The organism is Klebsiella sp. ME-303, from assembly GCF_007910085.1.
Lineage (GTDB): Bacteria > Pseudomonadota > Gammaproteobacteria > Enterobacterales > Enterobacteriaceae > Klebsiella > Klebsiella michiganensis.
Map to the genome: position 1 here is coordinate 1 of NZ_VOJB01000062.1, position 52156 is coordinate 52156.

Genomic DNA, 52156 nt, shown 5'->3' on the forward strand with positions numbered 1-52156 from the left:
CCATGTCGGTTTGTCTCCTTTTACTTGTGGTGAGTAAGCAGAGATATTCCGACATGGGCATTCTTCAGGCTATAGCCTTACAGGAGCAATCACCACCTCCCTAGGAGGTGGTTTAGGGATGACAATAAAACCACGTCCTGCGACGTGGTTTCTTATTCCTAAGCCTCTCCTGAACGCTTTTATCTAAAAAAAAAGCGCCATCACTAAATATTCAGCAACAAAAGCGCTCAAAACGTACTCTTTTTTCACTATTCGACAATCACAATTGCATTATTTCCTTTTCCAGCCGTAAACCCCTTGCGCCCTCCGCGCCTTTGCGGCATTTTCTAAAGCATGCACTGAGGCTTCGCAATAAGACGAAGTCTGCACAACATCAAACAAGACAGGGTAACGGAGAAGGCTATGTGTTCGATTTTTGGCGTACTGGATATTAAAACTGACGCGGGTGAGCTGCGTAAAAAGGCACTGGAGCTTTCCCGACTGATGCGCCACCGTGGTCCGGACTGGTCCGGCGTCTATGCCTGTGATAAAGCCATCCTGGCGCATGAACGCCTGTCAATCGTCGACGTCAACGCCGGCGCGCAGCCGCTGTATAACGCCGCTAAAACTCACGCTCTCGCCGTCAACGGTGAAATCTACAACCACCAGGCGCTGCGCGCGGAATACGGCGACCGCTACGCGTTCCAGACCGGTTCCGACTGCGAAGTTATCCTCGCGCTGTATCAGGAAAAAGGCCCGGACTTCCTCGACGATCTGCAGGGGATGTTTGCTTTCGCTCTCTACGACAGCGAAAAAGACGCGTATCTGATTGGTCGCGACCACATCGGCATCATCCCGCTGTATATGGGTCACGACGAACACGGTAACTTCTACGTTGCCTCTGAAATGAAAGCGCTGGTTCCGGTTTGCCGCACGATTAAAGAGTTCCCGGCAGGCAGCTACCTGTGGAGCAAAGATGGCGAAATCCGCGAGTACTACCAGCGCGACTGGTTCGACTACGACGCGGTGAAAGACAACGTCACGGACAAAAACGAACTGCGTCAGGCGCTGGAAGAGTCGGTAAAAAGCCACCTGATGTCCGATGTTCCGTACGGCGTACTGCTCTCCGGCGGCCTGGATTCATCGGTGATTTCCGCCATCACCAAAAAATATGCCGCGCGCCGCGTCGAAGATCAGGAAAAATCAGAAGCCTGGTGGCCGCAGCTGCACTCCTTCGCCGTCGGCCTGGAGGGCGCCCCCGATCTGAAAGCCGCGCAGGAAGTGGCTAACCATCTGGGTACCGTGCACCACGAGATCCACTTTACGGTGCAGGAAGGCCTGGACGCGATTCGCGATGTTATCTATCACATTGAAACCTACGACGTGACGACGATTCGCGCGTCAACGCCAATGTATCTGATGTCGCGTAAAATCAAAGCCATGGGCATCAAAATGGTACTGTCCGGCGAAGGTTCTGACGAAGTATTTGGCGGCTACCTCTATTTCCATAAAGCGCCCAACGCCAAAGAGCTGCACGAAGAGACCGTGCGCAAACTGCAGGCGCTGCATATGTTTGACTGTGCTCGCGCCAACAAAGCGATGTCCGCCTGGGGCGTTGAAGCGCGCGTCCCGTTCCTGGATAAGAAATTCCTCGACGTGGCAATGCGTATTAACCCGCAGGATAAAATGTGCGGCAACGGTAAAATGGAAAAACATGTCCTGCGTGAATGTTTTGAATCTTACCTGCCGGCGAGCGTCGCCTGGCGCCAGAAAGAACAGTTCTCTGATGGCGTTGGTTACAGCTGGATCGATACCTTAAAAGAAGTGGCCGCTGAACAGATTTCCGATCGGCAGCTGGAAACCGCCGGCTTCCGTTTCCCGTACAACACGCCTTCCTCGAAAGAAGCGTATCTGTACCGTGAGATTTTCGAAGAGCTGTTCCCGGTACCGAGCGCGGCCGAATGCGTTCCTGGCGGCCCTTCCGTCGCATGCTCTTCAGCAAAAGCGATTGAGTGGGACGAATCTTTCAAAAAAATGAACGATCCGTCGGGACGCGCGGTTGGCGTACACCAGTCGGCCTACTAACCGACGCTGTTTTCAAAACGGACTCTTCGGGGTCCGTTTTTGTTTTGTGCCTTATTTAAGCCGTTAAAAACGATAAATAACCAATAATTGCCGATTATTGCACCACGCTGTTCGCAACCTAACCAAACAGTTACGTTCAGTCCATTTTCGATGAAAAAGGGGTTGACGCTTCAAGGCTCAATACGCATAATGCGCCCCGCAACGCCGATAAGGTAACGCGCAAAAAGATGGCTACGTAGCTCAGCTGGTTAGAGCACATCACTCATAATGATGGGGTCACAGGTTCAAATCCCGTCGTAGCCACCATCTTTTTTGCGGGAGTGGCGAAATTGGTAGACGCACCAGATTTAGGTTCTGGCGCCGCAAGGTGTGCGAGTTCAAGTCTCGCCTCCCGCACCATTTACTCGTTCGCGTTGCGGTAAAAGATTTTTGTTGGGGTATCGCCAAGCGGTAAGGCACCGGTTTTTGATACCGGCATTCCCTGGTTCGAATCCAGGTACCCCAGCCATATTTTCGATGTTTGCGGTTCACCGCGACGGTATTGGGGTATCGCCAAGCGGTAAGGCACCGGTTTTTGATACCGGCATTCCCTGGTTCGAATCCAGGTACCCCAGCCATCGAAAATAGAGTAAGATTTTGGCTACGTAGCTCAGCTGGTTAGAGCACATCACTCATAATGATGGGGTCACAGGTTCGAATCCCGTCGTAGCCACCATACAAAGGAATTATTGATTCAGTTCGATAAATCCAAAAGAATTGTTGGGGTATCGCCAAGCGGTAAGGCTCTGGTTTCTGATACCAGCATTCCGAGGTTCGAATCCTCGTACCCCAGCCAATTTTAAAAGTCGCCCACGCTGTGCGCGCACCCGTTGGAGTATCTCCAGGCGCTAAGCCACCGGTTTGACCCCGGTACGAAATGGTCAACGTAAAATTGGGGTATCGCCAAGCGGTAAGGCACCGGATTCTGATTCCGGCATTCCGAGGTTCGAATCCTCGTACCCCAGCCAACATAAAGCAAAAAGCTCGCTTCGGCGGGCTTTTTGCTTTATGGATTTTGGCTACGTCTATTAGCATCCCTACCCGGCCGCGCCTTCGCCAGCCGGGTCGTCCAGCGTTACAATCCCAACGCGTATTTCAACGCCTGACGCTTCAGTCCGCCGGCGCGCTCGGCCGCCATCAGCCCAATATTTCTCAGCATACGCACCGGGGGCAGATCGTTGCTAAACCCGGCGTAAAACAGATCCATCCCAGACTGCATAATAAAGTTGTCCGCCTGACGGCGCGTCTGGTAGCGCTTAAGTACCGCCAGGCGGGCCCACTCTTCGCCGCGGGCTTTTGCTCTGCCAAGAATATCGAGCAGCGCATCGACATCGCGATAGCCGAGGTTAACCCCCTGCCCCGCCAGCGGATGAATGGTGTGCGCAGCATCGCCCACCAGCGCCAGCCCCGGCTTAACATACTGCAATGCGTGACGGCGGGTGAGCGGGAAGGCGCCCGCACTCAGCGGCGTAATCTCTCCCAGCCGCGACGGGAAGTGGCGAGTAATTTCCTGCTGTAGCTGAGCCATACTCATGCCCTGCAGCTGGCGGATCCGCGCCGGCGCGTCGTACCACACCAGCGAGGCCCAATGATCGAACAGCGGTAAAAACGCGCGCGGCCCCGCCGGAGTGAACTGCTGCCAGGTGCTGTCGCCGGGATCGTCCGCACACTGTACGCTGATCAACATACAGGATTGCTGGTACTGCCACGCGTGGATGCCGATTCCGGCCAGCTGACGCACCTGCGAACTGGCACCGTCCGCGCCCACCACCAGCCGCGCATCAAGCTGGCTGCCGTCGGTCAGCGTTAAGGAGGCGTACGTTTCTTCCAGACGCATCTCCTGGAGCGATGTTCCCACCTGCAGCGATATGCGCTCATGGGCTTCCAGCGCCTGCCACAGGGCTCGCTGCAGGACGTTATTCTCCACCATATAGCCCAGTTCCGGCAGCTTCAGCTCCGCGGCGTTGAAGACAACATGCGCGCTTTCCCACTCCCAGGTTTCTAGCTGGCGGTACGCATGGGCGCGCATGGACCGCACGCTGTCCCAGACGCCGAGGCCTCTCAGCAGCCCTACCGATGACGCGCTGATTGCCGAAATACGCACGTCAGGCGGTGAAGACGCATCAAAAACCGGTGGCGCGTTTTTTTCAATGACCGTCACCGTAAAGCCCTGCTGCGCCAGGCCAAGCGCGAGGGCGCCGCCAACCATCCCGCCGCCGACGATAACGACATCTGTTGCATGAATTGTCATGGCTATTATCCTTAAACCCGAATCCCCTCAGTTTACCGGATTTTTATTCGGCTTGTGGTGATTACGGTCGTACTGGTCAGGGCGCGGTCAAAGCATTACAATACGCGCCCTGCAATCCTGGCTTTATATCCGTCACCCTTCACATTGCAGAGCAACATCCGGTGAAGACGCTGACTTTGGGTATACCTAATTAAGCATGAGCAAGTCGATGACAAAAAAACTCCATATTAAAACCTGGGGCTGTCAGATGAACGAATACGATTCATCAAAGATGGCCGATCTGCTGGATGCCACCCACGGGTATCAACTCACTGAAGTGGCGGAAGAAGCGGATGTGCTGCTGCTCAATACCTGCTCAATCCGTGAGAAGGCTCAGGAAAAAGTATTCCATCAGCTAGGACGCTGGAAGCTGCTGAAAGAGAAGAATCCCAACCTGATCATCGGCGTTGGCGGCTGCGTAGCCTCTCAGGAAGGCGACCATATTCGCCAGCGCGCCCACTACGTCGATATTATTTTTGGGCCGCAGACCCTGCACCGTCTGCCGGAAATGATCAACTCGGTACGAGGCAACCGCAGCCCGGTCGTCGATATCAGCTTCCCGGAAATCGAAAAATTCGACCGCCTGCCGGAACCGCGCGCCGAAGGCCCAAGCGCCTTTGTTTCCATCATGGAAGGCTGCAACAAGTACTGCACCTACTGCGTGGTGCCTTACACCCGCGGTGAGGAAGTGAGCCGCCCAAGCGACGATATCCTGTTTGAAATCGCCCAGCTTGCGGCTCAGGGCGTCCGTGAAGTCAACCTGCTCGGGCAGAACGTAAACGCCTGGCGCGGGGAAAACTATGACGGCACCACCGGTAGCTTTGCCGATCTCCTGCGTCTGGTTGCGGCGATCGACGGTATCGACCGGATCCGCTTTACCACCAGCCATCCCATCGAGTTCACCGACGATATCATTGAGGTTTACCGCGATACGCCGGAGCTGGTCAGCTTCCTGCACCTGCCGGTGCAGAGCGGTTCCGACCGCGTGCTGAACCTGATGGGCCGAACCCACACGGCGCTGGAATATAAAGCGATTATCCGCAAACTGCGCGCGGCGCGTCCGGATATTCAGATCAGCTCCGACTTCATCGTCGGCTTCCCTGGCGAAACCACCCAGGATTTCGAGCAGACCATGAAGCTGATTGCCGATGTGAATTTCGATATGAGCTACAGCTTCATCTTCTCCGCGCGTCCGGGAACGCCGGCGGCCGATATGGTTGACGACGTACCGGAAGAGGACAAGAAGCAGCGTTTGTATATTCTGCAGGAGCGCATCAACCAGCAGGCGATGGCCTGGAGCCGCCGTATGCTCGGCACCGTGCAGCGCATTCTGGTGGAAGGTACCTCACGTAAGAGCATCATGGAGCTGTCTGGCCGCACCGAAAATAACCGCGTGGTGAACTTCGAAGGCTCGCCTGAGATGATCGGCAAGTTTGTCGATGTCGAGATCACCGACGTCTGGACAAACTCCCTGCGCGGTAAAGTGGTGCGCACCGAGGACGAAATGGGTCTGCGCATCGCGGAAACCCCGGAGTCGGTAATTGCCCGCACCCGTAAAGAAAACGATCTTGGCGTCGGTATCTACCAGCCATAATCCGTTCAGGCCTGCCGGCTCCGGCAGGCCTTGTATTTCCTCTCCTGAACCCAATATCTATAGCGATGCTTGCGCCATATTCCGATGACGTGAATAATTTCCTGACCGGCTACCTTCCGGCTATCTATGTATAAGAGGAACAGCTTGAATACAGACACTCGCGAAATCACCCTTGAGCCCGCGGACAACGCCCGTCTGCTGAGCCTGTGCGGCCCGTTTGATGACAACATTAAACAGCTGGAACGCCGCCTCGGCATCGAGATTAACCGTCGTGACAACCACTTTAAACTGACCGGTCGGCCGATTTGCGTCACCGCTGCGGCGGATATCCTGCGCAGTCTGTACGTCGATACCGCGCCGATGCGCGGCGAAATTCAGGATATTGAACCGGAACAAATTCATCTGGCGATCAAAGAAGCCCGCGTGCTGGAGCAGAGCGCCGAAAGCGTGCCGGACTACGGTAAGGCCATCAATATCAAAACCAAGCGCGGCGTGATTAAACCGCGTACGCCGAATCAGGCGCAGTACATCGCCAATATTCTTGACCACGACATTACCTTCGGCGTCGGTCCTGCCGGGACCGGGAAAACCTACCTGGCGGTCGCCGCCGCGGTAGACGCGCTGGAGCGCCAGGAGATCCGCCGTATTCTTCTGACCCGTCCGGCGGTTGAGGCCGGCGAAAAACTGGGCTTCCTGCCCGGCGATTTGAGCCAGAAAGTCGATCCGTACCTGCGGCCCCTGTACGACGCGCTGTTCGAGATGCTCGGCTTCGAGAAAGTCGAAAAGTTGATTGAGCGCAACGTGATTGAAGTCGCGCCGCTGGCCTATATGCGCGGCCGTACGCTGAACGATGCGTTTATCATTCTCGACGAAAGCCAGAACACGACCATTGAACAGATGAAAATGTTCCTGACCCGTATCGGCTTTAACTCTAAGGCGGTCATTACCGGCGACGTCACGCAGATTGACCTGCCGCGCAGCACCAAATCGGGCCTGCGCCATGCGATTGAAGTGCTGGCGGAAGTCGATGAGATCAGCTTCAACTTCTTCCATAGCGAAGACGTCGTGCGCCACCCGGTTGTCGCCCGCATCGTTAACGCCTATGAAGCCTGGGAAGAAGCAGACCAGAAACGTAAAGCAGAACTGGCCGCCGAGCGCAAACGCGAAGCCCAGGAACAGGAGCATAAATGAGTCAGGTCATTCTCGATTTACAGCTGGCTTGCGAAGATAACAGCGGAATGCCGGATGAAGCCCTGTTTCAGCGCTGGGTCGATAGCGTTATCCCGCAGTTTCAGGAAGAGTCGGAGCTGACGATTCGCCTGGTTGATGAAGCGGAAAGCCACGAGCTGAACCTGACCTATCGCGGGAAGGACAAACCGACTAACGTGCTCTCTTTCCCGTTCGAAGCCCCGCCGGGTATCGAAATGCCGCTGCTTGGCGACCTGGTCATCTGCCGTCAGGTGGTTGAACAGGAAGCGAAAGAGCAAGGTAAACCGCTGGAAGCGCACTGGGCGCATATGGTGGTCCACGGTAGCCTGCATCTTTTGGGCTATGACCACATCATTGATGAAGAAGCGGAAGAGATGGAATCCCTCGAAACAGAGATAATGCTTGCTCTGGGCTATGAGGATCCGTACATTGCCGAGAAGGAATAACCCGTTGCCGGCTTTGCCGGCGACTGGCCGCTATGCCGGGCGCTGAGTATACGCGTGACGAGCGACTATTTAACTAACATGAGAACCCATACGACGCCATGAGCGACGACAATTCACACAGTAGCGACACAGTAAACAGCAAAAAGGGATTCTTCTCCCTGTTACTCAGCCAGCTCTTTCACGGTGAACCCAAAAATCGTGACGAACTGCTGGCGCTGATCCGTGATTCCGGGCAAAACGACCTTATCGACGAAGATACGCGCGATATGCTCGAAGGGGTAATGGATATCGCCGACCAGCGCGTTCGCGACATCATGATCCCCCGCTCGCAGATGATTACCCTGAAACGCAACCAGACGCTGGACGAGTGCCTCGATGTCATCATCGAATCGGCCCACTCGCGTTTCCCGGTGATCAGCGAAGATAAAGATCACATCGAAGGGATTCTGATGGCCAAAGATCTGCTGCCGTTTATGCGCAGCGATGCCGAAGCCTTCAGCATGGAAAAAGTGTTGCGTCCGGCGGTTGTCGTGCCCGAGAGCAAGCGGGTTGACCGCATGCTGAAGGAGTTTCGCTCCCAACGTTACCATATGGCTATCGTTATCGATGAGTTTGGCGGCGTCTCAGGTCTGGTGACCATTGAAGATATCCTTGAGCTCATCGTCGGTGAAATAGAAGACGAATACGACGAAGAAGAAGATATCGATTTCCGTCAGCTGAGCCGCCACACGTGGACGGTGCGCGCGCTGGCCTCAATCGAAGATTTCAACGAAGCGTACGGCACCCACTTCAGCGATGAAGAGGTCGACACCATCGGCGGTCTGGTCATGCAGGCGTTTGGTCATCTGCCTGCCCGCGGCGAGTCTATCGACATTGATGGTTACCAATTCAAGGTCGCAATGGCTGACAGTCGACGTATTATTCAGGTACATGTAAAGCTTCCTGATGATGCCCCGCAGCCGAAGCTGGAAGACTAATCCAACGGGACGATTAACCTAAATGGTATTTGCCTCTCTTATTGAACGCCAGCGCGTACGTTTGCTGCTGGCGCTGTTATTCGGAGCCAGCGGAACGCTGGCTTTTTCACCTTATGACTTCTGGCCAGCTGCCCTTATTTCGTTAATTGGCCTGCAAGGTTTAACCCTCAACCGACGTCCCCTGCAAAGCGCCGCGATTGGCTATTCCTGGGGGTTAGGGCTGTTCGGCTCCGGTATTAACTGGGTCTACGTGAGCATCGCGCAGTTCGGCGGCATGCCCGGTCCGGTCAACGTTTTCCTGGTGGTGCTGCTGGCGGCCTATCTGTCGCTCTATACCGGATTATTTGCCGGCATTCTTTCGCGCCTGTGGCCAAAAACCAGCTGGATACGCGTGGCTATCGCCGCGCCGGTGGTGTGGCAAATCAGCGAATTTCTGCGCGGCTGGGTGCTCACCGGCTTCCCGTGGCTACAGTTCGGCTACAGTCAGATTGACGGCCCGCTCAAAGGCCTGGCTCCCGTGATGGGCGTTGAGGCGATTAACTTCCTGCTGATGCTTGTCAGCGGCCTGCTGGTATTGGCCATCGCGCAGCGTAACTGGAAGCCGCTGATCGCCGCCGTCTTGCTGTTCGCCCTGCCCTTCCCGCTTCGCTATATTCAGTGGTATCAACCGCTGCCGGCGCGCGCGACCACGGTTTCGCTGGTACAGGGCGATATCCCCCAGGCGATGAAATGGGACCAGAATCAGCTGCTCAACACCCTGAAAACCTATCTGGATCTCACCCAGCCGCATATGGGTAAATCGCAGCTGATCGTCTGGCCGGAGTCCGCGATTCCGGATCTGGAAATTAACCAGCAGCGCTTCCTCAGCATGATGGATGACCTGATGCGGTCGAAAAATAGCTCGCTGATCACCGGCATCGTCGATGCGCGTCTGAACGCGCGCAATCGCTACGATACGTACAACACCATTATTACGCTGGGCAAAGATAACCCGTACAGCTACGACTCAAAGAATCGCTACAACAAGAATCATCTGGTGCCGTTTGGTGAGTTTGTGCCGCTGGAATCGATTCTGCGTCCGCTGGCGCCGTTCTTCGACCTGCCAATGTCCTCTTTCAGCCGCGGGCCGTACGTGCAGCCGCAGCTGGTGGCGCATAATATGCGTCTGACGGCGGCTATCTGCTACGAGATCATTCTTGGCGAGCAGGTGCGGGATAACTTCCGCCCGGATACGGATTTTCTGTTAACTATTTCGAATGACGCATGGTTCGGCAAATCTATCGGCCCGTGGCAGCACTTCCAGATGGCGCGAATGCGCGCGCTGGAGCTGGCCCGTCCGCTGCTGCGCAGCACCAATAACGGCATTACCGCGGTCATCGGCCCGCGCGGTGAAATACAGGAGATGATCCCACAGTTCACCCGCGCCGTATTAACCACCAAAGTGACCCCAACGGCAGGACTGACGCCGTACGCGCGTACGGGGAACTGGCCGCTGTGGGCGTTAACCGCCTTGTTTGGCTTTGCTGCGCTGCTGATGAGCCTGCGCCAGCGCCGTCAATAATTGCTTCTCCCGCGGCGGCATTCGTCGCCGCGGTCATCCCCCCTTCTTATCCATTCTGGCACGACCATTGCTTAATAAATTCATGTCGCAACGCGATCCTCGGGGGTACAACCCGGTTGCACCACCATCGATCGTCAGGCGGCGCTATTTTGGTGCAATGGGGGATTTTTGCCTTTAAATGGTGCGGTGCGCTTCGCAAAAATCAACAATATAAGAGCAAAATCTTTACATTAAGCCAAACTAAATGCTAACAAACACATACAAATGCTGCACGCAAAGACGGCAGCGATAAAAAAGCACACACATTCACAATGGGTATCAATAGCGTCTGACGGCGCTGAGGATAAGGAGTCGGATATGCAATTACGTAAACTGGCCGCAGCAATGCTGGTCATGGGCCTCACCGCTGGGGTGGCGCATGCAGAAGATGCGGCATCCACCGCTGGCCAGAGCACTCTGGATAAAATTGCCAAAAACGGCGTTATCGTCGTTGGTCACCGTGAATCATCCGTTCCGTTCTCTTACTATGACAACAAGCAGCAGGTCGTTGGCTACTCCCAGGACTACTCGAATGCGATCGTTGATGCCATCAAGAAGAAGCTGAACAAACCGGATCTGCAGGTCAAACTGATCCCGGTTACCTCACAAAACCGTATTCCGCTGCTGCAAAACGGCACGTATGATTTCGAATGCGGCTCCACCACCAACAACCTTGAGCGCCAGAAACAGGCGGCCTTCTCCGATACGATTTTCGTCGTCGGTACCCGTCTGCTGGTGAAAAAAGGCGGCGCGATTAAAGATTTCCCGGATCTGAAGGATAAAGCCGTCGTCGTCACCTCCGGCACCACCTCCGAAATTCTGCTGCACAAGCTGAACGACGAGAAAAAAATGAATATGCGTATTATCAGCGCAAAAGATCACGGTGACTCTTTCCGTACTCTGGAAAGCGGTCGCGCGGTGGCCTTTATGATGGATGACGCGCTGCTGGCGGGCGAACGTGCGAAAGCGAAGAAACCGGATAACTGGGAGATTGTCGGTACCGCTCAGTCTCAGGAAGCCTACGGCTGCATGCTGCGCAAAGATGACCCGCAGTTCAAAACGCTGGTCGATGAGACGGTCGCCCAGGTTCAGACCTCCGGTGAAGCCGAAAAATGGTTCGATAAGTGGTTTAAAAATCCTATTCCGCCAAAGAACCTGAATATGAACTTTGAACTCTCTGACGAGATGAAAGCGCTGTTCAAATCACCTAACGATAAAGCTCTTAACTAATTAAAAAAACAAAGGGCGGGGAATCCTGCCCTCCCGATTGTTGCTACGGCGCGGACAGACTATACGGCGGCTGGTCGTTCCCCAGCGGCCGCGAATACCGAAACAGGCTGAGCAACAATCTTCGAGGGTAGCGCTGCTACCCTTTTTTTTCCAGGAGTCATTTATGTCAATAGACTGGAACTGGGGGATATTCCTGCAACAGGCCCCGTTCGGCAACACCACCTATTTAGGCTGGCTGTGGAGTGGTTTTCAGATCACCGTCACCCTGTCGGTAACGGCCTGGATTATCGCGTTCTTTGTAGGTTCGCTCTTCGGTATTCTCCGTACGGTCCCGAACCGTCTGCTGTCGACTATCGGCACCTGCTACGTTGAACTTTTTCGTAACGTTCCGCTTATCGTTCAATTTTTCACCTGGTATCTGGTGGTGCCTGAACTGCTGCCGGAAAACATCGGCATGTGGTTTAAGTCCGAGCTGGATCCGAATATTCAGTTTTTCGTTTCTTCGATGCTGTGTCTGGGATTGTTTACCGCCGCGCGCGTCTGCGAGCAGGTTCGTTCCGGTATTCAATCCCTGCCGCGCGGCCAGAAAAACGCCGGGCTGGCGATGGGGCTAACGCTCCCGCAAACCTACCGTTACGTTCTGCTGCCCAACGCCTATCGCGTTATCGTGCCGCCAATGACCTCTGAAATGATGAACCTGGTGAAAAACTCGGCCATCGCCTCCACCATTGGTCTTGCCGATATGGCCGCGCAGGCGGGTAAGCTGCTGGACTACTCGGCCCATGCCTGGGAATCGTTTACCGCTATCACCCTCGCCTACGTGTTTATCAACGCCGTTATTATGCTGATCATGTACGTGGTCGAACGTAAATTCCGCCTGCCGGGCAATATGGGGGGTAAATAATGTACGATTTTGACTGGAGCTCCATTATTCCTTCCATGCCATACCTGCTGGCAGGGCTGGTGATTACCTTAAAAATTACCGTGACCGCGATTGTTGTCGGGATTGTGTGGGGGACGATCCTGGCCGTTATGCGCCTGTCGAGCTTCCTGCCGCTGGCGTGGTTCGCCAAAACCTACGTTAACGTTTTCCGCTCCATTCCGCTGGTGATGGTACTGCTGTGGTTTTATCTGATTGTTCCCGGGTTCCTGCAGAACGTGCTTGGCCTGTCGCCGAAAACCGATATCCGCCTGATTTCAGCGATGATCGCCTTCTCCATGTTTGAAGCGGCCTATTACTCGGAAATTATCCGTGCCGGCATTCAGAGCATCTCGCGCGGCCAGTCCAGCGCCGCGCTGGCGCTGGGCATGACCCACTGGCAATCCATGAAGCTGGTGATTCTGCCGCAGGCCTTCCGCGCCATGGTACCGCTGCTGCTGACTCAGGGCATCGTACTATTTCAGGATACCTCGCTGGTCTATGTCCTGAGCCTGGCCGACTTTTTCCGCACCGCCTCGACTATCGGCGAGCGTGATGGAACCCAGGTAGAGATGATCCTGTTCGCAGGCGCCGTATATTTTGTGTTTAGTCTCAGCGCATCGCTGTTGGTCAGCTGGTTGAAGAAAAGGACTGTGTAATGATTACCCTGAAAAATGTTTCAAAATGGTATGGTCACTTTCAGGTGCTGACCGATTGCTCCACGGAAGTGAAAAAAGGCGAAGTGGTGGTGGTCTGCGGGCCTTCGGGCTCGGGTAAATCAACGCTGATTAAAACCGTAAACGGCCTTGAGCCCATTCAGCAAGGTCAAATCATCGTCGACGGCACCACCGTCAACGATAAAAAGACCAACCTGGCCAAACTGCGCTCGCGCGTCGGGATGGTATTCCAGCACTTTGAGCTGTTCCCTCACTTATCGATTATCGATAACCTCACCCTGGCGCAGGTCAAGGTACTCAATCGCGATAAAGCCGCCTCCCGGGCAAAAGGGCTTAAGCTGCTGGAACGCGTGGGGCTTTCCGCTCATGCCGAAAAATTCCCCGCCCAGCTCTCGGGTGGCCAACAGCAGCGCGTGGCCATCGCCCGCGCGCTGTGTATGGATCCTATCGCCATGCTGTTTGATGAACCCACCTCCGCGCTGGATCCGGAGATGATTAACGAAGTGCTGGACGTCATGGTTGAACTGGCGAACGAAGGGATGACTATGATGGTGGTCACCCATGAAATGGGCTTTGCGCGTAAGGTAGCCAACCGGGTTATCTTTATGGATGAAGGAAAAATTGTCGAAGACGCCGATAAAGAAGCGTTTTTTGCTAACCCGCAATCTGAACGCGCCAAAGACTTCCTCGCCAAAATTCTGCACTAACCTTCCGGCGTGTACGGTACCGTACACGCCTTTATCTCTTCCCGCTCCTGTCTCTCTCCATAGTTATGGCAATAGTTTCGTTGCTCTCAAATACGCGTCATAAATATATCCAGCCTCACGCCAAATAATTCACGACCTGAAACGCTCAATTCAACAAAAATTCACGCTTTACATCGTGGATTACCTAATCTGCCGTAGATAACATGGCGCAGATTTGACAACAGCGCTGAGCACCGGCAGCGTTTTTTTTTGATTTTAGAAAAGTAAGATTCTTAAGATTGAGTACCCGGCTTCGTTAACCATACTCAGTGAACGCTAAACATTCTTGACAAGGCTATAACGGACGAATGAAACAAATGGATATTGCTTCGTGAATAATAAAAGTCTCATAACCGCCCTTTCTCTTTATATTCTGCTAACCGCGTCGACATTGGCGAATGTATCGATTAGTAATACCAATCAGGTGGAACAGGATAAGGCACGTCAAAGCGCATTGGCACCAGCACAGCAGGAATATTCGGCATCAGGTAGAGGATCGCAAAAATATAAACTTGCCTTTCCACTGGAAGCAACCTGTCGATATATCAACCATGTTGAAATTATTTCCGCTGACCACAAGCTGACCCTCGGTCTGTTAGGTAATATCGCTCGCCAGGCTGAAAAAAAGTGTCTGGGTATTGAAGGCATACGTCTACTCACCACAACCTTGCAAAATGAACTTATTGCCCGGGGATATATCACGTCGCTTATTGATGTACCTTCACAGTCCCTGAATGATGGCATTCTGAGCATCACGTTGAGCTATGGCTATATCGGTAATATTAGCTGGGCTTCCGACAATAGCGCGACAACCAGCCTGTGGAATGCCATACCGGCTAAAACAGGAGATATCCTGAAGCTAACCGAACTGGAACAGGGAATGGCTAACTTACAGCGTTTACCCGGCTCATCGGCGCAGATGAAAATCATGCCGGGTAAGAACAATGCGGAAAGCGACATCCAAATATCCCGGCATCTGGCACGAAACTGGCAAGTAGGCGCATGGCTGGATGATGCCGGAAGCCGTAGCAGCGGGCGTTACCAGGCCGGTGGCGCGCTTTATCTTTACGACCTGACGACGCTAAATGACATACTCTATTTATCCATGGGGGGCGATGTCGAGTTTAATCAACATAACGATGGTAATCAGAATAAAAGCCTCTATTATTCTATTCCCTTTGGATTTTGGTCGCTCAATCTTTACGGTTCACAAAGTGAATATCGTCAGCAGTTCAATGGTAGATACTCTACCATTGAATATAAAAGCAAAAATGATTATGCCAGCGCAACCTTAACGCATTTACTTTCGCATACCCGTCAGCAAAAAACGACTGTTGATGCGCGAATATCTAAAAGCACCTCACATTACTATTTTGGCGGTAGTGAATTGAGCGTTATGCGCAAACAGAATCCTGCCTGGGATATTACTGTACATCAACAACGATATTTTACTCATACAATCATAGATGCCAGCCTGGGCGTACAGCGTAGCCTTCCGTGGCTCAGTTCAGTACCAACCCCTGAGGAAAAAGCCGGTCTGTACAGTAAGCTTTCGCGCATTATTCATGCCGACCTTCAAGCCCTAATGAAGTTTGAATTGACGGGAGATAAATTCAGCTATGCCCCACATGTCAATATACAAATCAGTCCCGACATCTTATCCGTAGATAATCAATTTAATATAGGTAATCGCTGGACGGTACGAGGCTTTGACGGTGAAAGAACCCTTTCAGGAAATCAAGGCTGGTACTGGCGCAATGATTTCATCTGGGATATGCCCGCCCCGGAACAACAGCTGTACTTAGGCATAGATGTTGGGCGCATTACAGGAACAGAACAGTACGGAAATGGCAAAGTCATATCTGGCGCCAGTATGGGAGTGCGCGGGAGCGTTATTGCTACTCAATATGATTTTTTCCTGGGAACACCGTTGGTAAAGCCAAACGGTTTTCATACAGACCCTGTGAACCTGGGGTTTTCATTACAATGGAGGTATTAAAGTCAGTTTTTCAACGTATCGGTTAACTTCATTTATTTTTAAAGGACTATATTAAATGTTTAAATTCAAATTATCCTATGTTGTGCTAGCAGCAGCCTTGAGCTCAACCTTCGTTTATGCCGACCCGACAACCTATACTCATTTATCAGGCGTCAAGGTCATCGATATTGAAAAACCCAATGCCGCCGGCGTCTCACATAATATGTATCGTGAGTTTAACGTTGATAGTAAAGGTGTCGTTCTTAACAATAGCACCAGCGATCTCACACACGGGACCTTAGGAAATATTGCTAAAAATAACAATCTGACCAATGGTAGTGCTTCTGTTATTCTTAACGAAGTCACCTCAAATCGTGCCAGCTCACTGAATGGATTTATTGAAGTCGCGGGTCAACGCGCTGATGTTGTTATTGCTAACCCCAATGGCATTTCCTGCTCAGGATGTAGTTTCATTAACACCAATAAGGCGATTTTAACGACCGGAAAGGTGACTTTTTCTGATACTGGCGCGATCGCCAGCTATGACGTAACCGGTGGCAAGTTGTCCATCGACAAAAAAGGAATGGATGCGAGCAATAGCTATGCTGTACTGCTCGCCGATGCGATAGCCATTAACGGTGCGGTTAATGCAAAGAACGCAATAGTGGGTGCAGGAAACTTCACGTTTGATAACGGCTCAGGCGCGATAACCTCAGCGGGTAAATCAGCAACGGCGCTGCAGTATCTTTACCCTGAATATAGTATCGACATTAGTAATCTTGGTGGCATCAAAGCCAATAGTATTACTATGGTTGGCAATAATTTAGGTTTTGGCGTTCGAAATAAAGGCGCTATTGTTGCTAACACCAGCCTCTCTTTGACCAGCTTTGGCTCACTCACCAACGAAGGCTCTATCGCCAGCAATGGTATGATGACTCAGGTAGTCTCTGCAGGCAATTTTAAAAATACGGGAAATATATCCTCGAATAATATCACCCTACTGAACAGCCTCAGTTCGATAAGCAATAGTGGAACCATTTCCAGCACAGGAAATTTATTAGTCAACGCATCCGGAAATATCGAAAATACGGGTAAATTCAAAGCATCCACCACATTGAACGTAATGACTAACGGTAACCTGAAAACAACGTATGGTTCCAGTTTACTTTCAGATAATCAGCTGATAGTCACCGCTGCCGGTAATATTGACAACGGAGGTTCAACCAGAAGTAAAAACACAACGGTGACCTTTGGGGGGGATTCGCTTAAAGTCACTGGCAATATTTTTGGCTACGATACTCTGCTGGTTCAGGCGCAAAAAAATGAACAGATGACGTCCGGGGAGATTAGCAACTTTGGTACTACCTCCGGCGGCAACGTGACCATAAAAACCAATGGTACTCTGGCATTAAAAAAAGGGAGTTTTATGGAAGCTGCTGATACGCTGACAACAAAAAGCTACCTGCTTAATAATGAAGGCTACATCGGGGCGAATACAATAGCTATTGATAACTATGTCACCCACAACTATGGGGCTATTGTTGGTCAGTATAATGTTGGCGTTAAAACCTATCACGAGCTTTATAATGAAGGTGAAATTTCAAGCTCATCAAATATGACGCTGGATACCCAAAATTACGGTGATATCACAAACCGTTCTCTTATCAGGGCTGACGGCACTTTAACCATGACGGCAAAAAAAGTGGTTAACGGAGGGTATCGCTGCGGTTTCCTTAATCTGGCAACCTGTGGCAAAGGCACGATTTCCACTAATAATCTGGTTTTAAATTCATCACATAAATACGCCAGTGAAATGGGGGGCACTCAGCAGTTTAAGAGCGCGACCATTAACACTATCAATTAACATGACGTTATCATCGAAGATGCGCTTCTCTTTTTAATAAAGACCTTATGCTGGTGCTTCGGCACCAGCATTTTTATGCATACTGATGAAGGGTTAGCCTGCCCTTTAAAAAGGAAGGCCAATATATCAACGCGCTTTATATTGGCTCTCGGGCTGGCTTAACGCCTGTGTAAAAGGCTCCGCAGATATCTACCGCGTATTTACGGCTCGAATGGCCGGCGCTGGAACTGATCGTGCCCGCATTTTGGACAACGCGGTAGCACATCCGGCGTATAAACCGGCAGATGGTAATGGCACTTCTCACACACCAGATTGCCGAGCCCCACGACTTCGCCGCTGTGATAGACGCCGTGGTGGCTGAGATCCTGGAACACCTCGCGCCACTCAAGCTGAGTTTTATCGGTAATATCCGCCAGCTCCTGCCACAGGCTCTCTTTGATCACCCGCATAAAGACGCTATCAGTCAGCTCATCCTGGCTCTCTTCATAACTGAGCGCGAACTCTTCCAGGTCGCGTCTGACTGCGCGGATCACATTCTCGATTTCGCTCTGCGTTAACTCGCCGGACTGGCTAATCTTGACCCTGGCCTGCTCCACCAGCGCATCAATATCGCGTTCTCCATTGCGTAACCGCTCGCTGAGCGTCGACACCAGCTCTCGGTAGAATTGAGCAACCTTGTTCATCTTTTCGCCTCCGGTGTGGTTAACTTCTTCTTATGATAGACGTTATCTGCGGATTGCTCTGCCAGCCAACCCACAGAGTCACGAAATATTCTCCACCGCTTTCATCTCTGTAAGTGTGTGAAAGGCTGTTTTGACGTTGGCGTTTGGGCTATGCTATGCCGATCTGAAATAACACATCCATTGGCTACATTTTGTAGCTGTATTGAAAACAGGACCACTGGCTGCCATGCAAGAGCAATACCGCCCGGAAGAGATAGAATCAAAAGTCCAGCAACACTGGGACGAGAAGCGTACCTTTGAAGTTACCGAAGACGAGAGCAAAGAGAAGTATTACTGCCTGTCGATGCTTCCCTATCCTTCTGGTCGACTACACATGGGCCACGTGCGCAACTATACCATCGGCGACGTGATTTCCCGTTACCAGCGTATGTTGGGCAAAAATGTCCTGCAGCCTATCGGCTGGGATGCGTTTGGTCTGCCTGCGGAAGGCGCCGCGGTGAAAAACAACACCGCTCCGGCCCCGTGGACCTACGACAATATCGCCTACATGAAAAACCAGCTGAAAAAGCTGGGCTTCGGCTATGACTGGAGCCGTGAAGTGGCAACCTGCACCCCGGAATACTACCGCTGGGAGCAGAAGTTCTTCACCGAGCTGTATAAAAAGGGGCTGGTCTATAAAAAAACCTCCGCGGTAAACTGGTGCCCGAACGATCAGACCGTTCTGGCGAATGAACAGGTTATCGACGGCTGCTGCTGGCGCTGCGACACGAAAGTTGAGCGTAAAGAGATCCCGCAGTGGTTTATCAAAATCACCGCCTACGCTGACGAGCTGCTGAACGATCTGGATAACCTGGATCACTGGCCAGATACCGTTAAAACCATGCAGCGCAACTGGATTGGCCGCTCCGAAGGCGTCGAAATCTCCTTCGACGTTAACGACTACGCCGACAAGCTGACCGTTTATACTACCCGCCCGGACACCTTTATGGGCTGTACCTACCTGGCCGTCGCTGCGGGTCACCCGCTGGCGCAGCAGGCAGCAGCCAATAACCCCGCGCTGGCGACGTTTATCGACGAATGCCGTAATACCAAAGTTGCCGAAGCCGAAATGGCAACCATGGAGAAAAAAGGCGTCGATACCGGCTATAAAGCGATTCACCCGCTGACCGGCGAAGCGATCCCGGTATGGGCGGCAAACTTTGTGCTGATGGAGTACGGCACCGGCGCGGTGATGGCCGTTCCGGGTCACGATCAGCGCGACTACGAGTTTGCCAGCAAGTACGGTCTCAACATCAAGCCGGTCATCCTGGCCGCTGATGGCTCCGAACCCGATCTCTCCGAACAGGCACTGACCGAAAAAGGCGTGCTGTTCAACTCCGGCGAATTCGACGGTCTGGATCACGAAGCTGGCTTTAATGCCATCGCGGATAAGCTCGCGTCTCTTGGCGTCGGCGAACGTAAAGTGAACTACCGTCTGCGCGACTGGGGCGTTTCCCGTCAGCGCTACTGGGGTGCGCCGATCCCAATGGTGACCCTTGAAGACGGTACCGTGATGCCGACGCCGGAAGATCAGCTGCCGGTTATTCTGCCGGAAGACGTCGTGATGGACGGCATCACCAGCCCAATCAAAGCCGATCCTGAGTGGGCGAAAACCACCGTTAACGGCCAGCCGGCGCTGCGCGAAACCGATACGTTTGACACCTTTATGGAGTCCTCCTGGTACTACGCGCGCTACACCTGCCCGCAGTACGACCAGGGTATGCTCGACCCGGAAGCGGCCAACTACTGGCTGCCGGTCGATATCTATATCGGCGGCATCGAACACGCCATTATGCACCTGCTCTATTTCCGCTTCTTCCACAAGCTGATGCGCGACGCGGGCATGGTGAACTCTGACGAACCGGCTAAACAGCTGCTTTGCCAGGGCATGGTGCTGGCAGATGCCTTCTACTATGTTGGCGAAAACGGCGAGCGTAACTGGGTCTCTCCGAAAGAGGCAACCACCGAGCGCGACGAGAAAGGGCGTATCGTTAAAGCCTTCGATCCGCAGGGTCGCGAGCTGGTCTATACCGGCATGAGCAAGATGTCCAAGTCGAAAAACAACGGCATCGACCCGCAGGAGATGGTGGAACGCTACGGCGCGGACACCGTGCGCCTGTTTATGATGTTCGCTTCTCCGGCCGACATGACGCTGGAGTGGCAGGAATCCGGCGTGGAAGGTGCGAACCGCTTCCTGAAACGCGTCTGGAAACTGGTTTACGAACACACCACCCTGGGTGAAGCCCCTGCGCTGGACGTTGCCAGCCTCAGCGAAGATCAAAAAGCGCTGCGTCGCGACGTGCACAAAACCATCGCGAAAGTGACCGATGACATCGGCCGTCGTCAGACCTTCAACACCGCGATTGCGGCGATTATGGAGCTGATGAACAAGCTGGCGAAAGCGCCGCAGGAAAACGATCAGGATCGCGCGCTGATGCGTGAGGCCTTGCTGGCCGTGGTTCGCATGCTCAACCCGTTCACCCCGCACGCCAGCTTTACCCTGTGGCAGGAGCTGGGCGGCGAAGGCGATATTGACAACACGCCGTGGCCGGTCGCTGATGAAAGCGCAATGGTTGAAGACACGACTCTGGTCGTGGTCCAGGTAAATGGTAAAGTTCGTGGTAAAATTACCGTTGCGGTGGATGCAACTGAAGAGCAGGTTCGTGAGCGCGCGGGTCAGGAGCATCTGGTCGCGAAATATCTCGACGGTGTGACCGTACGTAAAGTGATCTACGTTCCGGGTAAACTGCTCAATCTGGTCGTTGGCTAAGCGCAGGAGGAAGCGTGCGATATCTGGCAACATTGTTGTTATCTTTGGCGGTGTTAATCACCGCCGGTTGCGGCTGGCACCTGCGTAGCACTACGCAGGTTCCGACCGCAATGAAAACCATGATCTTCCAGTCGGGCGATCCCAATGGACCATTAAGTCGTGCTGTCCGTAATCAGCTGCGTCTGAACGGCGTTGAACTGGTCGATAGCAGTACCCTGCGCAAGGATATTCCTTCCCTGCGTCTGGAGACATCGTCCATTCAGAAAGATACAGCATCTATTTTCCAGGACGGCCGTACTGCGGAATATCAGATGGTGATGACGGTAAATGCCAGCGTCCTGATCCCAGGCCATGATATCTATCCCATCACGACCAAAGTCTACCGCTCGTTCTTCGATAACCCGCAGGCGGCGTTAGCGAAAGATGCCGAGCAGGACATGATCGTTCAGGAAATGTACGACAAAGCCGCGGAGCAGCTGATCCGTAAGCTGCCGAGCGTACACGTTGCGGATGTCGAAGCCACCAAAGAGGATGAGAAGCCGGTCACGACGACCCCAGCCGCTTCAACCTCCGGCAATCGCGTCTCCACCACGCTGGGTAACTGATGATTCGGTTGTACCCGGAACAGCTCCGCGCGCAGCTCACTGAAGGGCTGCGCGCGGCCTATCTGCTGCTTGGCAACGATCCGCTGCTGTTGCAGGAAAGCCAGGACGCCATCCGCGAAGCCGCGGCCGCCCAGGGCTTTATCGAACATCACACCGCCACCGTTGATGCCAGTACCGACTGGCCTGCCCTGTTCTCGTTAAGTCAGGCCATGAGCCTGTTTTCCAGCCGCCAGACGCTGCTGCTCATCCTGCCCGATAATGGCCCTAATGCGGCAATTAACGAACAGCTCGCGACGCTTGTCGGCATGCTGCATGACGATTTATTGCTCATCGTTCGCGGTAATAAGCTGACGAAAGCGCAGGAGAACGCCGCGTGGATGACGGCGCTGACCAGCCGGGCGGTGCAGGTAAGCTGCCAGACGCCGGAATATGCCCAGCTGCCGCGCTGGCTCGCCACGCGCGCGAAGCAGAATAATCTGCAGCTTGATGACGCGGCCAGTCAGCTGCTGTGCTACTGCTATGAAGGTAATCTGCTGGCGCTGGCGCAGGCTCTGGAGCGTCTGTCGCTGCTGTGGCCGGACGGTAAACTGACGCTGCCGCGGGTTGAGCAGGCGGTGAATGATGCCGCGCATTTCACCCCCTATCACTGGGTTGATGCGCTGCTGGCCGGGAAAAGTAAGCGCGTACTCCACGTTCTGCAACAGCTGCGTCTGGAAGGCAGCGAGCCCGCCATCCTGCTGCGCACCCTACAGCGCGAGCTGCTGCTGCTGGTCAACCTGAAGCGGCAGTCGGCCCATACGCCGCTGCGTTCGCTGTTTGACAAACATCGCGTGTGGCAGAACCGCCGCCAGCTGGTTAGCGATGCGCTGGCCCGCCTCAGCGCCGACCAGCTGCGCCAGGCCGTCACGTTGCTGACCCGTGCCGAACTCACCTTCAAGCAGGATTACGGGCACTCCGTATGGCCCGAGCTGGAAAGTCTCTCTTTATTGCTCTGCCATAAAGCGCTGGCAGACGTTTTTATTGATGGTTGATATGACTCAGTTACTGGCAATGTACGGCGGCACCTTCGATCCGGTGCATTATGGTCACCTTAAACCGGTGGAAATTCTGGCCAACCAGATTGGCCTTAATCAAGTCACCATCGTGCCCAACAACGTGCCGCCGCACCGCCCGCAGCCCGAAGCCACCAGCGACCAACGCAGGCATATGCTGGAGCTGGCCATCGCGGATAAGCCGCTGTTTATTCTCGACGATCGCGAACTCAAGCGCGACACGCCGTCATACTCCGCGCAAACCCTGCGCGAGTGGCGCCAGGAGCAAGGGCCAAAACGGTCGCTGGCGTTTATTATTGGCCAGGATTCGCTGCTCACCTTTACCACCTGGCACGACTATGAAAGCATTCTTGATAACGTGCATCTGATCGTTTGCCGGCGCCCGGGCTATCCGCTGACCATGGCGTGCGAGCAGGATCAGCAGTGGCTGGACAAACATCTCACTCATGACGTCGAGCGGATGCATAGCAGCCCGGCGGGGGTTATCTACCTGGCCGAAACGCCGTGGTTTGATATCTCAGCCACCCTGATTCGCCAGCGTCTTGAATCCGGCGAATCCTGCGCGGACATGCTGCCGGAAAGCGTACTCGACTATATCCATGAGCAGAAGCTCTACTGCTAGCCTTGCCACAAGGAGAGTCTCATAGACTCCTTTCGAGAGGGTCATCATGAAGTTATGGTTAGTTCGTCATGGCGAAACCGAGGCCAACGTCGCGGGCCTCTATAGCGGGCACGCGCCCACTGCGTTAACCGAACGAGGAATCAGACAAGCGCAAACGCTGGGAAAGCGGCTGCTTGCCGTCCCGTTTCAGCGCGCGTTTTGCAGTGAGCTTGAGCGCACCCAGCGCACGGCCAGCCTCCTGCTGGGCGACCGTAACGTCCCCCGCCAGTCCTTCGCCGCGCTCAATGAAATGTTCTTCGGCGACTGGGAAATGCGCCACCACCGCGATTTACAGCAGGAGGATGCCGAAAACTACGCCGCATGGTGCGCCGACTGGCAGCACGCGGCGCCCACCAACGGGGAGGGCTTCCAGGCGTTTGCCGAACGCGTCCGCGGCTTTACCGTCACCCTCTCTCAGTTTCGGGAACTTGACCATCTGCTTATCGTCGGCCATCAGGGCGTGCTTAGCCTCTTAGTCGCGCAACTTCTGAATATGCCGGATTCGGCGATGTGGCACTTCCCCATCGAGCATGGCGCGTGGAGCCTTGTCGATCTCCAGCCTGATTTCACCACGCTGCGCGTACTAAATAGCCGGGCCGTTTGGCTGGCGGAAGAAGAATTGCGCGCAGACCATTGACAGTGCAAAGCAGGCTGTTATTCTCCGCAGCCAGGCTGCATCCGCCATTTGAACTTTGCAGAAATTGTTTTACAAAAATGGCGATGCAATCATCGGCGATGGATGGGATGATAGCCGCCTTCACCGCCCGTTTATCGACATTTATCCCGACTTTGCCAACAGTTCGGGTATACTGTCAGGCTGTTTATTGTTATCACTCTTCACACACCCAGGGGGAACTCTTGCAGGGTAAAGCACTCCAGGATTTTGTTATCGACAAAATTGATGACCTGAAAGGTCAGGACATCGTAGCCATTGACGTTCATGGCAAATCCAGCATTACAGATTGCATGGTTATCTGCACAGGCACTTCCACGCGCCATGTTATGTCCATTGCCGACCACGTTGTGCAGGAGTCTCGCGCCGCCGGGATGCTGCCGCTGGGCGTTGAAGGCGAAGCCGCCGCGGACTGGATCGTGGTCGATCTCGGCGACGTTATGGTTCACGTTATGCAGGAAGAGAGCCGTCGTCTGTACGAGCTGGAAAAACTCTGGAGTTAGCGCGTGAAGCTGCACCTGGTAGCCGTTGGCACCAAAATGCCGGACTGGGTTCAGACCGGCTTTAGCGAATATCTGCGCCGTTTTCCAAAGGATATGCCGTTCGAACTGGTGGAAATTCCCGCCGGTAAACGCGGCAAAAACGCCGACATCAAGCGCATTCTCGAAAAAGAAGGTGAAATGATGCTGGCGGCTGCAGGCAAAAACCGCATCGTCACCCTGGATATTCCGGGGAAACCTTGGGATACGCCGCAGCTGGCGCGCGAACTGGAACGCTGGAAACAGGATGGCCGCGACGTTAGCCTGCTTATCGGCGGCCCGGAAGGCCTTTCACCCGCCTGCAAAGCGGCGGCGGAACAAAGTTGGTCGCTCTCAACGCTCACCCTACCTCACCCGCTGGTTCGCGTACTGGTGGCCGAGAGTCTGTATCGGGCGTGGAGCATTACCACCAACCACCCTTACCACCGTGAGTAATGATGACCAGGGTAGACTAAGCAGCGAATGAAATTACAGAATTCTTTCCGCGACTATACGGCTGAATCCTCGCTGTTCGTGCGCCGGGCGCTGGTCGCTTTTTTGGGGATTTTGCTGCTTACCGGCGTACTGATCGCCAACCTTTATAACGTGCAAATTGTGCGTTACACCGACTATCAAACGCGTTCAAACGAAAACCGCATCAAGCTGGTCCCGATTCCGCCGAGCCGCGGCATTATCTACGATCGCAACGGCACGCCGCTGGCGCTCAACCGTACGATTTACCAGCTGGAGATGATGCCGGAGAAGGTCGACAACGTTCAGCAAACGCTGGATGCGCTGCGTGATGTTATCGACCTCACCGATGACGATGTGGCGAACTTTAAAAAGGAGCGCGCCCGCTCGCACCGCTTTACCTCTATTCCGGTGAAAGTTAACCTCAGCGAAGTGCAGGTCGCCCGTTTCGCGGTGAACCAGTACCGTTTTCCCGGCGTGGAAGTCAAAGGCTATAAGCGCCGCTACTATCCCTATAACTCCGCCCTGACCCACGTTATCGGCTACGTCTCTAAAATTAACGATAAAGACGTCGATCGCCTGGATAAAGAAGGGAAGCTGGCTAACTACGCCTCCACGCACGATATCGGCAAGCTGGGCATCGAGCGCTATTACGAAGATGTCCTGCACGGGCAAACCGGCTATGAAGAGGTTGAAGTGAACAACCGCGGCCGCGTGATTCGCCAGCTGAAAGAGGTCCCGCCGCAGGCCGGGCGCGATATCTATTTAACGCTCGACCTGAAGCTACAGCAGTATATTGAAACGCTGCTGGCCGGCAGCCGCGCGGCGGTCGTGGTCACCGACCCGCGCACCGGCGCAATCCTCGCGCTGGTCTCGACGCCAAGCTACGATCCCAACCTGTTCGTTGACGGTATTTCCAGCAAAGACTACTCCGGACTCCTCAACGATCCCAATACGCCGCTGGTTAACCGCGCGACTCAGGGCGTTTACCCACCGGCGTCGACGGTTAAGCCATACGTGGCCGTCTCGGCGCTCAGCGCCGGGGTTATTACCCGCAACACCAGCCTGTTTGACCCCGGCTGGTGGCAGCTTCCCGGCTCGGATAAACGCTACCGCGACTGGAAAAAGTGGGGCCACGGCCATCTGAACGTCACCAAAGCGCTGGAGGAGTCGGCCGACACCTACTTCTACCAGGTCGCCTACGACATGGGCATCGATCGCCTGTCGGAGTGGATGGGCAAATTTGGCTATGGCCACTATACCGGCGTTGACCTGGCGGAAGAGCGCTCCGGCAATATGCCGACCCGCGAATGGAAGCTCAAGCGCTTCAAGAAACCGTGGTACCAGGGCGATACTATCCCGGTCGGCATCGGACAGGGCTACTGGACGGCGACGCCTATCCAGATGAACAAGGCGCTGATGATCCTGATTAACGACGGCGTGGTTAAAGTACCGCACCTGCTGCAGAGCACGGTGGAGGACGGCAAACCGGTGCCGTGGGTTCAGCCGCATGAACCGCCGGTCGGCGATATTCACTCCGGTTTTTGGGAAATCGCCAAAGACGGGATGTTTGGCGTAGCCAACCGCGGCAACGGTACCGCGCATAAATACTTCGCCAGCGCGCCGTATAAAATTGCGGCCAAGTCGGGTACCGCTCAGGTCTTCGGCCTGAAAGCCAATGAAACCTATAACGCGCACAGAATCGCTGAACGCCTGCGTGACCATAAACTGATGACGGCGTTTGCCCCTTACAACAACCCCCAGGTTGCCGTGGCGATTATTCTTGAGAACGGCGGCGCAGGTCCGGCAGTCGGTACCATTATGCGTCAGATTCTCGATCATATAATGCTGGGTGATAACAACACCAATCTGCCGAGTGAAAACCCGGCGGTAACGGCTGGGGAGGATCAATAATGACTGATAATCCAAATAAAAAATCGCTATGGGATAAAATCCACCTCGACCCCACTATGCTGCTTATCCTGCTGGCGCTGCTGACCTACAGCGCGCTGGTGATCTGGAGCGCCAGCGGTCAGGACATGGGCATGATGGAGCGCAAAATCGGCCAGATCGCCATGGGGATTGTTATCATGATCGTCATGGCGCAAATCCCGCCGCGGGTCTATGAAGGCTGGGCGCCCTATCTCTATATCTTTTGTATTATCCTGCTGGTGGCGGTTGACGCCTTCGGCGCCATCTCCAAAGGGGCGCAGCGCTGGCTGGATCTCGGCATCGTCCGTTTCCAGCCGTCGGAAATCGCCAAAATAGCCGTACCGCTGATGGTGGCGCGCTTTATCAACCGCGACGTTTGCCCGCCATCGCTGAAAAATACCGCTATCGCGCTGGTGCTGATTTTCCTGCCTACGCTGCTGGTCGCCGCGCAGCCTGACCTCGGGACCTCGATTCTGGTCGCCCTGTCCGGTCTGTTTGTCCTCTTTCTGTCTGGCCTGAGCTGGCGTCTGATTGGTATTGCCGTGGTGCTGGTCGCCGCCTTTATTCCCATCCTCTGGTTCTTCCTGATGCATGATTATCAGCGCCAGCGCGTAATGATGCTGCTCGACCCGGAAACCGATCCGCTCGGCGCGGGTTACCACATTATTCAGTCAAAAATCGCCATCGGCTCCGGCGGACTGCGCGGAAAAGGCTGGCTACACGGAACCCAGTCGCAGCTGGAGTTTCTGCCTGAGCGCCATACCGACTTTATCTTTGCCGTCCTGGCGGAAGAGCTGGGGCTGATCGGCGTACTGATTCTGCTGGCGCTCTATATTCTGCTGATTATGCGCGGGTTGTGGATTGCCGCCCAGGCGCAAACCACCTTTGGCCGGGTGATGGCCGGTGGTTTAATGTTGATTTTATTCGTTTATGTATTCGTAAATATTGGTATGGTAAGTGGTATTTTACCGGTGGTGGGGGTACCTTTGCCGCTGGTCAGCTACGGGGGCTCTGCCCTAATCGTATTGATGGCCGGGTTTGGTATCGTCATGTCGATCCATACTCACAGAAAAATGTTGTCGAAAAGCGTGTAAGGGGTTCGCGATGCGTAAGCAATGGCTGGGGATCTGCATAGCAGCAGGGCTGCTGGCGGCATGTTCGAGTGAAGACGTTCAACAGAAAACGGTCAGCACTCCACAGCCGGCCGTTTGCAATGGCCCAACGGTGGAGATTAGCGGCGCCGATCCGCAGTACGAAACGCCTAATGCCACGGCGAATCAGGATTATGAACGCGACGGCAAAAGCTACAAAATCGTCCAGGATCCGTCTAACTTCACCCAGGCAGGCTTCGCAGCCATCTACGATGCCGAGCCTAACAGCAATCTGACCGCATCGGGAGAAGCGTTCGATCCCACGCAGCTTACCGCGGCCCATCCTACGCTGCCGATCCCAAGCTACGCGCGGATCACCAACCTGGCGAACGGCCGCATGATCGTCGTGCGCATTAACGATCGCGGGCCTTACGGTAACGATCGCGTGATTTCACTGTCCCGCGCCTCAGCCGATCGTCTGAATACCTCGAACAATACCAAAGTGCGCATCGACCCGATCGTCGTCGCACCGGACGGCTCGCTTTCCGGTCCGGGTATGGCCTGTACCACCGTGGCCAAACAGACCTACGCGCTGCCCGCCCGCCCGAATCTTGACGGCGACAGCAGCGCGGCAATGAGTCAACCCGCGCAAACTGACGTGCACGCCATCAGTAATTCAACGCTGAAGCCGGAAGACACCACCGGCGCGCCGGTCAACAGCGGCGGTTTCCTCGGCGCCCCGACGCCGCTGAATAACGGCGTGCTGGAAGGCAGCGAGCCTGTCGTTCAAAGCGCGCCAGTTACCGCCCCGGGTTCAGTACAAGGCAGCGTTGCGCCCGCCGTGACCGCCACCGCTGCCGTAGCGCCTGCCGCAGCGGCCAGCGCCAGCGGCGATTTCGTCGTACAGGTCGGCGCCGTCAGCGACCAGGCCCGCGCGCAGCAGTACCAGCAGCGTCTGAGTCAGCAATTTTCCGTCCCGGGCCGCGTCACGCAAAACGGCGCGGTATGGCGTATTCAGCTCGGCCCATTCAGCAGCAAAGCGCAGGCCAGCACGATTCAACAGCGTCTGCAAAGCGAAGCTCAGCTGCAGTCATTTATTACTCGCGCCAACTAAAGGCATCGCACCCGCCTCCCCTGCTTGTTGCGCATGACAAAGTCATTAACAAAGTCGTGCGCAATGTCGGATGCTGGTTCGTAGTGCGTTTGTTATAGTAAGGCACTTTTTTTAACTCCATCACGGATGCCGTTGTTCAGACCATGAAGACCTCTTTTACCGCTCGCTTACTCGTTACGGCGCTCTCCGTGGCAGCGCTGTCCTCCGCTGCCCGCGCCGATGACCTGAATATCAAAACGATGATCCCAGGCGCCCCGCAGATTGACGCCGAATCCTGGATTCTTATCGATTACAACTCAGGCAAAGTCCTGGCAGAAAACAACGCCGACTCCCGCCGCGATCCGGCGAGCCTGACCAAAATGATGACCAGCTACGTGATTGGTCAGGCCATGAAAGCGGGCAAGTTTAAAGAGTCCGATCTGGTCACCGTGGGTAACGACGCGTGGGCGACCGGCAACCCGGTCTTTAAAGGCTCCTCGCTGATGTTCCTTAAACCGGGTATGCAAGTGCCGGTTTCGCAGCTGATCCGCGGCATCAACCTGCAGTCCGGCAACGACGCCTGCGTGGCGATGGCCGACTACGTCGCCGGCAGCCAGGATGCCTTCGTCAGCCTGATGAACAACTACGTTAACGCCCTTGGCCTGAAAAACACCCACTTCCAGACCGTACACGGCCTGGATGCCGATGGTCAGTTCAGCTCCGCGCGCGACATGGCGCTTATCGGCCAGGCGCTGATCCGCGATGTCCCGAATGAATACACCATCTATAAAGAAAAAGAGTTTACCTTCAACGGTATTCGTCAGCTCAACCGCAACGGGCTGCTGTGGGATAACAGCCTGAACGTCGACGGGATTAAAACCGGCCATACTGACAAAGCGGGCTATAACCTCGTGGCCTCGGCAACCGAAGGCCAGATGCGCCTGATCTCCGCCGTGATGGGCGGCCGCACCTACAAAGGCCGCGAGTCTGAAAGCAAAAAGCTGCTGACCTGGGGCTTCCGCTTCTTTGAAACCGTTAATCCGATTAAAGCCGGTAAAGAGTTCGCTTCTGAGCCTGCCTGGTTTGGCGATACCGATCGCGCCTCGCTCGGCGTGGATAAAGACGTTTATCTGACTATCCCGCGCGGTCGCATGAAAGATCTGAAAGCCAGCTACGTGCTGAATAACGCTGAGCTGCACGCGCCGCTGCAGAAAAATCAGGTGGTAGGCACCATTAACTTCCAGCTGGATGGCAAAACGATCGATCAGCGCCCGCTGGTCGTACTGCAGGAAATCCCGGAAGGCAATTTCTTCGGTAAAATCATTGATTACATTAAATTAATGTTCCATCACTGGTTTGGTTAAAAATCGACCACTTGAAAGTGTGATTTAGATCCCCATATACTAGTTATCCTGATAACTCCCACACGTCGTGGGAGTTATTATTTTTTGTTGTAACACCGGAGCTGACATGAAAACCAAACTTAACGAACTGCTTGAATTCCCTACTCCATTTACTTACAAAGTAATGGGACAGGCGTTGCCGGAGCTGGTTGACCAGGTGGTTGAAGTGGTACAGCGCCATGCACCAGGTGATTACTCTCCGACGGTAAAACCCAGCAGCAAAGGCAACTACCACTCTGTGTCTATCACCATCAATGCAACCCATATTGAGCAGGTAGAAACCCTCTACGAAGAGCTGGGCAATATTGAAATCGTACGAATGGTGCTGTAAATCTCTTCCCCTGACCCGGCCTCCACGCCGGGTCATTCTCGCTTTCTCGCTGTGATATACTTCCCCACTCAAATCATTCTCTCTCTGCGGAGACGTTGTTTTGCAGCACAATAAAATCCTCATCCGCCAGCTCGGCCTGCAACCTTACGAACCTGTCTCGCAGGCAATGCATGAATTTACCGACACCCGCGACGATGCCACGCTGGATGAAATCTGGCTGGTAGAGCATTACCCGGTGTTCACACAGGGTCAGGCCGGAAAGGCCGAACATGTTCTGGTTCCCGGCGAGATCCCGGTGATTCAGAGCGATCGCGGCGGACAGGTCACCTATCATGGTCCCGGACAGCAGGTGATGTACGTTCTGCTGAACCTGAAACGGCGCAAGCTGGGCGTACGCGAGCTGGTCACGCTGTTAGAGCAAACCGTCGTGAACACCCTGGCGGAGTACGGTATTGAATCGCACCCGCGAGCAGACGCCCCCGGCGTCTACGTGGGCGATCGAAAAATCTGCTCCCTGGGTTTGCGCATCCGCAAAGGTTGCTCATTCCACGGCCTGGCGCTGAATATCAACATGGATCTGTCACCATTCCTGAGGATTAACCCCTGCGGTTATGCCGGAATGGAGATGACCCAAATGCGCCAGTGGTTGCCCGATGCCCGTACGGAGACCGTGTCTCCACGCCTGGCCGCCAATCTGCTGGCGTTGCTCAACGATCCACCTGCGGAATATCTTCAAGGCCGCTAGCCATCGCGTCCCGCTACCGCGGGACGTCACATTTATCCCTCAGGCGCGATTAAGCCTTTATTTTTGCAATCAATTATCACTAATAAAATAATTGTGAACGCTATAATGGTGCTAATCATCACTAGCGGAAATACAGAGTGGAAGAAAATAACGCTCAGAGCGTACCAACCGAACGAGTTGACGATCGCTACGATCGTCAGATGTTTCGCATTTTGCGCAACATAGACCTTAATTTACTTACTATTTTTGAAGCGGTTTACGTCCATAACGGTATCGTCAACGCGGCAAAAATACTGAATATCACGCCGTCGGCGATTAGTCAGTCCCTGAACAAACTGCGCGCCCTCTTCCCTGACCCGCTCTTTATTCGCAAGGGCCAGGGCGTGACGCCAACGGCCTACGCCACGCATCTGCATAAGCATATCAGCCAGGGGATGGAGGCGTTTCTCAACGCCCTGGATTTAACCGGCAATACGCAGCGGGAACGGGTAATAACCGTTGCCACCTCCCCGGCTATCGGCGCGTTGATCATGCCGGTTATCACCAAAAAGCTGCGGAGCGTCTTTCCCCAGATTTTGCTGCACAACGTCGCCATTACCGACGCGGCCAGCCAGTTAAACCAGCGTCAGGTTGACCTGCTGGTCGACAGCTTCCCCCACAGCGGGCAGGCGATTACGCACCATGTGCTATTTCAGGATAGCGTACATATCTTCTGCCGGGCAGGGCATCCGGCCCTCGCGCTCCCCGCAAACTCAGCAAACCTGAGCCAATATGAATTCGCTCTCCTGCAGCCCGAAGGCCAGCGCTATACGACAATCCTGCGTCACCTGGAGGAGCATCTCGGCGAACGCCGCTATGGTTTCAGCAGCTACAATCTGTTAACTCAAGCAGCCCTGGTCAACGACAGCGATATGCTGGGGCTAATCACTTCCGGAATGTTTTCCCTGGTCGAGAAGATTTGGCCCTTAAAAATGCTCGATTTCCCGCCGCTGCGGGAAGAAAAAATTGATATTGCGCTGCACTATAACAAGCTCAGCGCGCAGGAGCCCTTGCTGAAAGAGATCGTAGAGACGATTCGTCAGGCTTTTTAGCCGATAAGGCACGAGAGGGAAAAGCATAAAACAACAACTATTTTACAATTTGCCCGGCCAGCAGGCTGCTTTATGCCCCGTATCAATGATATACTGCCTGCGTTTAATTCAAAAATAGTTGATAAATGCAACATTTACTTGAATTGATTCGCTTTCCTTCGTCACTCGCAACTGGAACACGCACGCTATGAGTAAACCCATTGTGATGGAACGCGGTGTAAAATACCGCGATGCCGATAAAATGGCCCTTATCCCGGTGAAAAACGTGGCAACTGAGCGTGAAGCTCTGCTCAGAAAACCGGAATGGATGAAAATCAAACTTCCGGCTGACTCGTCCCGTATCCAGGGGATCAAGGCAGCGATGCGTAAGAACGGCCTGCACTCCGTGTGCGAAGAAGCCTCTTGCCCTAACCTCGCGGAATGTTTTAACCACGGAACGGCAACCTTTATGATCCTGGGCGCCATCTGTACCCGTCGTTGCCCGTTCTGCGATGTTGCCCACGGTCGCCCGGTGACGCCGGACGCCAATGAACCGCAAAAGCTGGCGCAAACCATCGCCGATATGGCGCTGCGCTATGTGGTGGTGACTTCCGTGGATCGCGACGATCTGCGCGATGGCGGCGCTCAGCACTTTGCCGACTGCATCAGCGCGATTCGCGAAAAAAGCCCGACGATTAAAATTGAAACCCTGGTGCCGGACTTCCGCGGCCGTATGGATCGTGCGCTGGAAATCCTTCAGGCGACGCCGCCGGACGTGTTTAACCATAACCTGGAAAACGTGCCGCGCCTGTATCGCCAGGTCCGCCCGGGAGCCGACTACAACTGGTCCCTGAAGCTGCTGGAACGCTTTAAAGAAGCACACCCGGAGATCCCGACGAAATCGGGCCTGATGGTGGGGTTAGGCGAAACCAATGCTGAAATCGTAGAAGTGATGCGCGATCTGCGCCGCCACGGCGTCACCATGCTGACGTTAGGCCAGTATTTACAGCCGAGCCGCCACCACCTGCCGGTACAGCGCTACGTCAGCCCGGATGAGTTCGAAGAGATGAAAGCCGAAGCGATGGCCATGGGCTTTACCCATGCTGCCTGCGGGCCGTTCGTTCGTTCCTCCTATCATGCCGATCTACAGGCCAAAGGCATGGAAGTGAAGTAATCTCTGCCTCGACCGCGGCGTGATATTTTTAGCGCAGCGGTCCGTTCTGCCGATGCGTTTCGTTACCCGCTAAAAATCCCACCCCGGTAACAGTTGGTTGCATCTTTTTCGTCAAAACTCAGTGCAAATAACAAAAGAGGCCGCAGCGCTATCGCTGCAGCCTCTTTGCCGACGCGGTTTATCCCCGTCGGTAGCGAGCCCCCTCGTTCAGGAAACTCGTCGCGAATTACTCTTTATGAGAGAGCTTCTGCGCCGGCGCTTCTTCAGCACTGGTCTTTTTCGCACTGTCATCGTCATCGTTCATGGCTTTTTTAAAGCCTTTGATAGCCGAGCCCAGGTCTCCACCCAGCGTGCGTAACTTTTTGGTACCAAACACCAGGATAATCAGCGCTGCGACTACCAGCAGTTTGGTAATACTAATCTCACCCATAGCTAACCTTCTTCTCTAATACAAGCTGCGAATACGCCATCATACACGCATACAATTAACGGCTATTTGACGCGCGGACACAATAGCAATCTGTAACAAGGTGAATCAAGCCTTGTTTAAAAAAACGTCATAATAATTGCGGTGGCGCAAAGCGGCGATTCTGCAACACCGGCAGACGCTCGCGTACCTGCTGAATATAATCAGCTGAAAATTCGGCAAAAATCAACTGCGGCCGCTCTCCTGCCCCGGCAAGCGTTGTTCCTAAGGGATCGACAATACGACTCTGGCCGATATTACGCGTCCCGCACTCCCCGGCGGCGACAAGATAACAGGTGGTATCCAGGGCCCGCGCCGCTAATAGCGTCGCCCAATGATGCTCCTTCAGCGGCCCTTTTACCCACGCGGCGGGCAACACGATGAGCTGCGCACCGCTGAGCGCTAACGACAGCGCCAGCTCAGGGAAACGTAAATCGTAGCAGGTCATCAGCCCGACGCGCATCCCATCCACCTCGATAAGCGGCGGAATCTGCCGCCCGGCATCGACCAGCCGGGACTCCTGAATATTGAAAGCATCATACAGATGCAGTTTCTGATATTGCGCAATAATCTTGCCCTGACGTAGCGCCACCAGCGTATTCGCTGCCCGTCCTTCGCCGGAAGGAATATGCAGGGTCAGCGCCGTCGTCAAGGCGTTGTTTTCGCTCTCTGCCAGCAAGAGCCGTAGAAAGCCGCCATCAAGGCGCTGGGCGGATTTAACCGATAAGTCCGCATCGTTATCGTCTCGCGCCAGCAGCGCTTCCGGGAGAACCAGAAGCGCGGCCCCCCGCTCCGCGGCCTGACGCATCATGCTCACGCAGGTCTGCGCGTTTTCCGTCCAGTCCGGCGTTACGGCAAATTGTCCGGCAGCAACAAGCATCTTTTCTCTCCCGTCAGGTTAGTCATAGCCAGTGAGGCCTTTCGCGCGCTACACTCGAAGTTTAGTCTCGATCAATAAACAGGGAATGACCGTGTTGCAACTCCTTTTGGCTGTGTTTCTTGGCGGCGGCACCGGCAGCGTTTTGCGCTGGTGGCTGGGTATGAAGTTTAACCCCATGCATCATGCTATCCCCATTGGTACGCTCACCGCTAACCTGCTGGGCGCTTTTATTATCGGCGCAGGGCTGGCATGGTTTAACCGCATGACGGATATCGATCCGATGTGGAAGCTGCTTATCACCACCGGCTTTTGCGGCGGGCTGACCACCTTCTCCACGTTTTCCGCCGAAGTGGTGTTTCTACTCCAGCAGGGGCGCTTTAGCTGGGCGTTACTCAACGTACTGGTCAACTTGTCAGGCTCATTTGCCATGACGGCCACCGCGTTCTGGCTGTTTTCACATGCGGCCAGCCGCTAGCCCCTGACCGCAGGCAAAAAAAAACCCGCCATGAGCGGGTTTTTATATTCTACTGACGCGTTGCTTAGATAGGCATTACGTTTGCAGCAGAAGGGCCTTTGGCACCGTTAGTGATTTCGAACTCTACGCGCTGACCTTCAGCCAGAGTTTTGAAACCGTTGGACTGGATTGCAGAGAAATGTACGAATACATCTTTGCTGCCATCTTCCGGAGTAATGAAACCGAATCCTTTGGACTCATTAAACCACTTAACGTTACCTTTAATCTTAGACATCAAAATTACCTTTATATGAAAAAATCGACACTAATACTGTGTCGGGTATCAGTACACCAATTGTGGTACCTTTTGTCCAGCGCAACTTTGCTAAAAAGTGATAAAAGTCTCTATCTTTTTGCACCGGGCTCACGTTAGTCTTTGTTTTTCAACAAGACAGTCCGCTTATCTCTTTTATTGCTATAAAAAATCGCATCAAAACTGAATGCGCGCCCAGGCAAAGTAAACGTTTCCGTTGTTATAGGTGCCCGGGATATAGGTCATCTGGAACGTGGCCGGGCCGTACCCGATAGAAGCCAGAGGCAGCACGACCGGAATCGGGATGTAGTTCCAGTTATCGCGCGCCGTCACGCCAAGCGTATAGCCTAAACCCAGATGGAAATTATCGTCTGCTAAGGGACGCCAGGTTTTCTCCCAGCCATAGCCGCCGATAGGCTCCCACTTATTATAAGAGTCTTTAAAGGCCATCAAATAGATGCCATGCCAGTTCCCTTTATCATCCCAGCGCGAGACGCCGAAGCCGGCGCCCCAGGGACGTTCGTTGTAGCGGTCCGTTTTCTCTTTGTCGTAGGCGAAACGGGCGTGCCAGGTCACCGCGGGGATATAAAGATCATAGTGCTCAGGCTCATTCCAGGTCTGCGCGACGTTATCGCTCAGCGTATTGTAGCCGTCGCGAAGCGTCGAACTAAACGATGCATTAGCGGAGGTGGATGATAGCAGCAGGCCCAGGCATCCCAGAAACAACCCTATAAATCGACGTCGCATTACACTTTTCTCTTACCAGTATCATTTTTAAAGCGGAGTAAGATAACAAAGATAATCTTAATACTACCTTAACGGTATTAGGCAAACTCTTGATTTATCCGGTGCAAAAAATCTGAAAATCTCTCGCGCCCAGGCTTTGACCAGGCGGGCATATTACTGCCTGACAGGGATTCTCATCGATTTATTGATTTGCGTCAGCGAGTTTTGCCCGTTTTTTAGGCACATTCCCTCACTAAATTTTTTCTTCGCTTCATTTATTAGTAGATTCTTTGGGTTAATGGTTTAGGGGTAAAAGAATGCTTACGCTAGTAGAGATCCTGATTGGGATTGTGGTCATTGTGGGCGTCGCCCGCTATATCATTAAAGGCTATTCCGCCACCGGCGTGCTGTTCGTCGGTGGCTTAGTATTACTCATCGCCAGCGCGCTGATGGGGCATAAGGTTTTACCAGGCGACGCAAAGAGCACCGGTTATTCAGCAACCGATATCGTTGAATATATTAAGATACTGCTGATGAGCCGCGGCGGCGACCTCGGCATGATGATCATGATGCTCTGCGGTTTCGCGACTTATATGACGCACATCGGCGCCAATGACATGGTGGTGAAGCTGGCGTCAAAACCGCTGCGCTTCATTAACTCCCCCTATCTACTGATGATCGCCGCTTATTTCGTTGCCTGCCTGATGTCGCTGGCCGTCTCCTCCGCTACCGGTCTGGGAGTACTGCTGATGGCGACACTGTTCCCGGTGATGGTCAACGTGGGCATCAGCCGCGGCGCTGCCGCCGCTATCTGCGCCTCACCGGCGGCGATTATTCTCTCCCCCACTTCCGGGGATGTCGTGCTGGCCGCCAAAGCCGCCGAAATGCCGCTGATTGACTTTGCCTTTAAAACCACGCTGCCTATTTCTATTGTGGCCATTATCAGCATGGCGATCGCTCACTTTTTCTGGCAGCGCTACCTGGATAAAAAAGAAAACGTCGCCCATGAAATGCTCGATGTAAACGAGATAACCACGACCGCCCCCGCTTTCTACGCCATTCTGCCGTTTACGCCGATAATCGGCGTACTGATTTTCGACGGCAAATGGGGACCGGAGCTGCACATCATCACCATTCTTGTGCTCTGCATGCTGCTGGCGGCGGTTCTGGAATTCTGCCGCGGCTTTAACACCAAAAATGTGTTCAATGGCCTGGAAGCGGCGTATCGCGGCATGGCTGACGCGTTTGCCGGTGTGGTGATGCTGCTGGTAGCCGCCGGCGTCTTTGCTCAGGGTCTGAGTACCATTGGCTTTATTAACGGTCTGATCTCTATCGCCACGTCGTTCGGCTCCGCCAGTATCATTCTGATGCTGGTGCTGGTCATTCTGACCATGCTGGCGGCGATGACCACCGGTTCCGGTAACGCCCCCTTCTATGCTTTCGTTGAAATGATCCCGAAGCTGGCGCACTCTTCCGGCATCAATCCAGCTTATCTCTCGATCCCGATGCTGCAGGCATCTAACCTTGGCCGAACCATTTCTCCGGTCTCCGGCGTGGTGGTCGCCGTGGCCGGTATGGCAAAAATTTCGCCGTTTGAAGTGGTGAAACGGACCTCTGTCCCGGTGCTGGTTGGTTTGTTAGTGGTGATTATCGCCACCGAAGTTCTGGTTCCCGGCAGCGCAATCCGCTAAAGCTGAAACCGTGTGAAAAGGCGCCTGTTGGCGCCTTTTTTATGCTTTAATAACTCAATGTTATCAATGACCATTTGTCATCAGGAATAAAAATGTTCAGGAAGGATTTCGTTGCCATTGCCCTTTTGCTCAGCGCCGCCCAGGTCAGCGCAGATCCGCTGATCGCCACGCAATACGGTGATTTTGACCGCTACGTGCTGGCTCTCTCCTGGCAAACGGGGTTCTGCCAAAGTATGCAAGACCGCAACCGCAGCGAACCGGAAGAGTGCCGCCTGCAGCAGGAACTCAGCAATAAAGCCGATTTTCTCACCGTTCACGGCCTGTGGCCGAGCCTGCCAAAATCTATTGCCGCACGGGGGGTGGACGAGCGGCGCTGGATGCGCTTTGGCTGTGCGACCCGCCCTGTTCCCAATATGCCGGAAGCAAAAGCCGGGCAAAAATGTCGGGCGGCTGAAACCGGGCTCTCGCTGGAAATGGCGAATAAGCTTAACGGCGTGATGCCGGGTTCGGGCGGTAACTCATGTCTCGAACGTTATGAATACGCCAAGCATGGCGTTTGCTTTGGTTTCGATCCTGACAACTATTTCGGCACCATGGTGCGCCTGAACGGCGAGATAAAACAGAGCCATCTGGGCGCCTTCCTGGCCAAACACTATGGGCAAACCGTTAGCCGGGATGGCTTCAACGCCGCGGTTGCTGAGGCCTATGGAAAACAGAACGTCAGGGCTTTCAAGTTAACCTGCAACGGCAACCCCGCCTATCTGACTGAGATGCAAATCTCCATCAAAGCAGCGGCCATTAATGCCCCTCTCTCCGCTGATTCATTCTTACCCCAACCCCATCCGGGGAACTGCGGTAAGCAATTTCTGCTGGATAAAGCCGGCTAGATTTCATACAACTCCGCTATGGTTCGTTGATGAATGTGCGTTTAATCACTTCAAACCACCAGCAAGTCTCAGTATGATGAGAGGACATTAACCCTTGCCATTTTCGGCGAGGGTTTTCTTTTACGGACAGGTTCCTGGATAACATGGAGTATGAGATGACCAGACCCGCAATTATCATTAATGAACTGGATGCAGAACGCATCGACAGACTGCTGGAACAACCGGCTTTCGCCAACTCACCGGTAGCGGACGCGCTGAATGACGAGCTTGACCGCGCGCAGATGCTGGCCCCGGAAGCCATGCCGCATGATGTTGTCAGCATGAATAGCAAGGTCAGATTTCGCGATTTAACCACCGGTGAAGAGCGCATCCGCACGCTGGTTTTCCCGGCGCAGGTCACGGATAGCGCCACCCAGCTTTCGGTGATGGCGCCGGTTGGCGCAGCCCTGCTGGGCCTCAAAGTCGGCAGCACGATTCACTGGGAATTACCGGGCGGCACCTCAACGCACCTTGAAGTGCTGGAACTGCTGTATCAGCCGGAGGCCGCTGGCGATTTTCACCGTTAATCTCCCCGCTGCCTGAAGCGTTTCGCGCTTTATTCAGAGGATGTTACTGCATCCTCTTTCTGCATCTTTCGCTCTTCTCCTCTCTTTTGACAAACTTTTACGCCGCCCTCGTACCGTTCTGACAATTTTGCGACCTGAATGGCACAATACTTTCCTATAATGTGTTGATATAAAAGCAGACGAACAAGGAGGAATGCATATGTATAAAACCATCATTATGCCCGTTGATGTCTTTGAAATGGAGTTAAGCGATAAAGCCGTTCGCCATGCGGAGTTTTTAGCCCAGCAGGACGGGGTTATCCATCTTCTCCACGTACTACCCGGTTCATCAAGCTTCACGATGAGTCGTTTTACCGCCGATCTGCGCCGCTTTGAAGAGCATTTGCAGCATGAAGCAGAAACGCGCCTGAAAACGATGGCCGGCCATTTCAGCATTGACCCGTCGCGAATCAAAATGCACGTCCGCTTTGGCAACGTGCGCGATATGGTCAATGAACTGGCCAATGAAATTAAAGCCGATGTGGTGGTGATAGGCTCCCGTAACCCTTCGATCAGCACCCATCTGCTGGGTTCCAACGCCTCAAGCGTGATTCGCCATGCGCATATTCCGGTGATGGTGGTCAGGTAGCGGCGGTAAGGTGAAAAAAGAGGCTACCCCAGGGTAGCCTCTTTGCTGTGCAGGTTTGGTCTTACTTTATTATGAATTATGCAGTCTTAGTGCGAATCAGGTAATCGAACGAGCTCAAAGACGCCTTCGCACCTTCGCCGGTGGCGATAATAATCTGTTTGTACGGAACGGTCGTGCAGTCGCCGGCAGCGAAAACGCCCTTCACGTTGGTTTCACATTTCGCATCAATGATGATTTCACCCATGCGGTTGCGCTCAATCGCGCCTTCCAGCCAGTTGGTATTCGGCAGCAGACCGATCTGCACGAAGATCCCCGACAGCGCCACGTGATGCTCATCGCCGCTCACGCGGTCGCGGTACTGCAGGCCAGTGACTTTGCTACCGTCGCCCACCACTTCCGTGGTCTGCGCGTTGAGAATGATATCGACGTTTTTCAGGCTGCGGACTTTATCCTGCAGAACCTGGTCGGCCTTCATTTCCGGCGCGAACTCCAGCAGAGTAACGTGTTCAACAACGCCTGCCAGATCGATTGCCGCTTCCACACCGGAGTTACCGCCGCCGATAACCGCCACGCGTTTACCTTTAAACAGCGGGCCGTCGCAGTGCGGGCAGTAGGTCACGCCCTTGGTACGATACTGATCCTCACCCGGCACGTTCATGTTACGCCATTTCGCGCCGGTGGCAATGATAACGCTACGCGCTTTCAGCACCGCGCCGGAGGCGGTCTCAACCTGATGCAGGCCGCCTTCAACCGTCGCCGGGATCAGTCTGGAGGCGCTCTGAGAATCGATCACATCAACATCGTATTCGCTGACGTGCGCTTTTAATGCGCCAGCCAGTTTCTGGCCTTCCGTTTTGGGTACTGAAATATAGTTTTCAATATCAACGGTATCCAGCACCTGGCCGCCAAAGCGTTCACCCATCAGGCCGGTACGAATACCTTTACGCGCGGAGTAAACGGCTGCCGCTGCGCCGGACGGGCCGGAGCCAACGATTAAGACATCATAGGCTTCACGTTTATTCAGCTCTTCCGCCGCGCGTTTTTCCGCGCCAGTATCCACTTTGGCAACGATTTCCGTCAGCGTCATGCGACCCTGACCAAATTCCTTACCGTTCATAAATACCGCCGGTACGCCCATCACGTTGCGTTCGGTGATTTCATTCTGATACGTTCCGCCGTCAATCGCCGTGTGCTTGATGCGCGGGTTCAGTACCGCCATCAGGTTCAGCGCCTGAACCACGTCCGGGCAGTTATGGCATGAAAGCGAATAGTAGGTTTCGAATTCAAAATCACCGTCGATATTGCGGATCTGCTCCAGCAGAGTCTGCGCTTCTTTTGACGGATGACCGCCGGTCCACAGCAGCGCAAGAACTAAAGAGGTGAATTCATGTCCCAGCGGAGAGCCGGCAAAGCGCGGCCCCTGGCTGGAGCCGGGGTTGGTAATCAGGAATGACGGCTTACGCACCGCCAGGCCGTTATCTTCTTTGAAGGTGACTTTATCTGACAGTTCAGCAATTTCAGCCAGCAGTTCCCTGATTTCTGCCGATTTAGCGCCGTCATCCAGCGTGGCAATCAGCTCAACAGGTTTGGTCAGCTTCTCAAGATAAGCCTTGAGCTGGGTTTTCATGTTGGTGTCGAGCATTTTTATCTCCTGGGCTTAAAACATCATCATGCAAGCGGCCTCGTTCAGGCAGCCTGAATACGCTTGCATCATGGTGTTGGAATAAAATGGGCGCCGGTGCGCCCATGACTGAAATAATTTCCCAAGTATTTCACGCCATAGCTGCGTTGGCGTGAAAGACGATGGAAATTTAGATTTTACCGACCAGGTCCAGAGATGGAGCCAGAGTCGCTTCACCTTCTTTCCATTTAGCCGGGCAAACTTCGCCTGGGTGAGAAGCTACGTACTGAGCTGCTTTGATTTTACGCAGCAGGTCAGACGCGTCGCGGCCGATACCTTCAGCGGTAACTTCGATAGCCTGGATGATACCCTGCGGGTCAACAACGAAGGTGGCACGATCTGCCAGGCCTTCATCTTCACGCATGTTGTCGAAGTTACGGGTCAGGGCGCCAGTCGGGTCGCCGATCATCGCGTATTTGATTTTCGCGATGGTTTCAGAGCTGCTGTGCCACGCTTTGTGGGTGAAGTGAGTGTCGGTAGAGACGGAGTAAACGTCTACGCCCAGCTTCTGCAGTTCTTCGTAGTGGTCTGCCACATCGCCCAGTTCAGTCGGGCAAACGAAGGTGAAGTCAGCCGGATAGAAGAAGAAGACGCTCCAGCGGCCTTCAGTATCTTTCTCGGTAACTTCGATGAATTCACCGTTTTTGAACGCCTGGTTTTTGAAAGGTTTGATTTTGGTATTAATTAAGGACATCTATACTTCCTCCGTGTTTTCGTTGAGGTCTAAGTTAACGAATTTTTCCTGACTCGACCAATGCGTTTGCATTATCGAATCAATAAGCGTTATCTAACAACCGGAACAAGACAACTTTGTGAACCTGTCAACGCGATGACAATCTTCTACCGCGTTTCGCATTATATGCGCTGAAAAGTAAAAAGGCCGCCCTCGCAGGCGGCCCCGTTACCTGAAACACCCGCAGGTAGGTTCAGCGCCAGTAGCTGGCAATGTGTTGCGCTCTACACCTTAATGTAACAGCTAAGGGATTACATCACCCGCTGAACGAAAGGGCAATCCACGCGGCGGCAGGTGTTACCTATGACTGTGATAGGTTTTACCGCTACCCCTACTTTTCCGGTGATTTCACAGAGCATCACCATGTCAAAATGCCCGTTCTTTGTGACATGTTTCCCGCGTTAGCGCGATGCAGACGCCCCCACTGCCGCTCTTCCACTTGCCATACTTGCCCGCAGGACCAGCGAAAGCCGGAGAATAAAGAATTTAATTACCGCCCGCGGTTGATGAACATCCTCAGTGCCGCTCACGTATCAGTAATTTATAATATGAATAACCAAATAAACTTCAACAAGCGTTCAGGCTTCCCGTTAAAGAAAAACTACAGATGCTAAGCGGGGCAAGGTAAGTATTTATAAATAACCCACTCCCCTGACTTTAGCGGTACACAAAAGGATCTGGTAGAATACGCAACGGTAGTATATATTTAGATAAACTTAATGACGGCGCCTGCATTAAATAACAAGAAACAAATATTCATACAATGAATATAATACAGATACATATTCACCAGTTTCCCTTACCGCCAGCTTAACAGGACGTTGATAATGGCTAATCTTTACGATCTTAAGAAATTTGATCTGAACCTACTCGTTATTTTCGAATGTATTTACCAGCATTTAAGCATCAGTAAAGCGGCGGAAACGCTATTTATTACGCCCTCCGCCGTCAGTCAGTCGCTTCAGCGGCTACGCACCCAGCTGAATGATCCGCTATTCGTTCGTTCAGGTAAAGGAATTACGCCGACCACCGTAGGGGTTAATCTCCACCATCATCTTGAAAAAAATCTTAATCAATTAGAACAAACTATTTATCTCACCAATCGTTCTGAGTTAAAGAAACGCCTGGTTGTCTATGCGCCGCAGCTTTTTATTACCCCAAAAACAACCAGCCTGATCCATATGTTATTAGATGATTCAAACTTACACGTAGAACATCACGATCTGCTGGCGTCCGGAGAGTCGGTAGAAAGCCTGTTGGCCTACCGTAAAGCCGACCTGATATTTAGCACCACGCCCCTGTCATCGCGGGCTACCGTGTGTAAACGTATTCAGGAGCTGGGCATTTCTCTGGTCTGTAGTGAAAATCATCCTCGGCTGGCATCGCTAACAACGACGAAAGCCATACTGCAGGAGCGCTTTACGTATTATATTTGCAACGATCAGGGAACGAAGTCGTTTCAAAGCCAGGCGGCCGGCATACTGTCTGACAGGAAAATTTCGTTCCGTAGCGATTCATACATAGCGATCCTTAATGTTATTCAGCAAACTGATATTATTGGGTTTGTACCCACCTGTATTTTAGAACACATCAGTTTCCATAATAAATTTAAGGTTATAGAGGCGCCATTTAAGATCCCTTCCATCACTATTTATATGATTTACAATCGGGTAAACCTTGACGACCCGAACTTTGCAAACTTTATCGACGAATGTGAAAAGAATAAAATTATTGAATAGTTAATGCCATTTAATTTGATTAACGAATAATAAGTAATCTCTTGATTAAGAAATAAATGTGATATAAGTACACAGTATCTTTTAGCATTAAAGGAATAATGGCTGTGTCTTTTATAAAACTTCCATTACCCGAGTCCGTTCTGCAGGCCAGTCAGCAGCGAATAGAATGGGTAATGGAAAACTTCTCCCGTGTTTGCGTCTCTTTTTCTGGCGGTAAAGATTCTACAATCATGCTGCATCTCACGGCGCAGCACGCCCGCCGTACAGGCAAAAAGATTTGCGTCCTGTTTGTGGATTGGGAAGCGCAGTTCTCTTGCACCATTGCGCATTGTGAAAAGATGCGCGCAGAGTATCGCGACGTTATTGAGCAATTTTTCTGGGTCGCGTTGCCTCTCACTACCCAGAATTCTCTGACCCAATATCATCCCGAATGGCAGTGCTGGGAACCCGGCGCGCCCTGGGTGCGACAACCGCCAAAGGACGCGATTACCGATCCCGGCTTTTTCCCGTTTTATCAATCGGGCATGAGTTTTGAAACGTTCGTTCGCGAATTTGCCGATTGGTTTTCGCAAAACCGCCCCGCGGCGGTGATGATCGGCATCCGCGCCGATGAATCGTTAAATCGGTTTATCACCATCTCCTCGCAGCGCAAGCTTCGCTTCGCCGACGATAAACCCTGGACCACCTCCGCGCCGGGCGGACACGCGTGGTACATCTATCCTATCTACGACTGGAAAACCGCCGATATCTGGACCTGGTTCGGCAAAAGCGGCCTGTCCTACAACCCGCTCTATAACCTGATGTATCAGGCGGGCGTTCCGCTGCGCTATATGCGTATCTGCGAACCCTTTGGCCCGGAGCAGCGCCAGGGGCTGTGGCTCTACCATGTGCTGGAGCCTGAACGCTGGGCCGCCATGTGCCATCGCGTCAGCGGCGTCCACTGCGGCGGAGTTTATGCCGGTCACGATAATCAGTTCTACGGCCATCGAAAGCTGGATAAACCTGCGCAGCATACCTGGAAAAGCTACGCCCTGTTTTTACTCGACAGCATGCCGGAGAAAACGGCGGAACATTACCGCAATAAAATCGCCGTCTATCTTCACTGGTACCAAAAAAAGGGAATGATAGATATTCCGGACACGCAGCCGGCGGATATTGGCTCGAAAGACGTCCCGTCCTGGCGGCGCATCTGTAAAGTTCTGTTGAACAATGATTACTGGTGCCGCCAGCTCTCTTTCAGCCCGACCAAAGCGAATCAATATAAACGCTATCGCGAACGGATGAATAAAAAGCGCCAGCAATGGGGGATACTATGCAACGACAATTAATCCAGGATCTCGAACGCTATCTGCAATCGCTGGAAGATGAAGAGGAAAAGATTACTGCGCTTAACGCCTTTCGCCAGATTCTGCATGAATATAGCCCCTTCAAATCCCAACCGGTTGACTGCGTATTGTGGGTAAAACAGGGCGCCGTTTTGCCTAATGATTACAACCCAAATAATCTTGCGCCACCGGAAAAACGCCTGCTGTTTACCTCGCTGGAAACGGACGGCTTCACGCAGCCCGTTGTGGTAGTGAAACAGGATCAGGAGCGCTATTCCATTATCGACGGTTTTCACCGTCATGAGCTGGCGAGCGGCAGAGCGGCGCTGAAGAAACGACTGAAAGGCTACCTTCCCGTCACCTGCCTGGAAAAGAGCAGCCCCAGGCGTGATTCGCTGATGGCCGCCACCATCCGCCACAACCGGGCGCGCGGACGTCATCAGATTCATGCGATGTCGGAAATCGTCCAGGAGCTGGCGCATCTCGGCTGGTGTGACGAGAAAATCGGCAAAGAGTTAGGGATGGACTCAGACGAAGTATTGCGCCTGAAGCAAATCAACGGTCTGGTGGAGATGTTCAGCGACCGTCAATTTTCTCAGGCGTGGACCGTTAAATAACTACAGACGACACAGTCGTTCCGCCGCAGCCAGCAGCGTGGCTGGCTGTTTGGCGAAGCACAGGCGTATCAGCTTATGCGGGAACGGATCGGCGCAGAACACCGATAGCGGAATCGCCGCGACGCCGATTTCGGTGGTTAACCAGCGGCAGAAGCTGACATCATCCAGATCCGAGACCGCGCTGTAGTCCGCCAGCAGGAAGTAGGTCCCTTCGCAGGGCAAAATGTCCAGCCGACTGGCGCGCAGCGCATCAATAAACAGGTCCCGCCGCTCGCGGTAAAACGCCGGCAGCTGGCGATAGTGCTCCGGCTCGCTGCGCAGCATATCGGCAATCGCCAGCTGAGCGGGCGTATTGACGGCAAAAGTCAGATACTGATGCACTTTACGCAGCTCGGCGCTAATGGCGGCAGGCGCCACGCAGTAGCCCACCTTCCAGCCGGTCATATGGAAGGTCTTGCCAAACGAAGAGACCGCCACCGCCCGCTCGCGCAGCTGCGGATGCGCCAGCACGCTGGCATGCCCTTCGGCGGCAAAGCAGATATGTTCGTAAACCTCATCGCTCAGCACATAGATTTCACGATCGGCAATCGCCTGCCACAGCGCGGCAAAATCTTCCCGCTGCCATACCGTCGCTGACGGGTTGTGCGGCGTATTGAGGATAACCAGTCGGGTTTTGTCGCTGAGGCTCGCGGCGAACTGCTGCCAGTCAACGCGAAAATGCGGCGGCTGGAGAGCAATGCGCTTCAGCACGCCGCCCGACAGCTCAATCGCCGGGGCGTAGCTATCATAGCTAGGGTCAAAGCAAATGACTTCGTCGCCGGAACGTACCAGCGCGGTAATCGCCGCATACAGCGCTTCCGTCGCGCCGGCGGTAACGGTCACGTCGCTGTTGGCATCGGGACGATAGCCGTACAGCTCTTCCGTTTTATCGACGATGGCGTCGCGTAGCGCGGCCACGCCTGTCATCGGCGCGTACTGATTCGCCCCCTGCGCCACGTGATACGCCAGACGCTCCTGCAGATAGCGCGGACCATCGAAATCCGGGAACCCCTGTGACAGGTTAATCGCCTGATGCTGCTGGGCCAGAGCGCTCATTTGGGTAAAGATCGTGGTGCCCAGTGAAGGAAGTTTACTCTCAGGAATCAGTGGCTTATTGCTCATTCTTTTTGTACCGTCTGTCATGCTGTTGTTGAAGCCACTATAACACGATGTTAATATTTGGCAATCAAGACGCTTAGACGTCTAAATGATAATGTTATTTCGCTTATGCTTATGAGTGGAAAACAGCGAGCAGCACAACGCCACCGTCAGCACGACCTACCGCTCACTCTGGAGAACTCATGATCCGCGCTATCGTGACCGATATTGAAGGCACCACCAGCGACATTCGCTTCGTCCACAACGTCCTGTTCCCGTACGCTCGCGAACGCCTGGCCGGCTTCGTGACCGCCCAGCAGTTTGTCGATCCGGTAAAGACCATTCTCGATAACCTGCGCGAAGAGATCGCCCAACCGGCGGCCAGCGTCGAGCAGCTTATTGCTACCCTGTTCGCCTTTATGGATGAAGACCGCAAATCTACCGCCCTCAAGGCGCTCCAGGGGATTATCTGGCGCGAAGGCTACGTCAATGGCGACTTCACCGGCCACCTGTATCCTGACGTCCTGCCGTCGCTGGAAAAATGGAAGTCACAGGGCGTTGATTTATATGTATATTCCTCAGGCTCCGTCGCCGCGCAGAAATTGTTATTTGGCTACAGCGACGAAGGTGATATTACTCATCTGTTCAACGGCTATTTCGATACCCTGGTAGGCGCCAAGCGCGAAGCGCAGTCCTACCGCAATATTGCTGAGCAGCTGGGACAGCCTCCTGCCGCCATCCTGTTCCTGTCCGATATCCATCAGGAGCTGGATGCCGCCGAAGAGGCCGGCTTCCGCACCCTACAGCTGGTGCGCGGCGACCGTGACCCGGCCAGCCACCATCCGCAGGTTCAGCGTTTTGACGATATTCATCCGGAGCAGATCCCAGCATGAGCGCATTAACCATTTTTTCCGTGAAAGACCCGCAAAATTCTCTCTGGCACAGCACGAACGCCGAAGAGATCCAGCAGCAGCTCAACGCCAAAGGCGTCCGCTTCGAGCGCTGGCAGGCCGACCGCGATTTAGGCCCGGCGCCAGCCTCAGAAACGGTTATTGCCGCCTATCAGCATGCGATTGATAAGCTGGTGGCTGAGAAGGGTTACCAGAGCTGGGACGTGATCAGCCTGCGTGCGGATAATCCGCAGAAAGAGGCGCTGCGGGAAAAATTCCTCAACGAGCATACCCACGGGGAAGACGAAGTGCGCTTCTTCGTCGAGGGAGCCGGCCTGTTTTGCCTGCATATTGGCGACGAGGTATTCCAGGTGCTCTGTGAAAAGAACGACCTGATTTCCGTTCCGGCGCACACGCCGCACTGGTTTGATATGGGCTCGGAGCCCAACTTCACCGCTATCCGCATCTTCGACAACCCGGAAGGCTGGATTGCCCAGTTTACCGGCGACGATATCGCCAGCGCCTACCCGCGGCTGGCGTAACGCGCCTTATCCGGGCTACCGATCTGCAGACAACTGTGAACATGTAGCCCGGGCAGGCGCCCTGCGCCGCCCCCGGGAGCAGAACGCAGCGTGGCTGAATTTCCCGGAGGCGATGCTGCGCATCTGTCCGGGCTATCCGCCCCAGGAGGGCTTTGATTCCGTAAGCCGGGAATTACCGGGCGCCTAACCCTGAATAAACATCGGCGGGTCGAAAGCGGTCACCGGCGGCAGCGCGTCCCGCCACGGCGCAATCTCCACCCAGCAGCTTTGGGCGCTGCAGCCCTGCCCCAGCCGCGAGCTGCCGCGATCTTCGGTCAACACGTTGGGATTGCCGTGCTTATCCAGAGACCCCTTTTCAGCCGGATCCAGCGGATCGTACCAGGCGCCGGTCGACATCTGCACCACTCCGGGCAAAATCTGCTCGCTGAGGTGCACCCCGGCAAGAATGGCTCCCCGGGCGTTAAAGACCTTGACCACGCTGCCTTCGCTGATGCCCCGCGCCTGCGCATCCTGCGGATGCATCCACAGCGGCTCGCGCCCCCGAATTTTCGTCGCCCGGCTCACGCTGCCGTGATCGTACTGGCTGTGCAGGCGGGTGCGCGGCTGGCTGGAGAGCAGATGCAGCGGCCAGCGCGCCGCCTCCTGCCGCTGCCAGGCCTCCTCCTGCTCATCCCACCACGGGTGGCCGGGACACTCGCGATAGCCAAACCCGGCGATGGTTTCGGAAAAAAGTTCGATCTTGCCGGAAGGCGTAGAGAGCGGATAGCGCTGCGGGTCGGCGCGAAAATCCGCCAGGAAAACCTGCGGTTTCTCCGGCGCGCTGTATTCCAGCACCCCCTGCCGCCAGAATTCATCAAACGACGGCAGCGCGATCCCCTCTTCCCGCGCGCGCGGCCGCGACGCTTCGTAGATCTCCCGCAGCCACTGCCCGGCGTCGCGCCCCTCGCTAAAGCGCTCGCCGCAGCCCAGCCGCTCGGCAAGGTCGCAGAAGATGGCGTAATCATCGCGCGCTTCGCCCACCGGCGGGATCTGCGCGCTCATGGCGATCATAAAGCCGTCGTGACCGCCGCTGCCGATATCTTCCCGCTCCAGCGACGTGGTGACCGGCAGAACGATATCGGAAAATTTGGCCTGCGCGGTCCAGAACTGTTCATGAACGACCACCGTTTCCGGCCGCCGCCAGGCTTCACACAGGCGGTTAATATCCTGATGATGGTGAAACGCGTTGCCGCCGGCCCAGTAGACGAGGCGGATGTCGGGATAGCGCAGATGCTGGCCGTCAAACTCGTATGCCTCGCCCGGATGCAGCAGCATATCGGAAAGGCGCGCCACCGGAATCACCTGGTTTACCGCGTTCTCTCCGGCGGGAAGGCGCGGCCCGGAAAAGGCCTTACGCGCCGCCCCCGCCAGATTGGTGCAGGCGTAGCCAAACCCCAGTCCGCCGCCCGGCGTACCGATTTGCCCCAGCAGCGCGGTGAGCGCCACCGTCGCCCAGTAGGCCTGCTCGCCCTGGCGCGCCCGCTGAATCGACCAGGAGATATTGACCATCGTGCGCTGGCTGGCCATCTCGCGCGCCAGCGCGGCAATCCGCTGCGCCTCAATACCGGTTATCGCCGCCGCCCACTCCGGCGTTTTTGCGACGCCATCGCTCTCCCCCATCAGGTAGGCGCGATAGGGCGCGAGACCCACGGTATGGCTGGCGATAAAACCGCTGTCGTAGAGGGATTCATTAATCAGCACATAACAGAGCGCCAGCAGCAGCGCGGTATCGGTTCCCGGACGAACCGCAAGCCACTCGGCGCTCTCCACGGCGCTCAGGTCATTGCGCACCGGGCTGATATTGATAAAGCGCGTCCCCTGCGCCTGCATCTTTTCCAGCCAGTATTTCAGCATATGGTCGTTGGCGCCGCCGCCGTTGACCTGCGCATTACGCAGCGGCAGGCCGCCGAATGCGACAAACAGCTGGCATTCGCGCGCCAGCTCGGAAAAGTGGGTGTGCTGGCGGTGCAGCGGGCTCAGCGGCCCGAGAATATGCGGCAGGATGCGCTCGCCCGCCGCGCTGCTGTAGGTGTTGGTGCTGGCGGTATAGCCGCCGAAGCACTTGAGGAAGCGGTGCAGCTGACTTTGCGCGTGGTGAAAACGGCCGGCGCTGGCCCAGCCGTAGGAGCCGCCGAAAATCGCCTCATTGCCGCAGCGCGCTTTGACCGAATTCAGTTCGCGGGCCAGTAAATCGAGCGCCACCTCCCAGCTCACCTCAACAAACGGCTCTTTACCGCGCCCCTCGCGCGAAGCCGGGCCATTTTGCAGGTAGCCCGCGCGCACCGCCGGACGGCGAATGCGCGTCTTGCTGGTGACTGCATCGGGGAGCGACTGACCAATACGTGAGGGATTTTTATCCCAGGGCACCGGCGTCACCGCCTCAATGTTGCCGTCACGGGCCTGGACCTGCCAGGTTCCCCAGTGCATTACGGTCAGATTATGTTGTTTTTTCATCTTGCCTGTTTTCTTCTCACCCGATAAAGGCCGCCATAATAAAGCGTGCGAATCCTGGGAATAAAATACGTATCACCATACAATCTGCTGCTGAGAAAGGATTTTCCACGCAGAATAGTTCTACGCCATTCCGGGATACGATATATTACAGCGACAGAATAATTTTAATTAAGCAGCAATCTTTATTTGAATAAATAAGAGTTGCAAGCAAATTAAGCCCACAAAATAAAAAGGGATTAAGCTGCATCATGAAATATTTTCAGGTTACAGATAACAAATTTACGTTTTCCTCAGGCAAATCTGCGATATAACATCGTTAATATACCCTAAATAATTCAAGTTTCAGGACAAAACGGTTAACCGTTTTGAACAGCGCTTGCGCTGGCCCCGTAAGGGGTGAGGCCGCAGGCCGAGTAACGCGGCAAGTAAGAGAGTCCCGATGAG

The 52156-nt window shown here is 54.2% G+C and carries 47 protein-coding genes and 7 tRNA genes; 44 read left to right on the plus strand and 10 right to left on the minus strand.

Translation table 11 applies throughout. From position 1 onward, the window contains the following. The first annotated feature begins 402 nt into the window (after nucleotides 1-402). The 8 genes from asnB (at nucleotide 403) to FQK12_RS07380 (ending at nucleotide 3071) form a co-directional block, all read left to right on the plus strand. Nucleotides 403-2064 carry an asparagine synthase B gene (gene asnB, locus FQK12_RS07345; protein ID WP_014228410.1) on the plus strand — a complete coding sequence of 554 codons (1662 nt, stop codon included), beginning with the start codon at nucleotides 403-405 and terminating at the stop codon, nucleotides 2062-2064. Nucleotides 2065-2293: 229 nt separating this feature from the next. Next, nucleotides 2294-2370: transfer RNA gene (locus FQK12_RS07350), tRNA-Met, on the plus strand. Between the two features lie 8 nt (nucleotides 2371-2378). Then, nucleotides 2379-2463, plus strand: a tRNA-Leu gene (locus FQK12_RS07355). Between the two features lie 34 nt (nucleotides 2464-2497). Beyond that, nucleotides 2498-2572: transfer RNA gene (locus tag FQK12_RS07360), tRNA-Gln, on the plus strand. Nucleotides 2573-2606: 34 nt separating this feature from the next. Continuing rightward, a tRNA-Gln gene (locus FQK12_RS07365) sits at nucleotides 2607-2681 on the plus strand. Nucleotides 2682-2702: 21 nt separating this feature from the next. Further along, nucleotides 2703-2779: transfer RNA gene (locus tag FQK12_RS07370), tRNA-Met, on the plus strand. 45 nt (nucleotides 2780-2824) lie between these two features. Continuing rightward, a tRNA-Gln gene (locus FQK12_RS07375) sits at nucleotides 2825-2899 on the plus strand. Nucleotides 2900-2996: 97 nt separating this feature from the next. Continuing rightward, nucleotides 2997-3071 (plus strand) — tRNA-Gln (locus FQK12_RS07380). Nucleotides 3072-3178: 107 nt separating this feature from the next. Here FQK12_RS07380 and ubiF read toward each other — a convergent pair. Continuing rightward, complete coding sequence (gene ubiF / locus FQK12_RS07385) at nucleotides 3179-4354, minus strand: 3-demethoxyubiquinol 3-hydroxylase (protein ID WP_014228409.1); 1176 nt, start codon at nucleotides 4352-4354, stop codon at nucleotides 3179-3181. A 208-nt stretch (nucleotides 4355-4562) separates the two neighbouring features. Between ubiF and miaB the strand changes: the two genes are divergently transcribed. The 11 genes from miaB (at nucleotide 4563) to FQK12_RS07440 (ending at nucleotide 17633) form a co-directional block, all read left to right on the plus strand. Continuing rightward, nucleotides 4563-5987, plus strand: a complete 1425-nt coding sequence (gene miaB / locus FQK12_RS07390; protein ID WP_004111391.1) for a tRNA (N6-isopentenyl adenosine(37)-C2)-methylthiotransferase MiaB — start codon at nucleotides 4563-4565, stop codon at nucleotides 5985-5987. Nucleotides 5988-6131: 144 nt separating this feature from the next. Further along, the gene (locus FQK12_RS07395) at nucleotides 6132-7178 is read left to right on the plus strand and encodes a PhoH family protein (RefSeq protein ID WP_004134159.1); all 1047 of its coding nucleotides are present in this window, start codon (nucleotides 6132-6134) and stop codon (nucleotides 7176-7178) included. Then, nucleotides 7175-7642 (plus strand): rRNA maturation RNase YbeY, encoded by a 468-nt coding sequence (gene ybeY / locus FQK12_RS07400; protein ID WP_004130446.1) that lies wholly within the window; start codon nucleotides 7175-7177, stop codon nucleotides 7640-7642. Before FQK12_RS07395 ends, ybeY begins: the two co-directional genes overlap by 4 nt. 98 nt (nucleotides 7643-7740) lie before the next feature. Beyond that, nucleotides 7741-8619, plus strand: coding sequence for a CNNM family magnesium/cobalt transport protein CorC (gene corC, locus FQK12_RS07405; RefSeq protein WP_004130445.1), 879 nt, complete (start codon nucleotides 7741-7743; stop codon nucleotides 8617-8619). 22 nt (nucleotides 8620-8641) lie between these two features. Beyond that, nucleotides 8642-10180 carry an apolipoprotein N-acyltransferase gene (gene lnt / locus FQK12_RS07410; protein ID WP_014228408.1) on the plus strand — a complete coding sequence of 513 codons (1539 nt, stop codon included), beginning with the start codon at nucleotides 8642-8644 and terminating at the stop codon, nucleotides 10178-10180. Nucleotides 10181-10537: 357 nt separating this feature from the next. Continuing rightward, on the plus strand, nucleotides 10538-11449 hold the full coding sequence (locus FQK12_RS07415; RefSeq protein WP_004848819.1) for an amino acid ABC transporter substrate-binding protein: 912 nt from the start codon (nucleotides 10538-10540) through the stop codon (nucleotides 11447-11449). A gap of 163 nt (nucleotides 11450-11612) precedes the next feature. Next, entirely contained in the window at nucleotides 11613-12353 is a 741-nt protein-coding gene (locus tag FQK12_RS07420; RefSeq protein WP_014228407.1) for an amino acid ABC transporter permease, read from the plus strand. After that, complete coding sequence (gene gltK / locus FQK12_RS07425) at nucleotides 12353-13027, plus strand: glutamate/aspartate ABC transporter permease GltK (protein ID WP_004848815.1); 675 nt, start codon at nucleotides 12353-12355, stop codon at nucleotides 13025-13027. Before FQK12_RS07420 ends, gltK begins: the two co-directional genes overlap by 1 nt. Beyond that, nucleotides 13027-13752 (plus strand): amino acid ABC transporter ATP-binding protein, encoded by a 726-nt coding sequence (locus tag FQK12_RS07430; RefSeq protein ID WP_004100186.1) that lies wholly within the window; start codon nucleotides 13027-13029, stop codon nucleotides 13750-13752. The genes gltK and FQK12_RS07430 overlap by 1 nt, the downstream gene beginning before the upstream one ends. A gap of 370 nt (nucleotides 13753-14122) precedes the next feature. Beyond that, nucleotides 14123-15790, plus strand: a complete 1668-nt coding sequence (locus tag FQK12_RS07435; protein WP_014228406.1) for a ShlB/FhaC/HecB family hemolysin secretion/activation protein — start codon at nucleotides 14123-14125, stop codon at nucleotides 15788-15790. Between the two features lie 55 nt (nucleotides 15791-15845). Beyond that, nucleotides 15846-17633: a filamentous hemagglutinin N-terminal domain-containing protein gene (locus tag FQK12_RS07440; protein WP_014228405.1), complete on the plus strand. Its 1788-nt coding sequence runs from the start codon at nucleotides 15846-15848 to the stop codon at nucleotides 17631-17633. A gap of 200 nt (nucleotides 17634-17833) precedes the next feature. Here FQK12_RS07440 and FQK12_RS07445 read toward each other — a convergent pair whose 3' ends face one another. Further along, on the minus strand, nucleotides 17834-18316 hold the full coding sequence (locus tag FQK12_RS07445; protein ID WP_014228404.1) for a zinc ribbon-containing protein: 483 nt from the start codon (nucleotides 18314-18316) through the stop codon (nucleotides 17834-17836). Nucleotides 18317-18542: 226 nt separating this feature from the next. Here FQK12_RS07445 and leuS point away from each other — a divergent pair, with 226 nt between their 5' ends. The 15 genes from leuS to lipA all read left to right on the plus strand — a co-directional run bounded on the left by leuS (nucleotide 18543) and on the right by lipA (nucleotide 33944). Continuing rightward, nucleotides 18543-21125: a leucine--tRNA ligase gene (gene leuS / locus FQK12_RS07450; RefSeq protein WP_014228403.1), complete on the plus strand. Its 2583-nt coding sequence runs from the start codon at nucleotides 18543-18545 to the stop codon at nucleotides 21123-21125. A 14-nt stretch (nucleotides 21126-21139) separates the two neighbouring features. Beyond that, entirely contained in the window at nucleotides 21140-21730 is a 591-nt protein-coding gene (lptE, locus tag FQK12_RS07455; RefSeq protein WP_004130425.1) for an LPS assembly lipoprotein LptE, read from the plus strand. Further along, the gene (holA, locus tag FQK12_RS07460) at nucleotides 21730-22761 is read left to right on the plus strand and encodes a DNA polymerase III subunit delta (protein ID WP_014228402.1); all 1032 of its coding nucleotides are present in this window, start codon (nucleotides 21730-21732) and stop codon (nucleotides 22759-22761) included. Before lptE ends, holA begins: the two co-directional genes overlap by 1 nt. After that, nucleotides 22754-23404: a nicotinate-nucleotide adenylyltransferase gene (gene nadD / locus FQK12_RS07465; RefSeq protein WP_032694329.1), complete on the plus strand. Its 651-nt coding sequence runs from the start codon at nucleotides 22754-22756 to the stop codon at nucleotides 23402-23404. Before holA ends, nadD begins: the two co-directional genes overlap by 8 nt. 46 nt (nucleotides 23405-23450) lie before the next feature. Then, a complete protein-coding gene (locus tag FQK12_RS07470) occupies nucleotides 23451-24080 on the plus strand; it encodes an adenosylcobalamin/alpha-ribazole phosphatase (RefSeq protein ID WP_014228400.1) in 630 nt (209 codons plus the stop codon). A gap of 221 nt (nucleotides 24081-24301) precedes the next feature. Next, a complete protein-coding gene (rsfS, locus tag FQK12_RS07475) occupies nucleotides 24302-24619 on the plus strand; it encodes a ribosome silencing factor (protein ID WP_004100162.1) in 318 nt (105 codons plus the stop codon). 3 nt (nucleotides 24620-24622) lie between these two features. Continuing rightward, nucleotides 24623-25090 carry a 23S rRNA (pseudouridine(1915)-N(3))-methyltransferase RlmH gene (gene rlmH, locus FQK12_RS07480; RefSeq protein WP_004100160.1) on the plus strand — a complete coding sequence of 156 codons (468 nt, stop codon included), beginning with the start codon at nucleotides 24623-24625 and terminating at the stop codon, nucleotides 25088-25090. A gap of 27 nt (nucleotides 25091-25117) precedes the next feature. Further along, complete coding sequence (gene mrdA, locus FQK12_RS07485; RefSeq protein WP_004130417.1) at nucleotides 25118-27019, plus strand: peptidoglycan DD-transpeptidase MrdA; 1902 nt, start codon at nucleotides 25118-25120, stop codon at nucleotides 27017-27019. After that, complete coding sequence (gene mrdB / locus FQK12_RS07490) at nucleotides 27019-28131, plus strand: peptidoglycan glycosyltransferase MrdB (protein WP_004100156.1); 1113 nt, start codon at nucleotides 27019-27021, stop codon at nucleotides 28129-28131. The genes mrdA and mrdB overlap by 1 nt, the downstream gene beginning before the upstream one ends. A gap of 10 nt (nucleotides 28132-28141) precedes the next feature. After that, a complete protein-coding gene (gene rlpA, locus FQK12_RS07495; protein ID WP_014228399.1) occupies nucleotides 28142-29242 on the plus strand; it encodes an endolytic peptidoglycan transglycosylase RlpA in 1101 nt (366 codons plus the stop codon). A gap of 143 nt (nucleotides 29243-29385) precedes the next feature. Continuing rightward, complete coding sequence (gene dacA, locus FQK12_RS07500) at nucleotides 29386-30585, plus strand: D-alanyl-D-alanine carboxypeptidase DacA (protein ID WP_014228398.1); 1200 nt, start codon at nucleotides 29386-29388, stop codon at nucleotides 30583-30585. A 106-nt stretch (nucleotides 30586-30691) separates the two neighbouring features. After that, nucleotides 30692-30955, plus strand: coding sequence for a DUF493 family protein YbeD (ybeD, locus tag FQK12_RS07505; protein ID WP_004100153.1), 264 nt, complete (start codon nucleotides 30692-30694; stop codon nucleotides 30953-30955). Between the two features lie 100 nt (nucleotides 30956-31055). Then, a complete protein-coding gene (gene lipB, locus FQK12_RS07510) occupies nucleotides 31056-31700 on the plus strand; it encodes a lipoyl(octanoyl) transferase LipB (RefSeq protein ID WP_014228397.1) in 645 nt (214 codons plus the stop codon). A gap of 137 nt (nucleotides 31701-31837) precedes the next feature. Continuing rightward, nucleotides 31838-32791 carry a YbeF family transcriptional regulator gene (locus FQK12_RS07515; protein ID WP_014228396.1) on the plus strand — a complete coding sequence of 318 codons (954 nt, stop codon included), beginning with the start codon at nucleotides 31838-31840 and terminating at the stop codon, nucleotides 32789-32791. A 187-nt stretch (nucleotides 32792-32978) separates the two neighbouring features. Continuing rightward, nucleotides 32979-33944, plus strand: a complete 966-nt coding sequence (lipA, locus tag FQK12_RS07520) for a lipoyl synthase (protein ID WP_004848774.1) — start codon at nucleotides 32979-32981, stop codon at nucleotides 33942-33944. 226 nt (nucleotides 33945-34170) lie between these two features. On the opposite strand, the gene tatE is transcribed toward lipA, so the two are convergent. Further along, a complete protein-coding gene (gene tatE, locus FQK12_RS07525) occupies nucleotides 34171-34374 on the minus strand; it encodes a twin-arginine translocase subunit TatE (RefSeq protein ID WP_004130411.1) in 204 nt (67 codons plus the stop codon). A gap of 127 nt (nucleotides 34375-34501) precedes the next feature. After that, on the minus strand, nucleotides 34502-35290 hold the full coding sequence (locus FQK12_RS07530) for a deaminated glutathione amidase (RefSeq protein WP_014228395.1): 789 nt from the start codon (nucleotides 35288-35290) through the stop codon (nucleotides 34502-34504). A 91-nt stretch (nucleotides 35291-35381) separates the two neighbouring features. On the opposite strand from FQK12_RS07530, the gene crcB reads away from it, so the two are divergent. After that, entirely contained in the window at nucleotides 35382-35765 is a 384-nt protein-coding gene (gene crcB / locus FQK12_RS07535) for a fluoride efflux transporter CrcB (RefSeq protein WP_014228394.1), read from the plus strand. Between the two features lie 64 nt (nucleotides 35766-35829). Here the strand turns inward: crcB and cspE are convergent, their stop codons facing one another. Continuing rightward, nucleotides 35830-36039: a transcription antiterminator/RNA stability regulator CspE gene (cspE, locus tag FQK12_RS07540; RefSeq protein ID WP_004100146.1), complete on the minus strand. Its 210-nt coding sequence runs from the start codon at nucleotides 36037-36039 to the stop codon at nucleotides 35830-35832. A gap of 195 nt (nucleotides 36040-36234) precedes the next feature. Continuing rightward, nucleotides 36235-36804 carry a lipid IV(A) palmitoyltransferase PagP gene (pagP, locus tag FQK12_RS07545; protein ID WP_014228393.1) on the minus strand — a complete coding sequence of 190 codons (570 nt, stop codon included), beginning with the start codon at nucleotides 36802-36804 and terminating at the stop codon, nucleotides 36235-36237. A gap of 296 nt (nucleotides 36805-37100) precedes the next feature. Between pagP and dcuC the strand changes: the two genes are divergently transcribed. From dcuC to uspG, 4 genes are all read left to right on the plus strand, one after another. Continuing rightward, nucleotides 37101-38474 (plus strand): anaerobic C4-dicarboxylate transporter DcuC, encoded by a 1374-nt coding sequence (dcuC, locus tag FQK12_RS07550; protein WP_014228392.1) that lies wholly within the window; start codon nucleotides 37101-37103, stop codon nucleotides 38472-38474. A gap of 92 nt (nucleotides 38475-38566) precedes the next feature. Further along, nucleotides 38567-39361 carry a ribonuclease I gene (gene rna / locus FQK12_RS07555; RefSeq protein ID WP_014228391.1) on the plus strand — a complete coding sequence of 265 codons (795 nt, stop codon included), beginning with the start codon at nucleotides 38567-38569 and terminating at the stop codon, nucleotides 39359-39361. Nucleotides 39362-39516: 155 nt separating this feature from the next. Next, entirely contained in the window at nucleotides 39517-39927 is a 411-nt protein-coding gene (gene rnk / locus FQK12_RS07560) for a nucleoside diphosphate kinase regulator (RefSeq protein WP_014228390.1), read from the plus strand. Nucleotides 39928-40126: 199 nt separating this feature from the next. Next, the gene (gene uspG, locus FQK12_RS07565; protein WP_004100140.1) at nucleotides 40127-40555 is read left to right on the plus strand and encodes a universal stress protein UspG; all 429 of its coding nucleotides are present in this window, start codon (nucleotides 40127-40129) and stop codon (nucleotides 40553-40555) included. A 76-nt stretch (nucleotides 40556-40631) separates the two neighbouring features. Here the strand turns inward: uspG and ahpF are convergent, their stop codons facing one another. Next, nucleotides 40632-42197: an alkyl hydroperoxide reductase subunit F gene (ahpF, locus tag FQK12_RS07570; protein WP_004848755.1), complete on the minus strand. Its 1566-nt coding sequence runs from the start codon at nucleotides 42195-42197 to the stop codon at nucleotides 40632-40634. A gap of 169 nt (nucleotides 42198-42366) precedes the next feature. Next, nucleotides 42367-42930 (minus strand): alkyl hydroperoxide reductase subunit C, encoded by a 564-nt coding sequence (gene ahpC / locus FQK12_RS07580; protein WP_002894394.1) that lies wholly within the window; start codon nucleotides 42928-42930, stop codon nucleotides 42367-42369. Nucleotides 42931-43796: 866 nt separating this feature from the next. Between ahpC and citR the strand changes: the two genes are divergently transcribed. From citR to FQK12_RS07595, 3 genes are all read left to right on the plus strand, one after another. After that, entirely contained in the window at nucleotides 43797-44708 is a 912-nt protein-coding gene (gene citR, locus FQK12_RS07585) for a DNA-binding transcriptional repressor CitR (RefSeq protein ID WP_014228389.1), read from the plus strand. A gap of 104 nt (nucleotides 44709-44812) precedes the next feature. After that, nucleotides 44813-46036, plus strand: a complete 1224-nt coding sequence (locus FQK12_RS07590) for a phosphoadenosine phosphosulfate reductase (RefSeq protein WP_014228388.1) — start codon at nucleotides 44813-44815, stop codon at nucleotides 46034-46036. After that, nucleotides 46021-46650 (plus strand): IbrB-like domain-containing protein, encoded by a 630-nt coding sequence (locus FQK12_RS07595; protein WP_014228387.1) that lies wholly within the window; start codon nucleotides 46021-46023, stop codon nucleotides 46648-46650. Before FQK12_RS07590 ends, FQK12_RS07595 begins: the two co-directional genes overlap by 16 nt. On the opposite strand, the gene FQK12_RS07600 is transcribed toward FQK12_RS07595, so the two are convergent. Then, nucleotides 46651-47796 (minus strand): pyridoxal phosphate-dependent aminotransferase, encoded by a 1146-nt coding sequence (locus FQK12_RS07600; RefSeq protein WP_160742792.1) that lies wholly within the window; start codon nucleotides 47794-47796, stop codon nucleotides 46651-46653. It lies immediately after the preceding gene. 194 nt (nucleotides 47797-47990) lie between these two features. Here FQK12_RS07600 and mtnC point away from each other — a divergent pair, with 194 nt between their 5' ends. Both mtnC and FQK12_RS07610 read left to right on the plus strand, forming a co-directional pair. Further along, nucleotides 47991-48680 (plus strand): acireductone synthase, encoded by a 690-nt coding sequence (gene mtnC, locus FQK12_RS07605; RefSeq protein WP_014228385.1) that lies wholly within the window; start codon nucleotides 47991-47993, stop codon nucleotides 48678-48680. Continuing rightward, entirely contained in the window at nucleotides 48677-49219 is a 543-nt protein-coding gene (locus FQK12_RS07610) for a 1,2-dihydroxy-3-keto-5-methylthiopentene dioxygenase (protein ID WP_014228384.1), read from the plus strand. Before mtnC ends, FQK12_RS07610 begins: the two co-directional genes overlap by 4 nt. 183 nt (nucleotides 49220-49402) lie before the next feature. Here FQK12_RS07610 and FQK12_RS07620 read toward each other — a convergent pair whose 3' ends face one another. Further along, nucleotides 49403-51712 carry a molybdopterin-dependent oxidoreductase gene (locus FQK12_RS07620; protein WP_014228383.1) on the minus strand — a complete coding sequence of 770 codons (2310 nt, stop codon included), beginning with the start codon at nucleotides 51710-51712 and terminating at the stop codon, nucleotides 49403-49405. Nucleotides 51713-52156 lie beyond the last annotated feature (444 nt).

Excerpts from the sequence above, each read along its gene's own strand:
- FQK12_RS07530 (WP_014228395.1), bottom strand. The coding sequence starts at position 35,290 with ATGCTTGTTGCTGCCGGACAATTTGCCGTAACGCCGGACTGGACGGAA.
- asnB (WP_014228410.1), top strand. The coding sequence starts at position 403 with ATGTGTTCGATTTTTGGCGTACTGGATATTAAAACTGACGCGGGTGAG.
- miaB (WP_004111391.1), top strand. The coding sequence starts at position 4,563 with ATGACAAAAAAACTCCATATTAAAACCTGGGGCTGTCAGATGAACGAA.
- lnt (WP_014228408.1), top strand. The coding sequence starts at position 8,642 with ATGGTATTTGCCTCTCTTATTGAACGCCAGCGCGTACGTTTGCTGCTG.
- FQK12_RS07595 (WP_014228387.1), top strand. The coding sequence starts at position 46,021 with ATGCAACGACAATTAATCCAGGATCTCGAACGCTATCTGCAATCGCTG.
- ybeY (WP_004130446.1), top strand. The coding sequence starts at position 7,175 with ATGAGTCAGGTCATTCTCGATTTACAGCTGGCTTGCGAAGATAACAGC.
- corC (WP_004130445.1), top strand. The coding sequence starts at position 7,741 with ATGAGCGACGACAATTCACACAGTAGCGACACAGTAAACAGCAAAAAG.
- nadD (WP_032694329.1), top strand. The coding sequence starts at position 22,754 with ATGGTTGATATGACTCAGTTACTGGCAATGTACGGCGGCACCTTCGAT.
- mrdB (WP_004100156.1), top strand. The coding sequence starts at position 27,019 with ATGACTGATAATCCAAATAAAAAATCGCTATGGGATAAAATCCACCTC.
- pagP (WP_014228393.1), bottom strand. The coding sequence starts at position 36,804 with ATGCGACGTCGATTTATAGGGTTGTTTCTGGGATGCCTGGGCCTGCTG.
- ahpC (WP_002894394.1), bottom strand. The coding sequence starts at position 42,930 with ATGTCCTTAATTAATACCAAAATCAAACCTTTCAAAAACCAGGCGTTC.
- holA (WP_014228402.1), top strand. The coding sequence starts at position 21,730 with ATGATTCGGTTGTACCCGGAACAGCTCCGCGCGCAGCTCACTGAAGGG.
- FQK12_RS07610 (WP_014228384.1), top strand. The coding sequence starts at position 48,677 with ATGAGCGCATTAACCATTTTTTCCGTGAAAGACCCGCAAAATTCTCTC.
- citR (WP_014228389.1), top strand. The coding sequence starts at position 43,797 with ATGGCTAATCTTTACGATCTTAAGAAATTTGATCTGAACCTACTCGTT.
- ahpF (WP_004848755.1), bottom strand. The coding sequence starts at position 42,197 with ATGCTCGACACCAACATGAAAACCCAGCTCAAGGCTTATCTTGAGAAG.
- dacA (WP_014228398.1), top strand. The coding sequence starts at position 29,386 with ATGAAGACCTCTTTTACCGCTCGCTTACTCGTTACGGCGCTCTCCGTG.
- FQK12_RS07440 (WP_014228405.1), top strand. The coding sequence starts at position 15,846 with ATGTTTAAATTCAAATTATCCTATGTTGTGCTAGCAGCAGCCTTGAGC.
- FQK12_RS07620 (WP_014228383.1), bottom strand. The coding sequence starts at position 51,712 with ATGAAAAAACAACATAATCTGACCGTAATGCACTGGGGAACCTGGCAG.
- uspG (WP_004100140.1), top strand. The coding sequence starts at position 40,127 with ATGTATAAAACCATCATTATGCCCGTTGATGTCTTTGAAATGGAGTTA.
- ubiF (WP_014228409.1), bottom strand. The coding sequence starts at position 4,354 with ATGACAATTCATGCAACAGATGTCGTTATCGTCGGCGGCGGGATGGTT.
- FQK12_RS07420 (WP_014228407.1), top strand. The coding sequence starts at position 11,613 with ATGTCAATAGACTGGAACTGGGGGATATTCCTGCAACAGGCCCCGTTC.
- mrdA (WP_004130417.1), top strand. The coding sequence starts at position 25,118 with ATGAAATTACAGAATTCTTTCCGCGACTATACGGCTGAATCCTCGCTG.
- leuS (WP_014228403.1), top strand. The coding sequence starts at position 18,543 with ATGCAAGAGCAATACCGCCCGGAAGAGATAGAATCAAAAGTCCAGCAA.
- lipA (WP_004848774.1), top strand. The coding sequence starts at position 32,979 with ATGAGTAAACCCATTGTGATGGAACGCGGTGTAAAATACCGCGATGCC.
- rnk (WP_014228390.1), top strand. The coding sequence starts at position 39,517 with ATGACCAGACCCGCAATTATCATTAATGAACTGGATGCAGAACGCATC.
- cspE (WP_004100146.1), bottom strand. The coding sequence starts at position 36,039 with ATGTCTAAGATTAAAGGTAACGTTAAGTGGTTTAATGAGTCCAAAGGA.
- mtnC (WP_014228385.1), top strand. The coding sequence starts at position 47,991 with ATGATCCGCGCTATCGTGACCGATATTGAAGGCACCACCAGCGACATT.
- dcuC (WP_014228392.1), top strand. The coding sequence starts at position 37,101 with ATGCTTACGCTAGTAGAGATCCTGATTGGGATTGTGGTCATTGTGGGC.
- FQK12_RS07470 (WP_014228400.1), top strand. The coding sequence starts at position 23,451 with ATGAAGTTATGGTTAGTTCGTCATGGCGAAACCGAGGCCAACGTCGCG.
- FQK12_RS07415 (WP_004848819.1), top strand. The coding sequence starts at position 10,538 with ATGCAATTACGTAAACTGGCCGCAGCAATGCTGGTCATGGGCCTCACC.
- FQK12_RS07445 (WP_014228404.1), bottom strand. The coding sequence starts at position 18,316 with ATGAACAAGGTTGCTCAATTCTACCGAGAGCTGGTGTCGACGCTCAGC.
- rna (WP_014228391.1), top strand. The coding sequence starts at position 38,567 with ATGTTCAGGAAGGATTTCGTTGCCATTGCCCTTTTGCTCAGCGCCGCC.
- ybeD (WP_004100153.1), top strand. The coding sequence starts at position 30,692 with ATGAAAACCAAACTTAACGAACTGCTTGAATTCCCTACTCCATTTACT.
- FQK12_RS07430 (WP_004100186.1), top strand. The coding sequence starts at position 13,027 with ATGATTACCCTGAAAAATGTTTCAAAATGGTATGGTCACTTTCAGGTG.
- gltK (WP_004848815.1), top strand. The coding sequence starts at position 12,353 with ATGTACGATTTTGACTGGAGCTCCATTATTCCTTCCATGCCATACCTG.
- tatE (WP_004130411.1), bottom strand. The coding sequence starts at position 34,374 with ATGGGTGAGATTAGTATTACCAAACTGCTGGTAGTCGCAGCGCTGATT.
- rlpA (WP_014228399.1), top strand. The coding sequence starts at position 28,142 with ATGCGTAAGCAATGGCTGGGGATCTGCATAGCAGCAGGGCTGCTGGCG.